This is a genomic window from Bordetella sp. BOR01 (genome assembly GCF_019218885.1).
Lineage (GTDB): Bacteria > Pseudomonadota > Gammaproteobacteria > Burkholderiales > Burkholderiaceae_B > Bordetella_A.
Genome location: NZ_JAHUWT010000005.1, coordinates 230,190 through 286,045, shown reverse-complemented (window position 1 = coordinate 286,045; position 55,856 = coordinate 230,190). Strand labels below are relative to the sequence as shown.

Genomic DNA, 55,856 nt, shown 5'->3' with positions numbered 1-55,856 from the left:
TATACGAATTACACGAGGGGAACAGGCAGGCGTCTATGTGCCTGGAAGGCGTTCCAGATCGCAGGTATTTGAATTCGTTGATTGATCTGGCCGGCATCGGCCAAGGCTGCCGCACTGGCCACGGCGGAGCACGAGCGGGACGCCAGCAACCGGGTCCGCCCGTGGGCATGGGCGCAAATGCACAAGTTGCATCGATGCGCAGAACCCGCAACCCAAAGAAAAAGGGCCTCGCAATGGAGACCCTTTTAAATTTGGTGCGCCCGGCAGGATTCGAACCCACGACCCCTTGGTTCGTAGCCAAGTACTCTATCCAACTGAGCTACGGGCGCTGGTAAAGAGGCGAAATTATAGCCGAAAAATCCTACTTGTCCAGCCTGGTTTCGGTGCCGCCCATCTGCGGGCTCAAGGCCAGCCCGGCCGGGCGCCGCTTCTTGCGCTCGATATCGGGCAACAGGAAGGCAACGATACCCAGCAGCGGCAGATAGGCGCAGACCTCGTACACGAAGGCGATGCTGGTCACGTCGGCCAAGTGGCCCAGCGCCGCCGCGCCCAGCCCGCCCATGCCGAAGGCAAAGCCGAAGAACAGTCCGGCGATCATGCCCACCTTGCCGGGCACCAGTTCCTGGGCATACACGACGATGGCCGAAAAGGCCGATGCCAGCACCACCCCTATCACCACCACCAGCACGCCCGTCCAGAACAGGTTGGCGTGCGGCAGCATCAGGGTGAATGGGGCCACGCCCAGGATGGATACCCAGATCACGATCTTGCGGCCGATGCGATCGCCCACCGGGCCGCCCGCCACAGTGCCGAAGGCCACGGCAGCCAGGAACAGGAACAGGTACAACTGCGCCGAACGCACCGACAAGTCGAACTTGTCCATCAAGTAAAAAGTGAAATAGCTGTTCAGGCTGGCCAGGTAGAAGTACTTGGAAAAAATCAGCACGCCCAGGATGCTCAGGGCCCACACCACCTTGGCCCGGCTCGGGGCGTCGGCATCGCCGGCGGCGCGGGGCTTGGGCTTGAGCAGCGCGCGGTTGGCGCCATACCAGCGGCCGATGCCCACCAGGACAACGATGCCGAACAAGGCCGCCAGCGAGAACCAGGCCACGCTGGTCTGCCCATGCGGAATGATGAACAGCGCGGCCAGCAGCGGCCCCAGGGCCGAGCCCACGTTGCCGCCCACCTGGAAGAGCGATTGCGCCAGGCCGTGGCGTCCGCCCGAGGCCATGCGCGCCACCCGCGACGATTCGGGGTGGAACACCGACGACCCGGTACCGACCAGCGCCGCCGCCACCAGCAGATAAGGCAGCGAAGGCGCGAAAGCCAGCATCAGCAGGCCCACCAGCGTGAAGCCCATGCCGATCGGCAGCGAATACGTGGTGGGCCGCTTGTCGGTGTACAGGCCGATCCAGGGCTGCAGCAGCGACGCGGCAATCTGGTAGGTAAGCGTGATCAGGCCGATCTGGCCGAAGCTGAGGCTGAACGAATCCTTCAGCATGGGATAGATGGCCAACAAGATCGACTGGATCATGTCGTTCATCATGTGGGCCACGCTGATGGCGCCCAATACCTTGAAAGCAGTGGCAGAAGCGGCAGCCGGCGCCGGGCCGGCAGAAGATGCAGAAGTCATGGCGTAGCAGCGGAAATGAGTCGGCAAGCGAACCCAGGCGCGCGCCGCAGCGCGCAAGACAATCAGTGTATAAAGTGCCGAAGGCGCGGAAGTGCCAACTTTCGTCGCCAAAATGACATAACCATACTGGCTTTATCCTGTCCATGCCACGCCGCCCGACCTTGCCCGCCGATCCCACGCGCAGCCGTGTTGCCGACGACTACCAGCACGTGCCGCGCCTGGTCACGGCCATGGCCAAGGATTTCGTGCCCAGCGACACCACCGGCCCGCACAGCCACCCGCGCGGCCAGCTCGTATACGCCATCGCAGGCGTGATGCGCGTCAGCACCCCCGACGGCTTCTGGACCTTGCCGCCGCTGCGCGCGCTATGGGTGCCGCCCGGCACCATCCACGGCATCCAGATGGTGGGCAAGGTGCTGATGCGCACCTTGTATGTGCATCCCAACGCGGCGGGCGCGCTGTGGGACCGCTGCCAGGTGGTCGAGGTATCGGGCCTGCTGCGCGAGCTGATCCTGGCGCTGGCGGCCGAACCCATCGAGTACCCGCTGGAGGGGCGCGGCGGGCAGATCGTCGCCTTGTTGCTGACCGAGCTACAGGCCGCGCCGGTGATTCCCATCCAGATTCCCTGGCCGCACGACCGCCGCCTTCAGACCGTATGCCGGGCCATCCTGGCCCAGCCCAGCCTGACCCGCACCGTGCATGACTGGGGCGACGAAGTGGGCGCCAGCGGCCGTACCCTGATCCGCCTGTTCCAGGCCGAACTGGGCCTGAACTACCGGCAATGGGTGCAGCAGGTACGCCTGGATGACGCACTGCGCCGGCTGGCGCTGGGCCAGCCGGTGGCGCGGGTGGCCGCCGAACTGGGCTACCGCAGCCCCAGCGCGTTCAGCGCCATGTTCCGGCGGGCGCTGGGAATGCCGCCGCAGGCTTATTTGCGCCTGCGTCAGACCTAGGCTGATTTTCCTTACCCAGTCCCTGACCCCGCCATTGCTAATATAGATATATCTAGATTTATAGATATATAATTCGAGAACATTCGATCTACTACCCTGCCCGCATGGACATCGATCTGATCATCAAGGCACTGGCCAACCCGGTGCGCCGCGACATTTTGCAGTGGCTCAAAGAGCCCGAAAAGCATTTCTCCACCCAGGAACACCCGTTGGAAGTCGGCGTATGCGCCGGCCAGTTCGAACGCTGCGGGCTGTCGCAGTCGACCATGTCCACGCACCTGGCGGTATTGCAGCGCGCCGACCTGGTCACCACGCGCCGCATCGGCCAGTGGATTTTCTACAAGCGCAACGAAGCCACCATCGCGGCCTTCGTGCGCACGCTCGGCCAGGAACTCTAGTCCAATCCTTTTCCCTTCCCCCACGCAAAGCCTTCACCATGCCCACGTTATTCGATCCCATCGCCGCCGGCGACCTGCAATTGTCCAACCGCGTCGTCATGGCGCCCCTGACCCGCAACCGCGCGCCCGGCGCCGTGCCCACCGACATGATGGTCACCTACTACTCGCAGCGCGCCACGGCCGGCCTGATCATCACCGAAGCCACCGCCATCACCCACCAGGGCCAGGGTTATGCCCAGGTGCCCGGCCTGTATTCGGCCGAACAACTGGCGGGCTGGAAGCGCATCGTCGATGCCGTGCACGCCGCCGGCGGCAAGATCGTCGTGCAGCTGTGGCATGTGGGACGCATCTCGCACGACTCGCTGCAGCCCGGCAACGGCGCGCCGGTAGCCCCCTCGGCAGTACGCGCCAATTCCAAGACCTACCTGGTGCGCGAAGACGGCTCCGGCGAATTCGTGCCCACCTCGGAACCGCGCGCGCTGCAACAGGATGAGCTGCCCGGCATCGTCGAAGACTATCGCCGCGCCGCGCGTGCCGCCATCGAGATCGGCTTCGACGGCGTGGAAGTCCATGCCGCCAACGGCTACCTGCTTGACCAGTTCCTGCGCTCGGGCAGCAACCAGCGCACCGACGACTACGGCGGCAGCATCGAGAATCGCGCACGCCTCTTGGTGCAGGTGATGGATGCGGTCACGGCCGAGATCGGCGCGGGCCGCACCGGCATCCGCATCTCTCCGGTTACGCCGGCCAACGACGCCAGCGACCCGCAACCCCAGCCGCTGTTCGACTATGTCGTGCGCAAGCTGGCCGGCCATGGCCTGGCCTATGTGCACATCATCGAAGGCGCCACCGGCGGCGCGCGCGACTTCCAGCAAGGCGAACAGCCGTTCGACTACGCCGCGCTGCGCCAGGCCTATCACCAGGCCGGCGGCCGGGGCGCCTGGATGGCCAATAACGACTATGACTTCGCCCTGGCTGAACGGGCGGTGGAAACAGGCCAGGCCGACCTGATCGCTTTCGGCAAGCCGTTCATCGCCAACCCCGACCTGGTGCGCCGGCTGCGCGAAAAAGCCCCGCTGAACCAGCCCGACAAGGCCACGTTCTACGGCGGCGGCGCGCAAGGCTATATCGACTACCCGGCGCTGGCCTGATGGCGCCGTGCCGGGCCGTGCATTGCGCGGCCCGGCACCGGCAGCGCGGGCTGCCACGGATGGGATCACCTCTCCCAATATAGTTGCTAAAATCAACGATATCGGCAAGAATGGCAGCCTGAATCACCCACCTGACCCACGCCTGCCATGCTCCAGACCCGCCTGACCCGCCTGCTCGGCATCCGCTACCCCATCATCCAGGGGGGCATGAGCTGGGCCTCGTCAAACGCCGCACTGGCGCTGGCGGTATCCCGCGCGGGCGGCCTGGGCACCATCGCATCGGGGCCCATGTATCCGCACGACCTGCTGGCCGCCATCCAGGCGGTGCGTGCGGGTACCGACGCGCCGTTCGCGGTCAATATCCCGCTGTACAACAAGCGGGCGCAAGAGCACATGGACATCGCCGTGGCCGAGCGCGTGCCGGTCATCATTGCATCGCAGGGCGGGCCCCAGAAACACTTGCCGCGCGCCCGCGAGGCGGGCATCAAGTGGCTGCAGGTAGTGGCCAGCCCGATGCATGCGCAGAAGGCGCAGGCAGCCGGCGTGGATGCCGTCATCGCAGTGGGCCTGGAAGCCGGCGGCCACCCCGGCCCCGACGAAGTCGGCACGCTGGTGTTGGCGCGGGCGGTGGCGCGCGCGGTCGAGATCCCCTTCGCCATTGCCGGCGGCATCGCCGATGGCGCGGGCCTGGCCGCGGCGCTGTGCCTGGGCGCCGATGGCGCCCAGTTGGGCACGCGCTTCCTGCTGACACCCGAAGCCGGCCTGCACGCCGCCTACAAGCAGGCAGTGCTGGCCGCGGGCGTGGCCGACACCACGCTAGTCGGGCGCGGACGCTCGCCGGTGCGCCTGCTGCGCAATGCCTTCGCGCGCGAATATGCCGCCATCGAACGCGCCGGCGCTTCGGACGCCGACCTGGACGCATTGTTCTCGGAACGATCGCTGAAGCAGTCGGCCAAGGATGGCGACGTGGAAGCGGGCAAGGTCGAAGCCGGACAAAGCGCCGGCCTGATCGATGCCCTGCAGCCAGCCGGCGAGGTGGTCGCCGACCTGGTGCGCGAAGCGCGCCAGGCCCTGGCGCGCGGCTCGGAATTGCTGGCGGCCTGACCGGCAGGGCCCGGCGCCGGCCCCTGCCGCGTCATTGCTTGACCAGCCCCGCCCCCTTGACCAGTCCGGTCAGCACCTGCTGGTCTTTGCGCACGAAATCCGTGGCTTGCTGCGGCGTCATGCTCCACAGTTCCACGCCTTGCGAAGTCATCTGGTCGCGATAGGCCGCATCCCGGTTCACCGCGTTGACCGCCTTGTTCAAGCGATCGATGATGGCATCGGGCGTACCTGCCGGCGCCGCCAGGCTGTACCAGGACGCCGACTCGGCATCCTTGATGCCTGCCTGCGCCATCGTGGGCACATCCGGCAGCAGCGGCGAGCGTTCTTTGGCGGCATACGCCAGGGGCACCAAACGGCCGTCCTTGATGAACTGCAGGCTGGCCGCCAGGTTCAGCACGGCCATATCCACTTGCCCGCCCACCAGGTCATTGATGGCGGGCGCCGCCCCCTTGTACGGAATATGCACGAGCTCGATGCCGGCTTGCTGGCGAAACAACTCGGCGCCCAGGTGCGGCGAACTGCCCGGCCCGGCCGAACCGTAGTTCAGCTTGCCCGGATCCTTGCGCGCCAGCGCGATCAGCTCTTGCACGGACTTCACCCCCAGCTTCGGATGCACCACCAGCATATTGGGCTGGTTGCCTGCGATGCCGATGAAGCGGAAATCCTTGATCCCGTCATACGGCGTGTGCTGCATCAAGGGGGTCACGATATGCGCGGCCGCGGTACCCAGCAGCAGCGTATAGCCATCGGGCCTGGCGCGCGCCACGATCTGCGTGCCGATGGCGGCGCCGCCGCCGCCCTTGTTTTCCACCACCACGGGCTGGCCCAGTTGCTTTTCCAGTTCGCGCGCCAGGGCGCGGCCCAGCGTATCGGCCGGGCCACCCGCCGCATAGGGATTGACCAGCGTGATGGGCTGGGAGGGATACGGCTGCGCCGCCCAGACGGCCGCGCACATCGTGGCCGCCGCGGCGCCCACCATGAACTTCCTGATCGCTTGCATATGTGTCTCCTGGTGTTTTTACGGGAATGGAAATGCGGCGCCGATGGCCGCTCAGGCCCCGGCAGGTGTCATATCGCCCCTTTGTCGCGCAGGACCGCCATGGCCTGGTCGTCCAGACCCAGGCGTTCACTGAGCACTTGCTGCGTGTGCTCTCCCAGCAGCGGCGGCCGGTCCAGGCTGGGGTCGTCGTAGCCGTCGAACTTGAACGGCACCGGCACGGCCCCAAACCGCCCCAGCTGGGGATGTTCGTATTCACTCACCATGCCGCGCGCGCGCACATGGGCATCGGCCAGGATCTCGTCGACCGACAGGATCGGCCCGGCCGGCACGCCGGCCGCGTCGCAGCGCGCGCACAGCTCGTCGCGGTCGAGCGTGGCGATGGCCGCCGCCAGTCCTTGCATGACCTCGTCGCGGCGCGCCACGCGCGCGGCATTGCGGGCCAGCACCGGGTCATCGCGCCAATCGGCCAGGCCCAGCAGTTCGCACAGGGGTTGCCAGTGCTGGTCGCTGCCGGTGATCTGCACCCATCTGCCGTCGCGGCACTCGAAAGCCGCCGAAGGCACCCGCCCCGGATGCTCGGTACCCAGGCGCTGCGGCACCTCGCCCAAGGCGAAATAGCGCGCCGCGGCCAGCGACAGCAGGCCCACCTGGCCATCGAGCATCGAGAAATCCAGGTGGCAGCCCCGGCCCGTGCGTTCTCGGCCCAGCAGCGTGGCCAGGATGCCGATGGCCACCCACAGGCCCGAGGTCAGGTCGGCCACCGGCAGGCCCGGCTTGACCGGGCCGCCGCCGCGCTCGCCGGTCAGGCTCATGATGCCGCCCATGGCCTGGAACACCGTGTCGTAGCCCTTGCGGCCGGCGTAGGGGCCGGTCAGCCCGAAGCCCGTGCACGAGCAATACACCAGGTCGGGATTGCCCGGCGCAATGTGCTCGCGGTCCAGGCCGTATTTCTGCAACGTGCCCACCGGGAAATTCTCGACCACCACGTCGGCCTGCTCGGCCAGCCGGCGGATCAGGGCCTGGCCGTCGGGATGCCGGAAATTCACCGTGATCGACTGCTTGCTGCGATTGAATGCCAGGTAGTAGGCCGATTCGGTGCCGTTGGGCCCCTGCACGCGCGGCTCGAAACCGCGCGTCTCGTCGCCGCCGCCGGGCTGCTCGACCTTGATGACGGTGGCGCCCAGCTCGGCCAGGATCATCGAGGCAAAGGGACACGCCAGCACGCGCGAAAGATCCAGTATGGTGATGCCGTCCAACGGTCTCATTGCCCACCTCCGCCGAAGCTGCGCATGATGGTGTTGGCATCGCGCCCCACCGCCAGCGCCTCGGCCAACGCCAGGTCGGCCGACCGGTGGAACGACCGCTTGGTCAGCTTCATGGCGGCCGGTTCCCAGCCGGCCATGCGCTGTGCCAGGCCCAGCGCGGCCTCCAGCACCTGGGCGGGTGGCACCACGCGGTTGGCCAGGCCCAGCGCCAGGGCACGCGCCCCATCGATGGGCTCGGCCATGGCCACCAGTTCGAAGGCCTGCTTGCGGCCCACTTGCCTGACCAGGTTGGCCATCACCACCGCCGCCACAATGCCGTGCCGCAGCTCGGGATAGCCGAAGCGCACGTCGTCGGCCATGACCGCCATGTCGCAGGCCAGCGCCAGCCCCGCCCCACCGCCCAGCGCATTGCCCTGCACGGCCGACACCACGGGCTTGCCGATGTGCGAGAACGCCAGGTGCAATGCCGTGGTCAGTTCCGCGCGCTGCAGCACCGCATCGGCGTGCTGCGCGGTCAGGCCGGCGAATTCCCTGGTGTCGGCGCCGGCGCAGAACGACTTGCCGTTGCCCGCCAGCACGATCGCACGCACCGCGCCATTGCGGTCGGCATCGTGCAACGCGTCCAGCAGCCCCTGGGTCAAGATAGTGTTCAGCGCGTTGTGCTTGTCTGGCCGGTTCATGCGCAGCACGCGTACGGCATCCAGGTCTTCGATCAGCAGTTCGGTCATGAAGGTTCCTTGTCAGGGCGCCTGCGGGCAAACGCCAACTAATTGCATAAATCAACTATATGGGCGCGCCAAAACCACACTGGCGCCCGCCCCCCTAGCGCGGTCCCGCGTTGCGGCCGCGGCGGGTGGGGATTTCGGCTTTGGCGTCGTGGAACATCTCGAGCGCGCGCTCGATCAGCTTGTCCAGCGCCCGTTCGACCGTGTCGCGTTCGGCCGGGCTCAGCACCTGCAGCAGCGATTCGTTGCGCATCACCGCCGCCGGGAACATTTCCTGGTACAGGCGCCGGCCGGCCGCGGTCAGGTCCAGGCTGATGCCCCGCCCATCCTCGGCATCGGCGCTGCGCCGGATCAGTTTCCTTTCGATCAGTTCCGACACCGCGCGGCTGGCCTGGCTTTTGTCGACGTTGGATTCGCGCGCCAAGGCATTCAGCGACATCGGCGCCGCCGCGCCCAGCAGCGCGATGATGCGCCATTCGCGCGGCCCCACGCCATAGCGGCTTTCATTCAGGCCGGCCGCAATGCGGCTGGAGACATGCGCCAGCCGGTTCAGGCGATACGAGAACAGCTCTTTCAGCTGGGAGGGAGCAGCGCGGGCCGCGGTGGCGGCAGCGGTATTGCGTGCGGGTCGAGTGGCCATGATGTCCTAGTATCCAGACTGAAGGCGCACGCGCCGGGCCGGCCGCGTGCAAACGCGCACATGATAAACAACCGGGGCGGCGGCCAGGCGGCTCATGGCTGCGCCCGCTGGCCGGCCAGCGGGTTCAGGCCGCTGGCCGCCACGCGGCTGTGCAGCTCGCGGCCCAGCGTGTCCCGGCACAGCCGCGACACATCCAGCAGCGCGGCCAGGTCCAGCCCGGTGCGCACGCCCATCGACTCGAACAGGCTGACCAGGTCTTCCGTGGCCACGTTGCCCGTGTGCCCGCCGCCGTACTTGACCTTGTCGGGATGGCCCCCCACGCCGCCGAAAGCACTGTCGAAATGGCGCACTCCGGCCTCCAGGGCGGCAACGTAGTTGACCAGCCCGGTGCCGCGCGTGTCGTGGAAATGGGCCACCAGAGCCAGCTGCGGGAATTCCTGCCGCAGTTGCCGGTACAGGCTGCGCACGGCCGCAGGGGCCGCCATGCCGGTGGTGTCGCCAAGCGTCACCACGTCGACGCCCAGCCCGGCAAAGCGACGGGCGTCGTCCAGCACGCGGCCGGCGTCCACGGCGCCCTCGAACGGGCAGCCGAAGGCCACCGAAATGGTGCCCACCATGCGAAAGCGGCCGGCGGCGCGGCCTGCCATGGCGGCGATGTTGTCCCATTGGTCTTGCCGGGAACGCTTCAGGTTGCGCTGCGAATGCGATTCGCTGGCCGAGACCAGCAGGCTGATCTCATTGGCGCCGTACCCGGCGTCCAGGTCGTGCAGCGCCCGTTCCACCGCGCGCACGTTGGCGCAGGTCGCCTTGTACCAGACCCCTGCGCGGCGGGGCAGCATGGCCAGCAGTACGCTGGCGTCGGCGAATTGCGGCACGACCTTGGGGTTGGAATACGAGGTGGCCTCGACCCGCTCGAAACCCAGATCGGCAAAACGCTGTATCAGGCCGGCCTTGACCGGCGTGGCAATGAACTGCGGCTCGTGCTGCAGGCCGTCGCGCGCGTAGCATTCGCACAGGATCACATCGCGCGTCATGATTGTTCCAGGCCGAAGCGCCGCAGGGCATAGTCGCGCAGCTTGTTCTTCTGCACCTTCGAACTGCCCGTCATGCCGATGTGCTCGAAAGTATCGACCACGTCCAGGTAGCGCGGCACCTTGAAATTGGCGCAGCGCGCCTTGCACCACGCCACCAGTTCGCCGGGCTGGGCCGTGCGCCCCGCTTTCAGCAGCACGAAGGCCGCCGGCACTTCGCCCAGCCGCGCGTCGGGCACACCCACCACCTGGGCCATCTGCACGGCGGGATGCGCGTGCAGGATCTCTTCGATTTCCAGCGGCGCCACGTTCTCGCCGCCGACCCGGAACATGTCTTTCAGGCGCCCCACCATGCGCAGGCGCCCCTCGCCGTCCATCTCGCCCAGGTCGCCGGTGCTGAGCCAGCCGTCGGCGCTGAGCGCGCGGGCCGTGGCATCGGGCATGTTGTAGTAGCCCTTCATGATGCTCCAGCCCTTGGCCTGGATCTCGCCGCGTTCGCCCGGCGGCAAGACAGCGCTCGTGGCCGGATCGATGATGCGCACCTGCATGCCGGGGTGCGGCAGGGCCCAGCCCATGGCACGCAAGGAAAAGTCATCGTCGCAAGCCGACATGATCACATTCGGCGAGGCTTCTGATTGCCCATACGCATTGCATATCGACGGTACGCCCATCACATCGCGGATCTTCTGCATCACTTCCGGCCCCGCCGCCGCCCAGCCGCCGCGCAAATGCAGCCGCGCCGGATCGAAATCGGGATGGCCCATCAGCATCAGGAAGATCGTGTCGTTGCCCGAGGTCAGGGTGCAGCGCTCGGCAGCCAGGATACGCAAGGCCTCGGCCACGTCGAAGCGCGGCAGGGTCAGCAGGCAGCAGCCGGTCACCAGGCTGACCAGGATCGACAATGTCGTGCCCGCCACGTGGAAGTATGGCCGGATACTGAAGTACCGGTCGCCGGCCGTCACCCCCATGCGCTGCGCGGCCGCCCAGGCGTTGGTAAGCATGTTGGCGTGAGTCAGCATCACGCCCTTGGGAAACGAGGTCGTGCCCGATGTGTACTGGATCAGCAGCACGTCGTCGGGAGCCACCTGCGCAGCCTGGGCATCCAGCTCGGCGCCTTGTACGGGCGCGCCCTGCGCGAGGAACCGGTCGTAGCCCAACGCGCCCGCCGGCACCCGGGGGCCCACCACCACCACCTGCCGCAGCATCGGCAATGCGCTGCCCGGCAAGCGCGTATCGACGGCGGGTTCGACCTGGCGCAGCAGATCGACGAAATCGATACCCAGGAACTCGTCGGCCAGGATCAACAGGCCGATATCGGCCTGCTTCAGGCAGAAGCGCAGCTCTTCGCTTTTGAAGCGCGTATTGACGGGCACGGTAACGGCCCCCAGGCTGGCGCAGGCATAGAACACCTGGATCCATAATGCGCTGTTGCCCAGCATGACGCCGACATGATCGCCGCGGCGCACCCCTTGCGCATGCAAGGCAGCGGCAATACCGCGCGCCCGGGTGGCCAGGTCTTGCCAGCGATAGCGGCCGTCCGGCCCCACGAAGGCCTCTTGCGGCCCGCGTTCGGCCACGGTGCGCGCCAGGCACCGCGGCAAGGTGGTGGGTTCAGCCAGCATCTGCCGCCCCCGCGCTGCCGAAACCCGCCAGCGCCCCCTTCCAGTCGGTGCCGCGCAGGTTTTCTTCGATGGCCAGCAATTCCACTGCCATGGCGCCTTCGCGCGTCGTGGCCAGGCCCTGGTCGACGCTGCGCTTGGTCAGCCGCACCGTCAGGGGCGTGGCCTGCGCAATGCGGGCCGCCATGTCGCCAACCCGGGCCGGCAGTCCGGCCGCCGCATACACATGGTTGACCAGGCCGATCTCGCGCGCTTCGTGCGCGTCGAATCTGCGGCCGGTGTACAGCAATTCCTTGGCCATGCGCGGCCCCACCGCGCGCGGCAGCCGCTGGGTGGCGCCTATGGTGCCCCACCCCACTTCGGGGTAGCAGAACTGGGTGCCTTCGGCCGCCAGGATGAAGTCGCACGCCGCGGCGATTTCGCAGCCCGAGCCAAAAGCCGCGCCGTGCACCATCGCAATTGCGGGCTGCGACAGCCGCTCGATGGCGGCATAAGCGGCAAAGCCGGCCACGCGCCGCGCGGTCATGTCCTGGTCGGACATGGTCTTGCGCTCTTTCAAATCAGCCCCGGCGCAGAACACCGGTCCCGCGCCGCGGATCACGACCACGCGCGCGCGTTCGTCGGCAGCCAGCGCCGACAGCGCGGATACCAGTTCATGGCACATGCGCAGGCTCAATGCGTTGCGGCTGTCGGGCCGGTTCAGCGTCAATGTGGCGACATGCGTGGCGATGTCCAGGGTAATGGTTTCGTAAACGGCGCTCATTCAGGCTCCTGACATGGCGAGATCGCTGGCAGCCACTATACGATAACTAGTTGATTAAATCCACTATATTCAATACACCCAGCCCGCACGATGAAGTTGCACAAATCAACTTCATAGTTGATGATATCAATTACTTTACAACCATCGCAGGCCGTCATGAAACTGCTGCGCCGCGTCATCGCCGCCCTTTGCATCCATGCCGCCGTATTGCCCGGCGCCCATGCCCAGGCCTATCCCGACCGGCCGGTCAAGCTGGTGGTCGGTTTCTCGGCGGGCGGCGGCAGCGACCTGGTGGCGCGCATCCTGGCTCGCGCGCTGGGCAAGCAGCTGCAACAGTCGGTCGTTGTCGAAAACCGTCCGGGCGCGGGAGGCATGATCGCCACCCGCGCCGTGGCTGCCGAACCGCCCGATGGCTATACCTTGTTGCTGGGCAGTGCGGCCGCCTTTGTCATCAATCCCTACCTGCGCCGCGACGTGGGCTACGACCCGGTAGGCGATTTCACCCCCATCGGCGCGGTGTCGCGATTCGATTATGTGTTGCTGGGCCGCCCCGGCCTGCCCGTGGCCAGCCTGCAGGACCTGGTCGCCCATGCCAAGGCGCACCCGGGCCAACTGACCATCGGCTCGGCAGGCGTCGGCTCGAACACGCACCTGGTCGCCCTGTCTTTCTTGTCGCGCAGCGGCATCGAGCTGCGTCATGTGCCCTACAAGGGCACTGCCGGCGCGCTGAACGACCTGCTGGGCGGCACCATCGACCTGCTGTTCGACTCGGTACCCACCGTCATGCAGCAAGTCAAGACCCGCGCGGCCGCCAGCTTCGGTACCACGGGGGCCCACCGCGAAGCCATGCTGCCCGACGTACCCACTTTTGCCGAAGCCGGCATGCCGGGTTTCGAGGCCAGCAACTGGTTCGCCGTATTCGGCCCGCGCCGGCTCGACCCGGCCGTGGTGCGCCGATTGAACACCGCCATGGTGCAGGCCCTGCAAGATCCCGAATTGCTCGACAGCTTCCGGCAAAGCGGCAACATCGCGCTGGGCGGCTCGCCCGAAGACCTGGCGGCGCTGGTCGCCCGGGAAACCCAGCAGTACGAGACACTGATCGATGCCACCGGCGTCCGCCTGGATTGACCCCTCTGCCCCGGTACCCCGCATGAACCACGCCACCGATTCCGCCGCCCACCTGCCCCTGGCGGGCTGGCGCGTCCTGGACCTGAGCTCGGCCGTGGTCGGCCCCTATGCCACCCAGGTATTGGCCGATTACGGCGCCGAGGTCACCAAGCTGGAACAGCCCTCGGGCGACATCATCCGCTGGATCTCGGGCCGCTCGCCCACACCCGGCATGTCGGGCAAGTTCATGCACATGAACCGCAACAAGCGCAGCATCGCGCTGGACCTGAAGGCGGCCGCGGGGCGCCAGGCCGCGCTGGAACTGGCGCGGCACTGCGATGTGTTCGTGCATAACATGCGGTCTTCGGCCATCCGCAAGCTGGGGCTTACTTTCGACGACCTGCGGGCCGTCAATCCGCACATCGTCTATTGCGCCATCGTCGGCTTCGGCTCGGCCGGGCCGTATGCCGACCGGCCCGCCTATGACTCTATTTTGCAGGGCGGCACCGGGCTGGCCAGCCTGTTCGCGGCCACCGAAGGCGCACCCCGGTACGTGCCGTATGTGGTGGTGGACCGCAGCGCCGCGCTGATGGTGGCCAACGCCATCCTGGTGGCGCTGCTGGCCCAGGGCCGCGCACGCCAGGCCCGCCAGATCGAAGTGCCCATGTTCGAAAGCTATGCGGCGCTGGTGCTCAGCGAACACCTGTACGGCGCGACCTTCGAGCCGCCCATCGGCACCAGCGGCGACCGGCGCCTGCTCGACCCCAACGCGCGGCCGGTGCAAACGCGCGACGGCCATATCTGCATCACCACCAACACCGATGCCCAGGTGATGGCGCTGTTCGACGCCCTGGGTCGGCCGGAACTGAAGGCCGACAGCCGCTTCAACACGGCCGTCAGCCGCATCGACCACATTGCCGAGTTCTTCCAGATCCGCGCCGACGAAATCGCCCGCCACGACACGGCGCACTGGCAAGCTGTATTGGCCAGGCACGATATCCCGGCCATGCCCTGCCACACTATCGACAGCCTGCTCGACGACCCGCACGTCGGCGCGGTGGGCCTGGTGCAACAGGTGCGGCACCCCAGCCAGGGCACGGTCAAGCACATCAATGTGCCGGTATCCATGACGGGCTACTCGCCCGGGCTGCGCCACCATGCCCCGCGCATCGGCGAACAGACGCGCGCCATCCTGCGCGAGATCGGCTACGGCGAAGCCCGCATCCAGGCCATGCTGGATGGCGGCCAGGCCAGCGCCCCGCCAGACTGAGCGCAGCGCCCCCCGCTTGCGCGGCGCTATGCCGGCACGCCATGCAACGTTATAGTGAGTTGCACTGCCAGCCGCCGCCCCTGCGCGGCGAGCCAGCGGGCACATCGAACACATCTCGCGGAAGGTGTCATCATGTCTTATCGCTCACTCGCTGCAAATCTGACGGGGCTGGCGGCTGCCGGCCTGTTCATGGCAAGCGCATCGGCGCACCACGGTTGGTCGTGGGCGGATACCGAACAAATCCAATTGCAAGGCACCATCAAGCAAGTGCAAATTGCGCCGCCGCACCCATGGCTCGACGTGGAAACCCAAGAGGGCCTGTGGCGCGTCGAACTGGGCAACCCCTCGCAAACCAAGCGCTCCGGCTTTGTCGAAGGGTCGGCCAAGCCCGGCGACAGCATCGCCGCCACCGGCAACCGCGCGCAAGACCACGCCGAAAAGCGCATGAAAGCCGTGCAGATCACCGTGGGCGGCAAGACCTACGACATCTACCCGGAACGCATCAAGAAATAGCACCATGACGCTGCAATGGCTGGCCGACCTGCCGCATGCCACGCTGCTGCGGCATTGGGACACGGCCTACCTGCTGGTGAACGCCGCGCATATCTGCGCCATCGGCGTGCTGTTCGGCACCATTGCCGCGCTGGACCTGCGCCTGCTGGGCGCTGCCCGCGCGCTGCCGCTGTCGTCGGCCGCGCCCTACCTGGCCCGCATGGCGGCCAGCGGCCTGCTGCTGGCCGTGCTGACCGGTTTCTGGCTGTTTTCGGTGCAGCCGGCGCAGTACTTGGGCAACACCGCGTTCCTGGCCAAGCTGGCCCTGATAGCGCTGGGTACGCTGAACGCCCTGTGGCTGCACGCCGGCAGGTCGTGGCGCCGCTTGCTGGCCGATGCCCCGGTGCCGCCGGTGGCGCGGCTGCACGCGGCACTGTCGATCCTGCTGTGGCTGGCCGCCATCGTGGCCGGCCGCTGGATCGGGTTCTTGTAGCGGCCGCGCGGCATCAGCCCAGGGTACGCAGGCCTGCGCGCAACGCATCCGCCCCGGGCGGCGGCAAAGCCGCCTCGATATCGGCATGCAGGCTGCGCCAGATGGGCAGCGCCGCTGCCAGCACCGCATGGCCGCGCGCCGTCAGGCACAGCAGCCGGTTGCGGCGGTCGTCCGGGTCGGCCCGCACCCGCACCAGGCCATCGCGCTCCAGCGGCTTCAAGGCCGCCGTCAGCGTGGTGCGATCCATGGCCAGCACCTGCGCCACCGGCCCCAAAGTGGGCGCATGCGGCCGGTTCAACGCCATCAGCAGCGAAAACTGGCCGTTGGTCAGCCCCACCGGCCGCAGCGCCACATCGAAACGCCGCGCCAGTGCACGCGCCGCGCGCTGCACGTGCAGGCACAGACAGGCGTCGCGGACTTCCAGCGTGGCCTCGAACGGAATTCTTTTTGACATGGCCGCATTATTATGTTGATATCAACGTTAGTCAAACTCCAGCACTTCACCACCTGGCAGGTGCTCGCCCTGCCCGTCTCCAAGGAGCACAACGATGAAGTACGTAGAAGGTTTTGTCGTCGCCGTCCCGGCCGCCAATAAAGAGGCCTATATCAAGCACGCTTCCGACGCGGCGCCGCTGTTCAAGGAATTCGGCGTCACCCGCATGGTCGAATGCTGGGGCGATGACGTGCCCGACGGCAAGGTCACCGACTTTCGCGGCGCGGTCAAGGCGAAAGACGACGAAGTCGTCGTGTTCTCGTGGTTCGAATACCCCTCGAAAGAAGCGCGCGACGCGGCCAACCAGAAAATGATGAGCGACCCGCGCATGAAAACCATGGGCGACAGCATGCCGTTCGATGGCAAGCGCATGATCTTCGGGGGCTTCGTACCCGTGCTGGACGTATAAGGCGCGCGCCTACGCCAAGGCCTGCGCAAGGCACTCCATCAGCAGCCGCACCCGCCGCGGCTGTACAGCGCTGGGCGGGTAGACAATCTGCAGCGCCGTCGCGCCGATCGAATAGTCCCGCAGCACTTCCACCAGCGCCCCGCTGGCCAGGTCGGCATCGATATCGCGGATCGACTTCAACGCGATGCCGTGCCCCGCGCAAGCCCATTGCCGCACCAGGCCGCCGTCGTTGGCCACGCGCCGGCCGCGCACCAGCACTTTGTGCGGCCGTCCGTCGACCTGGAACAGCCATTCGCGGTCCAGGCCCTGGCCAAAGCGCATGACGATACAGTCGCGCTGCGACAGCTCATCGGGATGAGCCGGCACGCCGTGCCTGGCCAGGTAATCGGGCGAGGCGCACACCACGCGCCGGTTCTCGCCCAGGGGCCTGGCCCGCAGCGAACTGTCGGCCAGCACGCCGTGGCGCACGGCAAAGTCCAGCCCCTGCGATACCAGGTCGACATTGCCATCGGTCAGGTTCAGGTCGATACTGACCTCGGGATGCGCATCCAGGAATGCGTCGACGACGGGCACGATGCGGCGGCGCCCCAAATCTTCAGGCGCGCTGAAACGGATAGGGCCTGAAATCTTCTGCGTACCCAACTTGACGCGGGCTTCCAGCTCATCGGCCTCGGCCAGCAGGCGGCGGGCGCCGTCGGCCAGCAGCCGGCCCTCTTCGGTCAGGCTGATGGCGCGAGTGGTGCGCGCCATCAGCGCGGCGCCATAATATTTTTCCAGGGCCGCCAGGCGTTCGGACACGGAGGCTGGCGACAGGCCCATTTCGCGGCCGGCGGCAGCCATGCCGCCCTTTTCGGCGATGCGCAAGAACAGCGCAAGATTTTCCAGAAGCATTTTTCGGCAATTCCGAAGTGTGATTTTTATTTCAAGGTAATTATCAAAAAATACCGCAAGCGCTACATTGGCGGCAAGCCCGGTCGAACAGCCAGCCCGGACACCTTTCCCCCTATTCGCCTGAAGGACCGCATCATGAAAGCCGTTGCCCTGACCCGCTACCTGCCTGTTTCCGACCCCCAGGCCTTCCTGGACGTCGATTTGCCCAAGCCCGTGCCGCAAGGCCGCGACATCCTGGTGGCCGTGAAGGCGGTTGCCGTCAATCCGGTGGACGTCAAGGTGCGCGCGCCCAAGGACAAGGTGGAAACGCCCCCCCGCGTCATCGGCTACGACGCCAGCGGCGTGGTCGAGGCCGTAGGCCCGCAAGCTTCATTGTTCAAGGTCGGCGACGAGGTCTATTACGCCGGCGACATCACCCGTGCCGGCACGAACCAGGAATTCCACCTGGTCGACGAGCGCATCGTCGGCCGCAAGCCCGGCACCCTGTCATTTGCCGAAGCGGCGGCCTTGCCGCTGACCACCATCACTGCCTACGAGGCCTTCTTCGACCGCTTGCGCATCGACCGCGACGGCGCCGACCGGGGCAAGGCCATCTTGATCGTGGGCGGCGCCGGCGGCGTCGGGTCCATCGGCATCCAGCTCGCCAAGCGGGCCGGCCTGTCTGTCATCGCCACCGCCTCGCGGCCCGAGACCATCGCCTGGGTACGGGAACTGGGCGCCGACCACGTCGTGAACCATCGCGAAGACCTGGTGCAACAGGTGCGCGCCGCGGGCTTTGCGCACGTGGACTACGTGGCCATCTTCAACGACATGCGCCACTGGAACGCCGCCGTGGAACTGGTGCGCCCGCAGGGCGCGATCGTGTCCATCGACGACACCGACCTGCCCATGCCCATGGCCGGCATGAAGACCAAGTCGGCCAGCTTCCACTGGGAATTCATGTTTGCCCGCGCCATGCACCAGACGCCGGACATGATCGAGCAGCATCGCCTGCTGTCGTTCGTGGCCGGCGAGATCGACGCGGGCCGCATCCGCACCACGCTGGCCGACGTGCTCTCGCCGATCAATGCCGCCAATATGCGCGAAGCGCACCGGCGCGTGGAAACCGGTGCGGCCAGGGGCAAGATCGTGGTCGAAGGCTTCTAGGTCCCGCCACAGCGCATCAACGTATCCCGGTGCCCGGGATGGGCAATGGCAATCAGCGCCTTGCGCCGGGCATCGGCAGAACATCCGCGCACGGCGGCTACGCCATACTCGGTGACGTAGCAGTCGACCTCTGCGGGCTGCAGCGAACATGGCCGCCCGGGCGGCAGTTCGGGCACGATGGCGCTGCCGCCCTTGCGGTCGCGGGCGCGCAGGGCAATGATGCTGCGCCCGCCGGCAAGTGCCGCGGCGGCGCGCGAGAAATCCGGCAGGCCGCCGGGTGCCGAAACCTGCCGCGACCCCGCCCATTCGGCGTTGACGCGCCCGTGAAGATCCACCTGCAAGGCCGCGTTGATGGCGTGCAGGCGCCCCAATCGCCGCAGCACCTGCTTGCCATGTGTCATCGAGCAAGGATGCAGTTCGATGGCCGGATTGCGGTCCATGAATGCATAGAAAGCGCGGGTGCCCAAGGCCATGGTGGCCACGCACACCCCCGGGCATACCTCTTTGGTGCTGTTATCGATGATGCCGCGCTCGATCAGCGCGCGAGCCCCATCGCCGATGATGCCGGTGTGCAGCCCCAGGTGCTTCAAATGGCCCAGCTTGGCCAGCACCTGGTCGGGCAACGACCCCACCCCCAGTTGCAGCACCGCCCCGTCTGTCAATAAACCCGCCACGTGGCTGGCGATCGCCTCGTCGATCGCATCCGGCTGCCCCGGCGCAACCTCGTGGGGCCCGTCCACGGCATCGACAAATGCGTCGATGCGGGCGGCGCTCAGCCAGCCATCGCCGGCCGTCCGGGGCATGGCGGGATCGATCTCGGCCACGACCCGCCGCGCGGCCTGCAAGGCGGCGGGCATGTAATCGACCGCCACGCCCAGGCTCACTTTGCCTGTGTCATCCGGCGGCGACACCCGCAGCAGCACGGCACCGACCGGATTCGCCTCGTTGAACGAGTGCGGGGCTTCGGATAGCGGCTGGCGCATGACATGCAGGCGGCCTGCATCCAGGGCGGCGCGCAGGCCCGCACCGGGTAGAAACGTCGATAGTTCCAGGTGATCGCGTGCGGGCACCTGTGCATAAGGCACCGGGCCGTAGGGCAGCAGCGAATGAACCACGCGTCCGCGCAGCAGATGGGATGACTCGGCGAGTTGGCCGGCCAGGACGGTGGGATGCGCGGCAGCCGAATGGACGGCGATGCATTCGCGCAGCCCGATATTTTCCAGGAATTCGCTCAGGTGGGCCAGCTTCTTCACGGAAAAGTTCCTTGAAAGTTGTACGTATATTTAATTCAAGTATAGCAATCAGATAAGAAAATACCGCCAAAAAGCCCGAATATATGCTGTTGACTCTGCCGGAAACTACTGGAATACTTGTACGTACTTATTAAATATCGAGGTAAGAAAATGGAAGCCGGCCGCCAGCCACGCACCATCTCGGCGCAGGACGAAAGTGAACTTCTCTCGGCGATCGACCGCTGGGTCCAACGCTCGCTCACCCCCGAAGTCGTACGAGAGTTCGACCACGCCGATCGCTACCCCGCGCATATCGTCGAAGAAATGAAGGCGCTCGGCCTGTTCGGCGCGACGGTCAGCACTGACTATGGAGGCCTGGGGCTGCCCGCCAGCACCTATGCCAAGATCGTGATGCGCATTTCATCGGTCTGGATGGCAGTCACCGGCATCTTCAATTCCCACCTGATGCTGGCACTGGCCATCGAGAAATTCGGCACCGGCCAACAAAAACAGCAATGGCTGCCCCGTCTGGCGTCCGGAGAAATCCGCGGCGGCCTGGCGCTCACGGAACCGGACGCCGGCACCGACCTGCAAGGCATCCGCATGACGGCGCGGCGCGATGGCGACCACTACGTCATCAATGGCACGAAAACCTGGATCACCAATGCGGTAGAAGGCTCTTGCTTTGCCCTTCTGGTCAAGACAGACCCGCAGGCCCAACCCCGCCACAAAGGCATCAGCCTGTTCATTGCCCCCAAGGGGCCCGGCTTCTCCAGCGGCCGCAAGCTGCCCAAACTGGGCTACAAAGCCATCGATAGCGGCGAGCTGGTCGCCGACGACTACCGCTTGCCGGCCGACCACTTGATCGGCGGCGTCGAGGGCCAGGGCTTTTACCAGGCCACGGGCGGCCTGGAACTGGGCCGCATCAACGTCGCCTCGCGCGGCGTGGGCATCGCCGAAGGCGCCTTGCGACTGGCCACCGAATACGCGCAAGTGCGCAAGACTTTCGGCAAGCCCATCGCCGAACACCAGGCCATTGCGCTGAAACTGGGCGAGATGGCCACCCGCGCGCGGGCCGCGCGCTTGCTCACGCTCGATGCGGCCGCCAGCTTCGACCGCGGCGAACGCTGCGACATGGAAGCCGGAATGGCAAAGTACTTCGCCTCGGAAGCGGCGCTGGAAAACAGCACGGAATCCATGCGTATCCACGGCGCCTACGGCTATTCCAAGGAATACGACATCGAACGGCTCTACCGGGACGCCCCCCTGACTTGCATCGGCGAGGGCACCAACGAGATGCAGCGCATCATCATCTCGAAGCAATGGATAAAAAGGAACCCTGCGCAATGAGCGCCGCAGGCGGCAATACCGACGCGCGAGCCGCGCCCCGCCCCGCCCATCTTCCGCTGCAGGGCGTGCGCATCGTCGCCGTCGAGCAGTTCGGCGCCGGCCCATATGGCACTATGTTTCTGGCGCACCTGGGCGCCGAAGTCCTCAAGATCGAGAACCCCGCCACGCGCGGCGACCCCTCGCGCCAAACCGGGCCTTTCATGCTGGGCCAGGACGACAGCCAGTATTTCCAGAGCTGGAACACCAACAAGCACAGCATCTCGCTGGATATCAAGTCGGACGAGGGCCGGCGCACCTTCGAAGAACTGCTGCGCGGAGCCGATGTGGTGCTGAACAACCTGCGCGGCGACCAGCCCGCCAGGCTGGGGCTGGACTACGCCGCATTGTCGGCGGTAAACCCCGCCATCGTCTGCGTGCACATATCGGCTTACGGCCGCGACAATAGCCGCGCCTCGTGGCCGGGCTACGACTACCTGATGCAAGCCGAAAGCGGCCTCATGCACCTGACAGGCGAACCCGATACTCCGCCAGCCCGTATCGGCGCGCCGTCCATTGTCGACCACATGACCGGCATCACGTCGATCGTCGGCCTGCTCTCCGCGCTGTTGCGGGCGCGCGAGACCGGCCAGGGCTGCGATGTGGACACGAGCCTGTATGACGTCACCCTGCACCAGCTCGGCTATACGGCCACCTGGTTCCTCAATGAAAAGCATCTTTCGCAGCGCCAGCCGCGCAGCGGCCATTATTCGCTGACACCAGTGCAGACCTTTCCCACCGCCGACGGGTGGATTTTCATCATGTGCATGACCCAGAAGTTCTGGGAAGCACTGCTGAAGGCCTTGCAACGCCAAGACCTGGCCACCGTGCCGGCATTCACCGACGCCGCGGCACGCCACCAGAACCGCCACCGCCTGACCGAACTGCTGGATGCCGAATTCAAGCGCCACCCCACCCGCCACTGGCTATCGTTGCTGGAAGGCGTGCTGCCGGTTGCGCCGGTGCTTGGGCTGGCCCAGGCGCTGCAGACCGACTTCTTCCACGAAAGCGGCATGCTGTCTACCGTCAAGCACGCCGCCAAGCCCGATTTCCATGTGCTGGCCAACCCCTTGAAGTTCAACGGGCACCGTCCGGCGCTGCGTGCGTGTTCACCGCTGGGCGCCGACACAGACGGCCGGCTTTCGGCCCTTATCGCCACCGACCAAGAGGACCCGCGATGAAATTATCGGGGCTGCGCGTACTGGACCTGTCGAACTTCTTGCCGGGCCCGTATCTATCGCTGGAACTGGCCGATCACGGCGCCGAGGTCATCAAGATAGAACAACCCGGCGAGGGCGACCCCGGCCGGCACATCGGCCTGTCGGACGGCCCGCATACCGTCTTCTTCCGCAATCTCAACCGCGGGAAAAAAAGCATTGCGCTGGATCTGAAAAGCGAACCGGACCGCGCGGCGCTGATGGGGCTGGTGGACTCCGCCGATGTGTTCATCGAGTCGTTCCGGCCCGGGGTCGCCGCGCGCCTGGGGGTGGACTACCAGACGCTGGCCCGGCGCAATGCCGGCCTGGTGTACTGCTCTATCAGCGCATTCGGCCAGAATGGCCCGTATCGCGATCGCCCCGCGCATGACCTGGCCATCGAGTCGCTGGCCGGTGCGCTGATGCTCACGACAGGGTCCGATGCGAAACCCGCCATGCCCAACCTGCCCTACGCCGATCTGTTGAGCGGGCTGCAAGGCCTGGCCGGCATATTGATGGCGCTGCTGCGCCGCCAGGCCACCGGCAAGGGCGATTACATCGATATCGCCATGTCCGACTGCATGGTCGCGGCGCTGCGCAATGTGCTGGGCTCCACCTTTGCCCAGGGCCGGGCGCCCGAACCCGGCCAGGACAGGACGACAGGCGGCAGCGCCTTCTACCGCATCTATCAAACGCGCGATGGCGGCCACATCGCGCTGGCGGGCCAGGAACCCAAGTTCGTCCATGCCTTGCTGGGCGCATTGAACCGCCCCGACCTGGCACCGCTGTGCCTGCAGGGCCCGGGGCCCCACCAGGCGCCGGTGATGGAATTTCTTGAAGACACATTCCGGCAAGCCACGCGCGCGGAATGGGAAACCCGGCTGCAGTCGCTGGACCTGTGCTTCGGCGGCGTCAACACCCTGCCGCAGGCACTGCAAGACCCGCAGATACAGGCGCGCGGCATCGTATTGCGCGACGCGAAAGGCCGCCCGCATATCGGCAGCCCGATCCGCTTCCTGCATGAACCGGCCGCTATCGGGCTGGAATCGCCGGCACTGGACCAGCATCGCGATTTGCTGGATGGGCCGGCTTCACGCTGAATGCACGGCCGGCGGGTGCGGCCTGGCGCCGCCCCTGGCCCGGCCCCCCCCTGGCCTGCAGCTTCGTCAGTCGGGTCGTATGCCCGCCTCGCGTATCGCCGCCCCCCAGGCCTGCTGCTGATCCGCGACCAGCTTTGCCAGGTCTTGCGCGCTGCCGGGCTTGACCTCCAGCCCCAGCGATACCATGCGTTCCTGGACTTCCGGCTGTTTCAGCACCTTGATCAGGGCAGCATTCAAGGTGTCGATCACGGCCGGCGGCGTTCCGGCCGGCGCCATCAGGCCACCCCAGTTGGCGAAGTTGAAGCCGGGATACGCCTCGCCCACGGCGGGCAGGTCCGGCAGTACCGGCGAACGCTCGTCGGCCATGACGCCGATCGCGCGCAGCCGCCCTCCTTCCACGAACGACCGGGCAGACCCCCAGTCGCTGAACACAAAGTCCACGCGCCCCGCGGACAGGTCGGTCATCGCGTCGGGCGAACTCTTGTACGCCACCTCGGTTGCATTGAGTTTGGCCAGCCGGTTGAAATGCGCCGCGCCCACCCGGCCCGACGCGTTGCCATAGCCATAGAACGCCTGGTTCTTGGCCCGCAATTGTTCCACCAACTGCTGCGGCGTCGTGGCAGGGGAAGCCGCGGGCACCAGCAGGACGAAGGTGTAGTTGTTCAGGCCGCCCACCGCGGCAAAGTCCTTGATGGGGTCATAGGACAGGTTCTTGGTCAGGAACACTGCGGTGGAGTGCGTGGACGAACTGCCCATGCCCAAGGTGTAGCCGTCGGCCGGGGCGCGCGCCAGTGCGCTGGTTGCGATCTGCCCCAATGCGCCCACCTTGTTTTCCACCACGATGGGAGTGTTCAGTTCGGGTTGCAGGTACTGCGCCAGCAAGCGGGCCAGGATGTCGCCGCCACTGCCGGGCCCGAACGCCACGATGATCTTGATGGGTTGGGATGGAAAGCTGCCTGCTTGCGCCGCCCCGCCCGCCAGCAGCAGCGCGCCGCACAGCAACATGTGCATGAGTGTCTTCAATGCGAGCTCCCAGTGGCGGCAAATCCATATAGCCGCTGCGGATTGTTGGCCAGGACCGCATCGCGCAACGCGGCATCCGGCACGCAGTGCCCCAGCAAGTCCAGCAAATCGCCGGTGTTGGGCATGGTTTTCCCAAAGCTGACATGCGGCCAGTCCGACCCCCACACGCACCGGGTCGGCGCGGCCTCGGCCAGCGCGCGGGCAAACGGAATCACATCCGGGTACGGCGGCGCCGCCAGCGAAATGCGGAATCCGCCCGACAACTTGACCCACGCACCGTCGCGCACCAGTTGCAGCAAGGTATGCCCGGCTTCGGTGCCGGCCAGGTCTGGCGACACATACCCCATGTGGTCGAACACGGCCGGCACGCGCAACCGCGCAATGCGTGGCGCCAGCGCCGGCAACTGTTCCGCATTGACCAGGAACTGCAGGTGCCAGCCCATCTCGCGGCAAATGGCCTCGTAATCCGCCAGTGCGTCCACGCCCACGCCGCCGCCGGTCGTGGTGTTCAGGCGCAGCCCCACGATGCCGGCGTCTTTCAGGTCCCGCAGGTCGGCCTGGCCCAGGTCGTGCGGAATCACCGCAATGCCCCGCAGCCGATCGAGATTGGCCTTGACGGTATCGCGCAACAGGCTGTTGTCGGTGCCATGCACGCTGACCTGGATCAGGACACCGTAGGACATGCCCGTGGCGTCCAGCATGCTCAGGTAGGCAGCCGGCGGCGCGGGATGCGGGGTGTAGCTGCGATGCTCTATCCACTGCGTGCCGATGACGTGCGCATGCGTATCCACGGCGCCGGCCGGCAAGGTGTAGCTACGTGGCGGATGCGGCGCATCGTCTGGCGCGGGATCCGGTTCCAGCCTGTCGCGGCCACTGGAATGCGGCATGGTCACGACTCCGCCTTGATACGGCCGGCCGCCACCATCGTGCGCATGAAATCGTCTTCCTTGTGCATGATGCGTGCGTAATCCTGCGATGCGCCCCATTGCACGAACGAGCCCATCGCCTTCATGCCTTCGACGAAGCGGCCGTTCTCGATCGCGGCGCTGGCGGCCTGCTGCAAGGTCTGCATGACGTTGCCGGGCATCTTGTCCGGCCCCGAAACCCCCAGGTAGGTCGTCACATCGAAGGGTTCGGGCCCCAGCGACGACACCGACGGAATACCTGGCAAAGCAGCCTGCAACGGCCCAAACACCGCCAGCGGAATCAGCGTGCCCGATTCGATATACGGCTTGGATGTGGATACCTGGTCGGCGGCAACTTCGATCTGCCCGGCCAGCATGTCCTGCAGCATGGGGCTGGAGCCTTTGTACGCGATGCCGTTGAACCGCACCTGCCCCACTGCCTCGAGATCCAGCATGGCCAGGTGGTTGGGGGTGCCCAGGCCGCTATAGCCCATGGATATCGCCCCCGGCTGCGCCTTGGCCGCCTGCACGACATCGGCCAGCGACTTGAAGCGGCTGCCCTTCTTCACCACCAGCACCAGCGGTGTCTTGCTGACCAGGCACACGGGCTGGATGCTGCCGGTGCCGTAGCTGACCTTGACCAGGTGCGGAGTCACGGAAAACACGCTGGGCGCCGAGAACAGCAGGGTATAGCCGTCGGGCGCCGACCCGATGACGTGCATGGCGCCTATCGCGCCGCCGGCACCGGGCTTGTTGCCTACGATGACGGTCTGCCCCAGCGCCTTGCCCAGCGCGTCGGCGAACAGCCTGGCGGTAAGGTCGCCGTTACCGCCCACGGCATAGGGAACCCACATGGTCAGCGGGCGCGAAGGATAGGGTTGCGCAAAGGATGGCCGCGCGGCCATCGCGGCAAGCGCAGCCGCGGAAGCGCGCAGGAAAGTTCGACGAAACATGGTGGCCTCTGTGATCAGTCGCTGTCGGGGGCAAAAAATGCGCCGGTCTTGAACACGGTGGGCTGCGCGGCAACACCGTTTTTACTGGCGTCGCCGGCGGCGTGGCGGCCCTGCGGGTCGGAACGGCTTTGCATGGCCTCGTTCGGAATGCCGAACTTCGGATGCAGATCGGTCGAATCCTTTACGGCGGCGGCGCCGACGCGGAACATCACCAGGTTGCCCTGCGCTTCGTCGGCCCTGAACCGGTACCGCGTGCCGCGCGGCAAGGTCACACCCTCGAATGCGCGCACGGTGGTCGTGCTTTCATCTTCAAAGTGAAAGATGGCTACGCCCTGAAGCACCAGGAAGACGTGGTCTTCGATTTCGTGGCTGTGCAGCGCGTTTTCGCCGCCCGACGAATAGACCTTGGAATGCGCCCACAGCATGGGCGACAAACCCAGCAGGTCCATGGTGGCGCCGCCTTCCAGCAAGGGCAGGTTGCGCATGGAGAACCGCAGCCGGGCTGCGGCGGAAGGAACTTCGGCAGGGTTGCTCACGGATATCTCCTCCTGGTTGGCCGTCCCGGTTCGACGGCGGCGGTATTATTCTGCGCTTGTACGTACAACAATAATGCTAACACCATCATCCCTGTTATCTATCAGTGTTATCACCAATAAGTTGTACGAACATGTTTAATTTCTTCTCCTGGCGGTGCACGTCGCCGCGGCTGGCGGCCGCCGGCCACGCCAACCGCCAGGGCGTTCGGGCCCAGGGGCGTGATGTAGAATCGACGCCATGCCTGGAGCCAAGAAGTCCGTTCAAGTTGCACGCACACCTGCAAAGGCCGGGCGGCGCCCCCGCTCTCTTTCATCGCGTCCGTTCATCTCGGGCGAACCCTTGTACCGACAACTGGTTCAACACCTGCGCGGCGACATCATCCGCGGCGTATTCCCGGTGGGCTCTCAATTGCCCACCGAAGAAGAACTGGCCGAGCGCTTCACGGTCAGCCGCCACACCGTGCGCGAAGCCCTGCGGCAACTGCGCGCCGACGGCCTGGTCTCTTCGCGGCAAGGTTCGGGCACCACAGTGATGCCGCCGCAACCCAGCACGCCGTTCAATGTCCACCGGGTTGCCTCCATCGACGAACTGATCGCATATGCCACCGAAAGCCAATATGCGGTGGACAGCACCGATGTCGTCAATAGCGAAGACGTGACGTTCGACGAAGCCGAATTGCCGCCTCGGCAACGCTGGCTGCGCCTGCAGGGCTTCCGCCTTGGCAATGATCCCGCCTCCCCACCCATTTGCTGGACCGAGGTCTTCGTTGCCGCCGAGTATGCCGGCGTGGAACGCATGATGGGGCGGCAACGCGGCCCTATCTGGCGCCTGATCGAAGACATATACGGCGAACGCCTGGTAGAAGTCGAACAGATGCTGCGGGTGCGGCCGGTACCCGACGAACTGGCCGATGGCCTGCAAGTCGAAGCCGGCTCCAGCGTGGTCGAAGTGCGGCGCACGTACAAGAACACTTCGGACAAGGTCGCTGAAGTCTCGGTCAATCTCTATCCAGCTGACAAATTCCGCTTCAACATGAAGCTACGGCGGGCATAGAACCCGCTTGCACGCGGCTTCTTTCAGGGTAGCCCGGCGCGCGCCTGCCAAAGAAACTTGAGGCCCAGCGCGTTCACGTCGGGGCATCCGATCTGCCCCAGGGTCAGGTCCAGTTCGGTGCACAGAATATCCACCGCCCGCTGGGCGCCGGCAGCACCGAAGGCGGCCAGCCCATACGCCGCGGCCCGGCCCGCGAAACACAGCCGGGCGCCCAGGCTGAGCGCCACGGCGATATCCGAGCCGCGGCGTATTCCGCTGTCGAACATCACCGTCATGTGCGCGCCCACCTCATCTACCACCTCGGGCAGCGCGTCGATGGCCGCCACGCTGCGGTCCAGCTGGCGCCCGCCGTGGTTCGACACGATCACCCCGTCGATGCCGGCCGCGGCTGCCAGCCGCGCATCATCGGCGGCCAGGATGCCCTTCAGGACCAGGCTGCCCTTCCATTGGCGCCGCAAGCGCTCGATCATGGACCACTGGTGCGGCGCCGGCACTTGCGATGCATAGAACCCGGTCAGCTCGCGCGCACCGATGCCCGCGGGCGCATAAGGCAGGAAGTTCTCCATCACCGGTATGCCATGGCGCAGGTAGCGCGCCACCCACAGCGGATGCCGCAGTGCTTCCAGGATGACGGCGGGCGATGGCTTGTACGGCCGCACCCAGCCGCTGCGGATATTACGCTCACGCTTGGAATGCAGCGGCACATCGACCGCGATGACCAAGGTCTCGATACCCGCGCCTGCGGCCCGGGCCAGGATATCGCGCTCGATTGCCAAGTCCTTGCACGGATAGAACTGCAGCCAGCTTCCCGGCGCGTGGCGCGCCACCGACTCGATCGATGCATTGCTGGCGCCCGACAGGATAAAGGGGATGCCCGACTGCGCCGCCACCTTCGCCAGCGCCAGGTCGCCTTCTTGCCGCACCATGCCCAACATGCCCATGGGGCTGATGCCGAACGGCGAACGATACGTGCGGCCGAACACCGACACCTGCTGCGACCGCTCGGATATGTCCACCAGGCATCGCGGGCGCAGCTTGTGCCGCCGCAGGCGCGCGGGGTTCTCGGCCAGGCATTCCTCGTCGTCCGCGCCGCCCTCGAGATAGTCGTATATCACGCGCGGCAAATAGCGCCGGGCGCGAGCTTGCAGGTCGCTGATGCTTAGGCACCGCTGGATCTTGTCGGCCATGTTTGCTCCTACTTGCCGACGGCCGGTGACGCGCTGCGCTGCGCCCAAGTCGGCGCGCCAGCCATGTCGGCCTCGGCCACCAGGATCTCACGGCCCGCGGTGACATACAGGCGCCGTAAATCCGATCCGCCGTAAGCGCAATTGGTCGTCATGCGGCTGGCGGGCGCATCCAGGCGCAGCACCGGCTGGCCCACCTCGTCGAATATCCAGACCGCGCCCAGGCCCACATGACAGACGGCCACGCCGCCATGGGCGCCCAGCGCCATGCCATCCGGTCCGCCGCCGCCCGACATCTGGATATAGGTACCCACCTTGGTGACCGTGCCGTGCTTCTTCACCAATGGCACGCGCCAGATTGCATTGGCACGCGTAACCGCCAGGTAGACGGTGTCTTCGGCCAGGTTCAGCACCAGCCCGTTCGGGCTGGGCACATTGTTCAGCAGGCAATCCAACCGGCCATCCGCCGCCAGGCGGTACAGCCGGCCGGTCGGGTCGTGGTGGCCCGTCTGCCCCTGGTCGGTGAAGTACAGGTCCCCATTGCCCGCGAAGACCAGGTCGTTCGGCCCCTTGAAGCGCTGCACCAGGGCGCGGTCCAGGAACGGTTCGACAGTCCCCCTGGCCGGGTCGAACACCATCAGGCCGTTCTTGTTGTCGGCAATGAACGCGCGGCCATCGGCATGAAACGCCAGGCCGTTGGGCTCGCCATCGTATTCCAGTTCGCAACTGATCTCGCCCTGGCGGTCGATCTTGAACAGCCGGCCCCAGGGAATGTCCACGACCCAAAGGTTGCCGTGCGCGTCGAAGGCCGGCCCTTCCAGGAAAGCGGGAGTGTCGGCGCCGTGCAATTGCACGTCGATCCAGTTCGATTTCCTGCCGCTGATGTGAAAGCGCTGCGGAATGGAAGCGAAGACTTCCAACTTCTTTTGAGGAGGAGGTGCGTACATGGCGTTCGGCTCAGTTCAGTTTGATACCCAGTTCTTTCACCAACGGGCCCATCTGGGCGGATTCGGTGGCAATCAGCTTGACGAAATCGTCGGTTCCGATCCAGGTCGGGTCCAGGCCCAGTTCTTCCATCCGGGCCCGTAAATCGGGCATCGCCAATACGGCCTGCAAGTCGGCGGCAATTTTTTCCTGGATCGCCCTGGGCAGGCCCGCGGGCGCCATCAGCGCATGCCACATCGGGGCCGCCGAATTCTTGAAACCCAGCTCCCCCATGGTGGGGACGTCCGGCAGCGAGGGAATGCGCCGCGCGCTATTGGTGGCCAATGCGCGCAACTTGCCGGATTTCAGGAATGGCGGGTAGGCCGGCACGCCATCCAGGCCCGTTTGAATCTCGCCCGAGAGCAGGCCGCGCATGACGTCGGCGCCGGTCTTGTATGGCACGTACTGGACATCGACACCGGCATCGCGCAAGAAGCGTTCGGCGGCCAGCTGGACCCCGACATCGCCGCCGCCCATGGTCAGGCGGCCGGGCTGCTGCTTCGCCTGCGCGACGAACTCTTGCAGCGTCTTGGCCGGCAAGGTGTCATTGGCCACGACGATCAGCGGCACGGAGGCAATGACGCCGATCGGCGTGAAGTCGCGCCGGGGGTCGTACGACAGCTTCGAGAACGCGAACGGATTGACGGTCAAGGTCGAATTCATGGGCTGGAACAAGGTGTAGCCATCTGGCTTGGCGCGCGCCGCCTCGGCCGCGGCAATGGCGGTATTCGCCCCCGGCCGGTTGTCGATGACGATCTGCTGCCCCCAGCGCTCGCTCAGTTTCTGCGTGATATGGCGCGCGGCGGCGTCGGCGGTACCGCCGGCCCCGAACGGCACGATCCATCGCACGGCACGCGTCGGCCAGGTGGCTTCGGCGTGCGCGGTAGAAATATTCAAGGCCAGCAAGGCCATTACGGCCAGACGGAATGCGGACTGCATGGGTGTCTCCTTGGTTGTTGTTGTCTTCTGACTACGGAACTGCCACGCGCACCGGACACCGCGGGTGTCCGGCACCGGGTACCACCGGGAAAGCAAGGGCTAGCCCCGCAATGCCTTGGCCTGCCTGCCGTAGCCTGACGGGTCGACGCGGACATCGATCAGGCAAGGCCTTGCGCACTGAAATGCCTGGCGCAGCGCCGCTTCGTACTCGGCCTGTGTATGGGCGCGATGCGCCAACATGCCAAAGCCGCGCGCCACCGCGGCGAAATCGGCTTGCGGCCATGACACGCCGGCGTCGCGCATGCCACGGTCATGCTGCTTCAAGGCAATGAGCGACAGCGCCGCGTCGTTGAAGACCACCACGCAGAGCTTGCCCGCGGCCTGCGCGGCGGTGGCCAATTCGCCCGCGCACATCATCAGCCCGCCATCGCCGGTAAAGGCAATGACCTGCTCGTCGGGACAATGCAGCGAGCGGGCAATGGCAGCGGGCAGCGCATAGCCCATGGTGGCCAGCCCATTCGAGATCAGCGCGCCGCCGGGTGCGCGGGCCTGCCAGAACGCCATGGCCGAGAACATATGCGCCCCGGCGTCCACCGTCATGGCCGGGCGCGCCGGACCCGCGACGCGCATGGCGGTCTCGACCACATCCTGGGGAGACAATCCGGCCCCCGAGCCGGGATAGGCCAGCCGCGCCAGCATGCCGGCACGCAGCGCGGCGACCTCGGCGGGCGGCCAGGCAGATCCGGCATCCACCGCCAGCAAGGCCTGCAATCCCGCCGCGACCGGTCCGTACGCGCCCGCCGCGGGCCGCAGGTAGTGCACCGGGTGCGCAGCCAGCGCCACGTCGATCACGGGCGCACGGTAAGGCCATGGCTTGCCGATCAGCTCCACGGGATCCAGGCCGCACAGCACGATCAAATCCGCGCCATCGACACATTCGCGCTCAGCGGCGCCACCGGTGAAATGCCCGACCAGCCAACCGCATTCGTCGCTGACCAGGCCCTTGGCCTTGTAGGTCGTGAGTACCGGGCAGCGCAGGCGCTCGGCCAGCGCCATGACCTGGCTGGCCGCGCCGGCATCGCGCGCCTCCAGGCCCACCAGCAGCACGGGGCGCCTGGCGTCTTTCAGCAATTGCGCCGCATCGCCATGGCTGGCCGCCGAGGCGACAGCACTGGCCGTGGCCGCCGCGGGCGCGCACGCGCACGTTGGTACGGCTACCGTGCGCCTGGCCGCCTCGCTGGTCAGCTCCAGGTGCACCGGCCCCCAGGGCGGTGAACGCATTGCGCCGATCAGGTCCGCCAGTTCGCGGGCGGGGTCATCGGTGTCCAGCCGCGTGCTGGCTTTCACCACCGTCGAGGCCATCAGGCGCTGGTCGAACACCTGGTGCGTATCGTACGCGGCGCGCGCCGGCGCCCAGCCGTCGCTGATGAACAGCACGGGCGCACGATCCAGCGCCGCATGCGCGATGCCGTTCATGGCACTGGCCGTGCCGGGCCCCTGCGTAGTGACCACCACGCCGAACGCATGGCGAATCTCGGCGTCTGCCGCCGCCATCAGCGCCGCCCCCGTCTCGGTGCGGCAAAGCTGAAACGCGATGCCATGCCGATCGAAGGCCTCGATCATGTCCAGCGAGCTGCCCCCGCCCGGCACGCCGAAAGCCCGCCGCACGCCATGTGCCGCGCACGCCTGGGCGATCACGTCCGCCACCGTTGTGTTTTCCACGATCGCTACCTCAGACCTTCAGCACGAACGGATCCTGGATCTCGTCGCTGGTTTCACACCAGACGCTCTTGGTCTGCAAGAACTGGTCCACCGATTCCATGCCGTTCACCCGCCCGATCCCGCTCTGCTTGTAGCCGCCGAACGGCGAGTTGAATGCCATGGCACGGTAGGTGTTGATCCAGACGGTACCCGCCTGCAGGCGCCTGGCGATGCCGTGTGCGCGGCGCAGGTCGCGCGTCCATACGCCGGCGGCCAGGCCGAACTTGGTGCCGTTGGCCAGCGCCAGGACTTCGTCTTCGTCGCGGAATGACGTCACGGCCAGCACGGGCCCGAACACTTCTTCCTGCATGATCGGGTTGTCCGCCTTCAAGCGGTGCAAGATGGTGGGCTGGAAAAAGAAACCTTCTTCAAAGCCCGGCACGCTGGCCCGCTGGCCGCCATACAGGATCTCGCCCCCGTTATCGACTGCCCTGGCCACCATGGCCTGGTTCTTCTGCAGTTGCGCCGCCGTGGCCGCGGGCCCCATTTGCGTGTCCGCAGACAGCGGGTCGCCCAGCCTGATGGCGCGAGCCCGCTGCACCAGGCGGTCAACGACCTGCTCGTAAAGGCTTTCATGGATGTATGCCCGCGAACCGGCAATGCAGGTCTGCCCCGCGGCCGCGAAAATGCCCGACAGCACGCCAACCACGGCATTCTCGACCGGGGCATCCGGGAACACGATATTGGGGCTCTTGCCGCCCAGCTCCAGGGTGCAACTGGCCAGCCTGGCGCCCGCGCGCGCGGCGATGGCACGGCCGGCCGCATCGCTGCCGGTGAAGCAGATCTTGCCAACCTGCTCATGATCGACCAGCGCCTCGCCGGCTTCGCGCGCGCCCGTCACCACATTCAGCACCCCCGGCGGGATGCCGGCTTCTTCGGCCAGCCGGACCAGCTCGAATGCCGAAGCGGAAGTCACCTCTGACGGCTTGAGCACAATGGTGTTGCCGGCAGCCATGGCCGGGGCGCAACTCATGATGGACAGAAAGGTGGGCGAATTCCACGGCACGATCACGCCGACCACGCCTATAGGCTCGCGCAGCGTGTAATTCAACACGCTGGGGCGTTCCACGGGAATGACGCGGCCCTCGATCTTGTCGGCCAGGCCGCCGAAGTAGTACAGCCATTCCTTCACGACATTGGCCTGCGCCTTCATCTCGGCAAACAGCTTGCCGTTCTGCGCCGACTCGAGCCGGGCAATGCCTTCGGCATGGGCGGCGATCTTTTCCCCCCAGGCCATCAGCAACCTGCCCCGGCGCGTGGGCGAGGCCGCGCCCCATGGCCCCGACAAAGCCGCGGCGGCGGCCTGCACCGCCGCGTCGACTTCGTCCCGGGTGGAATCGACAAACCGGCCCCATTCGCGACCGGTAGTCGGATTGATGCTGGCGAACGAACGGCCCGTTGCCGATGGCAACGGCCTGCCTGCCACGTAGTTGTCGAAGACCCGGGAAGATGGCGTGTCAGTGTGCATGGTTGTCTCGGTGAATAGGCCCGGTTATCGATACCGCCAACCCGCTGGCAGCGGATGGCCGAAAACCGTACACCCATGTTTATTTGTTCGTACAACTTTAGACTAAAATGCCAAGACCGCGATGTCAAGGGTAAATTAGCGGGATATTTCTTGAAATCCCGATTTTCTTATTGTTTTTTTTGTACGTACTTAATGTCGTACGCAGGCACGGCGAGTTCGCCTCGGTGCTCGACCAAGAAGGTTCCGCCGAGGAACAAGCCGCGGCCGCGCCGCCCGGCAATCTTTACCGATCACACAAAGCTGACTTGCTCCGCGGGTGCATTGTTGGATGCCCCCCACCTTCTTAAGATTCCAGCCAGCCCGCATCATGCGTCGACGTGGTCGACGCGTCGCGATGCGGCAGCACATCAAGGGGAGCAAGCACATGAAAATCGCACCGGCAGCCTGGCGCGCAGCGTTCTGCGCCGTGCTGGGCGTGGGCATAGCCCAGGCCCAGACGTTTCCAGCCAAGCCCATTGAACTGACCATACTCTGGGCGGCAGGCACGGCGCCCGATGTCGTCGGGCGCGCGCTCGGCGAAGGCATGGCGCGCCAGTTGGGCCAGCCCGTGCTGGCCGTGAACAAGCCCGGCGCCGGTGGCGCGGTCGCCTATCGCTATGTGGCGAACCAGCCGCCAGACGGCTACGCGCTGATCATGAATTCCAACTCGATCTCGACCGCCTATCATTCCGGCACCTTGCCGTTTGACTACCATGCTTTCACGCCGATCGCGCAGGTAAGCATCGAATCGCCGATCCTGGTGGCACGGGCCGACGCCCCCTATAGCAACCTGGTCGAGTTGCTGGCCTACGCCAGGCAGCATCCCGGCGATCTGAAAGTGGGCAATTCCGGCGTCGGCAGCCATTTGCAGATTGCCTCTGAATCCTTTTTTGAACAGCAGCGCGTCGAGGTGGCTCACATTCCGTTCGCGTCTTCCATCTCGATCACCAATCTGCTGGGGGGCTATATCGACGCCTCGATGACCCTGCCCGGCTCGGTGGCGCCGCATGTGGCGGCCGGCACGCTGAAGGTACTGGGCGTGCTGGCCGCGCAACGCGATCCGACGTTTCCCCAGGTGCCCACTGCCATCGAACAGGGCTACGACTTCAAGGCGGACATGTGGCGCGGTGTCGCGGCACCCAAAGGGTTGCCCGACGATGTGCGGGCCAGGCTCGAGCAGGCCATCCGCGCCACCGTCGAAAGCGAGGACTTCAAGCGCCGCGGCCTGCAGAATGGCTTTCAGCCGGTCTTCCTGGAACACGCCGCATTCGACCAGACCATCGCCAAGGAAGATGCTGTCATCGCCACCGCGCTGGACAAGCTGGGCCTGAAGAAAAGCCAATAACCCCATGCCCGATATCCTGATCACCCGTGCCCACATCCTGTCGCTCGACCCTGCCGTCGGCGACCTGCCCCAGGCCGACATTCTGGTCCAGAACGGGCGTATCGCGCGGATTGCCCCGCGCATCGATGCGCCGGCGGCGCAGCGCATCGACGCGGCCGGCAATCTCGTCATGCCCGGCTTGATCAACGCCCATGTACACACCTGGGAGACCGCCCTGCGCGGCATAGGCGGCAACTGGGCCGGCCTGGACTATTTCAACTATTTCCACGGCCGGCTGGCACCGCTCTATACGCCAGAGGATACTTACCTGGGCACCCTGGCCGGCGCGCTGGCCCAGATAGATGCCGGCGTCACGACCATCTTCGACTGGTGCCACAACAACTCGACCCCGGCGCATACCGATGCGGCAATCGATGCCTTGCGTGCCAGCGGCATCCGGGCGGTGTTCGGGCACGGCACGGTCAAGCCGCGCCCGCGTCCTGGAGAGCGGCATTTTTCGGAAATCCCCCACCCCGTGGCCGAGATTCGCCGGTTGCGCCACGGCCCGCTGTCCGATGACCAGGCGCTGTTGACCCTGGCCATGGCGATCCTGGGGCCCGACTATTCCACGCTCGAAGTCTGCCGGCACGATTTCCGCGCGGCAATGGACTTTGCCCTGCTCAGCAGCGCGCATGCCTGGGGCCGGCCAGGGCGGCTGGTGCCGGGCGGCTATCGAAGCTTGGCGGCCGAGGGCCTGCTGGCGGGCCGGCACAATGTCGTGCATGGCAACTACTTCGAAGACGATGAACTGCGCGTGCTGCTCGACCACGGCGCGTCGGTGACCGCGACGCCCGGCGTCGAGATGCAGTTCCACGTACGGCGCCCCTTGAGCGGCCGCGTCCGCGCCCTGGGCGGCGCGGCGTCCATCGGCGTCGACAGCGAGGTGGGAAACAAGGGCGACATGTTCGACTTGATGCGCACGACCCTGCTGGTGGAACGCATGTATGCCAACCAGGATGCTTACGCGACCCTGCAAAACCGGCCTGCCGCGGGCGCGGCGATCGGCACCGGCGGATCGCCCATCGAGAAGACCGCCGTGCGCACGCGCGACGTACTCGAATGGGCCACCGTGGGTAACGCCGCTGCGCTGGGCATGTCCGATCGAATCGGCACGCTCGCGCCCGGCAAGCAGGCAGACCTGATCATGCTGGAGCGCCGCGGCCTGCATATTCTCTCGGCGCAAGACCCGGTGCAGGCGGTGGTGTCCTATGCCCAGCCGAACGACGTGTCGATGGTGATGATAGGCGGCAATATCGTCAAGCATCACGGCGCCCTGTGCCGCGCCGATCAGCTGGAACAATTGCGGCCTGCCGTGCTGGCGTCGGCCGAGCGCTTGCTGCGCGATTCGCAGGTGCCGATTGTCTGAGCGCCGATTGCCTAGGTCGCCTCGAAGGCCTGTGCCAGGTAGTCGATGAACTTGCGCAGGCGCAGCGGCAAGTGCGGGCGCGCGCGCCAGGTGGCATACAGGGAAATGTCGTGGCACGCGTAGTCGGCCAGGCACTCCACCAGCCGGCCGACGCGCAAGTCTTCTTCCACATCCCATAGTGCCTTCTGTCCGATGCCACGCCCTTGCACGATCCAGTCGTACATGACCTCGCCGCTGGCCGCCATCAGCGGCCCACTGACCTGCACCGACCTGATTTCACCGTTGGCGTACTTGAACAGCCACGGATCGAACGCGCCGCGCCGGCGCATCAGCCGGATGCAGTTGTGCCGCAGCAGGTCTTCCGGCACCCGGGGCGTACCGTGGCGCGCCAGGTATTCGGGGGTGGCGCAAATCAGCCGGCGACTGCTCAGCAGGCGGCGCACGACGATGTCCGGGTCATCGGGCAGGCCTGCCCGGACAGCCACATCGAGCGCATCGTCGATGACACTGAAACCGGTATCCGAAAGCATCAGCTGGATGGCGACTTCCGGATACTGCCGGGCGAAATCCCCCACCACCGGGGCAATCCGGCGCCGGCCGATCTGCATCGGTGCCCCGATGCGCAGCAGTCCCTGGGGCACGGTGCCCACCGCAGCGATCTCCGCTTCTATTTCCGCGACCGATTCCAGCACCGCCAGCGCGCGCTCGTGCAGCATCGCGCCTTCCTGCGTCAACATGAATTGCCGCGATGAGCGATGGAACAGCCGTGTCCCCAGGCGGGTCTCCAGGGCCGACAGGCGGCGGCTCATGACAGCCGGCGAACTCTGTACGCGGCGGGCCGCTTCCGACAGGCTGCCTGCATCCACCAACTGCCTGATCAGCCTCAGGTCGGCCAAATCGAAACTCATCGCGTGTTTTCCCCATTCTGCGATTGAACTTGCGCGGCGCTCGCGCCAACCCGCCGCCCTGCTCCGCACCAGGACCCTGCCATGACAAGCACAAGCTTGCCGCCCCATGCCTTGCCGACCTTGCGCCAGGCCGTTGCAGCCGGCATGCCGGTCTTTTTTCTGGTCGCCCTGGCGGGCGCTACCGACGCACTGATGGTATTGCACAGCATGCATTTGTTCGCCGTGTATGTTACCGGCGATACAGCAAAAATCGGCGTTGCCCTGTCCCAGGGAAGGCTTGGTGCCATCGTGCCCTTGCTGGCCGTCGTGCTGGTGTTCTTCGCGGCGACCACGCTGGCGGCATGGGCCGGCCGCGCCGCTGGCCGCCTGCGCGGCACGCTGTTGCTGGCGGCGTGCGCCGCACTGACCGCTGCGGCCGCCCCGCTGGCCGCCACCCCTTACCCGCTGGCCGCCATCTTGCTGGTGGCCGCGGCCATGGGCACGTTGAACCAGGTGCGCGCCGACGAAGCCGGCGTGACCTTCATTACCGGCACCCTGGTCAGGACCGGCCGGGCGCTGGCTGCGGGCGATTGGGTGGGCACCGTGATGGGGATGCTGCGCTGGGCCAGTTTCCTGGCAGGAGTCATCCTGGCCGCCTGGCTGGACGCGCGCCTGGCCCCGTATACGCTGGGCCTGGTGGCAATGGCGGCGGCCCTGGGTGCCGGGGCCGAGGCCGGATGGGCCTGGCGCGCACCACGCGCAAGCAAGAAGCGCAAAACAAAAGCGGCATAAGGAAGCTTCCCGCTTTCTTATGCCGCTTTCTTATGCCGCTTTCTTATGCCACGTACTGCTTACTGCTCGCTGCTTGGGCGTTATGCCCTTGGTTTTTTTACCGCTGGTTTTTGGCAGTTGAACTAGCCGCCCTACTGCAAAAACTTGGTGCGCCCGGCAGGATTCGAACCCACGACCCCTTGGTTCGTAGCCAAGTACTCTATCCAACTGAGCTACGGGCGCTGCAAAGAACGCGACTATAGCATCTTCTCGCCAACGCCGGCAAATCGCCTCGCCCCCCGCGGCAACGGTGGGCAGCCCTTGCCGTGGCGATTGCCGCCCCGATAATAGGCGGCATGGACAAGCCTCCTTTTCGCGTCGGTTTCCTGCTGCTGCCCCAGTATTCGATGATGGCCCTCAGTTCGGCCACCGAACCCCTGCGCTCGGCTAACTACATCACGGGCCAGCCCTTGTACGAGTGGTGCCTGATCAAGCCGGGCGCGGCACCCACGGCCTCGAGCAGCGGCTTCGAGATCAGCCCGCAGGCCGCGCTGGCCGGCGTGCCCGAGTTGGACTTGGTGTTCGTGGTGGCCAGCCTGGGGCTGGCTCAATACCGCGACGTCCGGGTGTTCGACTGGCTGCGGCGCCAGGCCGACACCGGCAAACCGGTCGGCGGCATCAGCCTGGGCACGCTGATCCTGGCGCGTGCCGGCCTGCTCGACGGCTACCGCTGCACCATCCATTGGGATTCGATGCGCGCCTTCGCTCAGGAATTTCCCCGGATCGATGTATGCCGCGATCTGTACTGCATCGATCGCCAGCGCCTGAGCTGCGGCGGCGGCACCTCGGCCATGGACATGATGCTGGATTTGATCGCCCGCGCGCACGGCAAACCCTTCGCGATGGAGGTCGCCGATCAATTCCTGCACACGCGCCTGCGTACCTCTACCGAAGGACAGCGCATGTCGGTGCAATGGCGCTATGGCATCGACGACCGCCGCCTGGTCAAGGCGCTGACGCTGATGGAACAGAACATCGAGACACCGATCCCGACCCATACCGTGGCCTCGCTGGCCGGGGTATCGGCGCGGCAGTTCGAGCGCCTGTGGCTGCAACACTTTGGCGCGACCCCCACCCGCTTTTATATCGGCTTGCGACTGAAAGCGGCGCAGAAACTGCTGCAGGAATCCACCTATTCCCTGCACGACATTGCGATGCAGTGCGGCTTTGCCAGTTCGTCGCATTTAGGACGTCAATACCGCCAATATTTTGGCCACACGCCAGGCCAGGAACGGAAATCAAGGCATTGATTCAACAGGATAAACAAGGGTTTCTTCTGGGCCAGCCCCTATCAGGCGGAGTCTGCCCGGGCGGCATGATGTCGCTTTTGTGCAGCAATTTGTCGGCTCCATAATACCGCCCCGGCCGCCGCCTTCCCTATAGTCTGGGGCAAGGGAGCAACCCCACTACAACGACATCGTGCCCCCGGGGCACGCACTGGCGGGAGACAACATGGATACCCTGGTATTTCTCTACGAGAATGCCGGCTTGATCGCGCAGCTGACCTGGCAACACGTACAGATCGTGGTGATCGCCGTGGGCGCGGCCATTTTGACGGGCGTGCCGCTGGGCATCGCCATTTCCCAGAACGAGCGCGCGGCGCGCCTGGTGCTGTACGTGGCCGCCATCACGATGACGATTCCTTCGGTGGCGCTGTTCGGGCTGATGATCCCGGTGCTGTCGCTGATCGGCCAAGGCGTAGGATTCCTGCCTACGGTCATTGCGCTGTTCCTGTATTCGCAATTGCCCATCATCCGCAACACATACACGGCCATCAGGAACTTCGACCCGGCGCTGCGCGAAGCCTCGCGCGGCATGGGCATGACCACCTGGCAGCGGCTGGCCCGGGTAGAACTACCCGTGACCGTGCCGCTGATCATGGCCGGCGTGCGCATGGCCGTGGTCATCAATGTGGGCATCGCAGCAGTTGCCACGTATATCGGCGCGGGCGGACTCGGCAAGCTGATCAGCCGCGGCATCAGCCAGTCCGATCCCCGCCAGCTCGTGGCCGGCGCCATCATGGTCAGCCTGCTGGCCATCGCTGCCGACTACCTTTTGGCCAGACTGCAACACCGCCTGACCCCAGCCGGCCTGCGCGACCCGCAGCACACCTGAACCCGCGCACCGCACGCCTGCAGGAATGCCCTCATGATCAAGATAGAAAATCTCGTCAAGCGCTACACCCAGGACAACACGGACTTCCTGGCCGTCGATAACGTCAGCATGGAAGTCGCTCGCGGAGAAATCTGCGTGCTGCTGGGGCCATCGGGCTGCGGCAAGACCACGACGCTGAAGATCATCAACCGGCTGATCGGCCCGACCTCGGGCAAGATCCATATCGACGGCCGCGACACCGACGCGCTCGACGTCGTGGAACTGCGCCGCAATATCGGCTACGTGATCCAGCAGATCGGCCTGTTTCCCAACATGACCATCGAGGAAAACATCGGCGTGGTGCCGCGCCTGCTGGGCTGGGACGCGAACCGCATACGCCGGCGCGCGGCCGAGCTGCTGGACATCGTGGCCCTCGACCCGTCGGTGTACCTGTCGCGCTATCCCAAGCAATTGTCGGGCGGCCAGCAACAGCGGGTGGGCGTGGCGCGCGCCCTGGCGGCAGACCCGCCCGTGATGCTGATGGACGAGCCATTCGGCGCCATCGACCCGATCAACCGTGAAACCATCCAGGACGAATTCCTGCGGATCCAGCGTGAAGTCCGCAAGACCATCATGTTCGTCAGCCACGACATCGACGAAGCGGTCAAGATGGCCGACAAGATCGCCGTGTTCCGGGCCGGCAAGCTCGAACAGTTCGATACGCCCGACCGCCTGCTGGCCGAGCCGGCCAACGATTTTGTCGCAGGCTTCGTGGGCAAGGACCGCACCTTGAAACGGCTGCGCCGCTATACCGCCGCCGATGCCCTGGCCGACGCCGGGCACCCTGCCGCCAACGGCGCGCATCCGGCCACGCTGCAGTGTTCCGACGACCTGCGCGTGGCGGTATCGCTGATGTACACGCACGGCGTCGACAGCCTGCCCTGCGCCGACCCGGCTGGCCGGATCGTGGGGCACGTCACCCGCCAGCGCATCGGCGAATTGCTCGGCACAGGGCAAGCCTGACCATGCTGGCCGACATTCTCAGCCACCAGGAAGACATTCTGTACCTGTCGCGCCAGCACATGCTGATGGTGCTGATCGCAGGCGGCCTGGCCATCGCGGTCGCCGTGCCGCTGGGCATCTGCCTGAGCCGGCCCTGGATGCGGCGCTATGCCGCGCCGGCGATGCAGTTGCTGAACATCGGGCAGGCCATCCCCAAGCTGGCGCTGCTGGCGCTGGCCATGAGCCTGATGGGCATTGGCGCGGGACCCGCCATCTTCGGCCTGTGGGTCGCCACCTTGCTGCCCATCGTGCACAACACCATCGAAGGCCTGGCCGCGGTACCACGCCACCTGGTCGAGGCGGCGCTGGGCATGGGCATGACGCCGCGCCAGATCCTGTTCAAAGTGGAATTGCCCAATGCACTGTATGTGATCTTCGCCGGCATCCGCACGGCCCTGGCCATCACGGTGGGGACCGCGCCGCTGGCCTTCCTGATCGGCGGCGGCGGCCTGGGCGAACTGATCTTCACCGGCATCGACCTGAACGACCTGGGCATGATGCTGGCCGGCGCCGTGCCCACCGCCCTGCTGGCCGTGCTGACCGACATGCTGGTGGGCACGGCGCAGCGCCGGATGCTATCGAAGGGCATCAATCCCGAACATTGACATCGCACGCCGCGCCTCGCGGCAACTTTGAAAACCCCGCGACAGACAAGGAGAGACAACATGAAAAGCATCACGCTGCTGCGCAAGCTGCTGGGCATTGCCGCCCTGGCCGCACCGCTGCTGGCAGGCGCCAGCCAGGCCCAGACCCTGGTGGTGGGCGGCAAGAACTTCACCGAACAACAGATCCTGGCCGAACTGACCACGCAATTGCTGGAAAAGCACGGCATCACTGTCCAGAAGCGCGACGGCATGGGCAGCACCGTATTGCGAACCGCCCAGGAAAACGGCCAGGTGGACGTGTACTGGGAATACACCGGCACATCGCTGATCACCTACAACAAGATCCAGGACCGCCTGTCGGCAGAGGACACATACCAGAAGGTCAAGACCCTGGATGCCGCCAAGGGCCTGGTCTGGCTGAACCCCTCGAAGGCCAACAGCACCTACGCGCTGGCCATGAACCGCGACCAGGCGCAGCAGCTCGGTATCGCCACCATCAGCGACCTGGCTCGCGTGATGGGACAAGGCACCAAGCTGACGTTCGGCTCGAACGCCGAGTTCTATGCGCGCGCCGATGGATTCAAGCCGCTGAGCAAGGCATATGGCCTGGACTTTCCGCGCGATGCCATCAAGCGCATGGACACTGGCCTGACTTATACGGCCCTGAAAAACCGGCAGATCGACATCGCCCTGGTGTTCGCCACCGACGGCCGCATTCCCGCCTTCGACTTCGTGGTACTGCAAGACGATCAGCGGTTCTTTCCGTCGTATGCGCTGACCCCGGTGGTGCGCCAGGCCGTGCTGGACGCCAATCCGCAAGTGGCCGAATGGTTGAACAAACTGTCGCACACGCTGGACGACGCCACGATGGCGCGACTGAATGCCAGTGTCGATGTGGACAAGCAGGCCATCCAGCAAGTGGCCCATGACTATCTGGCCAGCAACAACCTGATCTAGGGCGATCTCATGCCGGACTCCACCATCGCGGCGCCAGGCACCCTGCACGCCGCCGCGGCCCAATTCGACAGCATTCCGGGCGACCTGGACGCCAACTGCGCGCGCCATCTGGCGCTGATTGCCCAGGCGCGCGAACGGCACCTCGACTTGCTGGTGTTTCCCGAGCTGTCGCTGGTGGGCCATGGCGCCGGGCGCCACGCCCCTGAACTGGGGCTGGAACCGGGCCATGCCCTGATCCAGTCCCTGGCCGATGCGGCCGGGCCGGTACGCACTGTGTTCGGCTTCGTCGAAACGGATGCCGCGGGCCAGTATTACAACAGTGTGGCCACCGTGGGCGACGGCCGCCTGCTGCATGTGCACCGCAAAGTCAACCTGGCCACCTACGGCAGGCTCGACGATGGCAAGTACTACGCGCGCGGTGGCCTGCCCCGGGCGTTCACGCTGGACTCGCGCTGGAGCCTGGCCACGCCGATCTGCGCCGACCTGTGGAATCCTGCGCTGGTCCATGAATTGGCCTGCCAAGGCGCCAACGTGATGGCCGCACCGATCAGTTCAGGCCTGGAAGCCGTGGGCACCGGGTTTGATAATCCGGCCGGCTGGGCCGTGAACCTGCAATTCCACGCCATGACCTACGGGTGCTACCTGGTGATGGCCAACCGTACCGACACCGAGGACGGCCTGACCTTCTGGGGCGGCTCGCGCATTGTCGATCCGTTCGGCCAGGTCATCGCTCAGGCCGGGAATACCGCCACGCAACTGGTGTGCGCGCGCCTGGACCACGACACGCTGCGCAGGGCCCGCTTCCTGCTGCCCACGGTGCGCGACGCGCGCGACAGCGGCTGGGGCAGCCGCCTGGGCCGCGATCCATCCATGCCACTTTGAAGAGACCGCCATGACGGATTTCCTGCTCGATGACGCCGACCGTGCGTTCCGTGCGCAGATCAAGCGCTTCCTGCAAGACGAACTGGCCCCGCGCGCCCAGGCCATCGAAGACCGGCGGGACTGGGACGCCGTGAAGGCCGCGGTCCGCGCATTGGGGTCGGCAGGCTACCTGCGCTTGATGTTCGCCGACCTGTACCAAGGCCCGCTCGATTCTCCGGGGCTGACTCACGCCACGATCCTGTCCGAAGAAGCGGCCTATCTGAACTACGCATTCGAAACCACCATCGCCACTGCATTGAGCTGCGCCTATCCGCTGCACCGGCACGCCGCGCCGGCGGTGCGCGATCGCTACCTGCCCGCCATCCTGGACGGCGAAGCCATCGGCGCGATCTGCGTCACCGAACCCAATGTCGGCAGCGACTCGGCTGGCATGGAAACCCGCATCGACTTCGACGCCACCACCAGCGAATGGGTCATCAACGGCTTCAAGCGCTATATCTCCAACGCCTCGGTAGCCGATATCTACATTGTGTACGGCATCACCAACCCCGACGTGCCGGCCCAGCGCGGCATGAGCGCGGTAGTCGTACCGGCCGGGCAAGCCGGGCTGTCCTTTCCACGCAACTACGACTTCATGGGGCGGCGCGGGTGCATCGTAGGCGAAGTGGAACTACGCGACTGCCGCGTACCCGCCGACCACCTGCTGGGCGAACGCGATGGCGCCTTTCGCATCATGCTGGGCATGTTCAATTTCGAGCGCGCCATCCTGGGCGGCTCGGGGTTGGGCGTGGCGCGCAGCGCCTTCGATATCGCGGTGGCGCATGCGCAGCAGCGCGAGGCCTTCGGGCAACCGCTGGGTGCCAAGCAGCTGATCTGGGACTGGATCGCCGAGATGAGCTGGCGCATCGATGCCGCCGAACTCCTGACCTATCGCGCCACCAAGATGTACGACCGCGGGGTGCGCGGCAAGGACCTGATGAAAGAGGCCGCCATGGCCAAGCTGGTGGCCACCGAAACCGCCAACTTCTGCGCCGATCGCGCCGTGCAGGTCCTGGGCGGCGATGGCATCACCAAGCAATACGGCCGGGCCGAACAGATCTACCGCGACGCCCGCGCACTGACCATCGTGGGCGGCAGCTCCGAGATGGCCAAGTACCTGATCGCCAGCCGCGCCTTGCCCGGCATCAGGCCCAATCTGTGAACCCTTGCATCTCATCATGCTGACCATCAAGACTCTTTTCGAGCAAACCGTCGCCAAGTATCCGGACCGGCTGGCGCTTGCCTACCAAGACCGGCAATGGACCTACGCTCAATGGAGCGACCGGGTGCGCCGCCTGGCCCAGGGCTACGCGGACCTGGGCATCCGCCCGTCGGACCGAGTGGCCATTTTCATGAAGACGTCCGAGGCCACCGCCACCGCCTACCTGGCCTGCCAATTGCTCGGTGCCGTGGCGGTGCCCATGAACTTCCGCCTGTCGGCCGGCGAGGCCGCCTACATCTTGCGCGACAGCGGCGCGCGCGCATTGGTGTACGACGAATCGGTGCGCCCGCTGGTAGAACAGGCTGGCGCCACCCTGCCCGCCCTGGGGCTGTACATCCAGTCCGATGCCGACGCGGCGGCGGACGTGCCGGCCGATGGCCGCCACTGGGCCATGCAGGCCCTGATCGACGCCAGCCCTGAACGGCCGGAAGCCCGCCAGGCGCCCGCCGCGGACGATATCGCGGCACTGGTCTATACCTCGGGCACCACCGGCAGGCCCAAGGGCGTGATCCACACCCACGCCAACGACGTGGCGATCGCGGGAAACTGCATCATGGAATACGGCCTGACGCGCCACGACGTGGCGCTGCACATCGCCCCGCTGTATCACGTGGGCGGCATGCAGGCCTATTTCATGCCGCACCTGGCCGTGGGCGCGGCCAACATCATCCTGCCGCGCTGGGATGCGCTGGATACGCTGCGCGTGATCGAACGGCGGCGCATTACCACGCTGTTCGCTGTGCCCACGCAGATCCAGGACATGCTGTTCCATCCGCAGTTCAAGCGCATCGATACCCGCTCGCTGCGCATGATCACCACAGGCGGCGCGGCAATCCCGGCCGCCACCATGGCGCGTGTCATTGCCGAATTGTGCCCCAACATCTACAACGGCTACGGCATGACCGAAGCCAGCCTGACGCTGCTGCTGCACCCCGCCGACGCGCTGTCGCGCCTGGGTTCCTGCGGCAAGCCCACACTGATCAGCAGCTGCCGCGTCCTGCGCCATCGCGACAGCGGACCTTTGGGGCCCGATGACCTGGCCGAGCCGGGCGAGATCGGCCAGTTGGCCGTGCAAGGCCCACAGATGACGCGCGGTTACTGGAACAACCCCACCGAGACCGGCAAGAAGCTGCACGACGGCTGGCTATACACCGGCGACCTCTTCAGCGTGGACGAGGCCGGGTACTTCCACTTTCACGGCCGGGTCGACGACATGATCGTGTCCGGCGGCGAAAACATCTATCCGCGCGAGATCGAAGAAGTCCTGTACCGCTGTCCCGGCATACAAGAGGCCGCCGTCATCGGCATGCCCGACGCGCGCTGGGGCCAGGCCGTGACGGCTTTCGTCGTGCGCAGCGACCCGGTCCTGACGGCCGAGGCCATCCAGGAGTTCTGCCGTCACAGCAACGAACTGGCGTCTTACAAGCGGCCGCGCGCCGTCGTGTTCGTCGAGCGGCTGCCGGTGAACCCCAGCGGCAAGGTACTGCGTCGCGACCTGCCGGCACTGGCGGCAGCGGCACCGCCTGCCAACGCCTGACTGCCAGGCATCTAAGCCTCGCCCAGCGCCCCCCGCAGCCACCCAATGAACGCCAGGACTTGCGGGCCGTCCGTGCGGGCGGCCCCGGGCAGCGCCATCAATTCGCCCGGAAAGCGGGTGAACCCATGCGGTGCCACCAGGGTGCCATCGTCCAGCTCTTTGCGCACCAGGCGCTGCTCGACCAGCGCCACGCCCAGGCCCGACACGGCCGCCTCGATGCACAAATGCGCGTGCGGAAAGGTCAGTTCGCGGCCCAGCTTCAGGTCGATACCCGACAAGGCCTGCCACTGCGTCCAGGCGCTGGTGGTGAAGTCATGTGCAATGCGTGCGCTGGCTGCCCCCTTGGCGCGGTACCCGGGCGCGCACACCGGGCCGAAGGCCACCGCTGCCAGTGGCACGGCGGCGGCCCGGTCGGCCTGCGGATACGTGGCCAGGTCCCAGGCGATGAGCAAGTCGGCGCCCTCGCCCCGCAGTTCACGCGCCGAGGTCATGGACAAGCGGATGCGGATGTCGGGCCGCTGGCGATAGAAATCCCCCAGCCGCGGCACCAGGCAGCGCATGGCGAAAGTGGCGCTGCAGGCCACATGCAGGCCAGGATAGCGGGCCCGCTGCACGATACCGGCATAGCCGGCTTCCAGTTGGTCGAACAGCGGCTGCACCAGGGCATGCAGCGCCGCGCCGTGCTCGTTCAGGCGCAAGCCGTTGCCCTGCTTGTCGAACAGCGCGGCGCCGGCGTGGTCTTGCAGCAGGCGCAACTGCCGGCTGATCGCGCCATGGGTGCGGTGCAGTTCCTGGGCGGCGGCCGTGACCGAACCGGTGCGCGCAATGGCTTCGAAAACCTTCAGGGCGGACAAGGGCGGCAGGGATCGCATGGGTCTCGGCATGTTAGAAAAACTGACGAAACAAGCAGAATAACTCGATATCGCGATTTGGTCGGTTTGCGTAGCATGCATGGCATCCCCATCGACCTTGTAACGCAGGCACGCACCATGGATCCAAAGCAATGGAACGCTGTAGACAGCTATTTTGAAGAGGCGCTGCACCTGAACGATACCGCCCTGGAACACGCCCGGGACCGTTCGCGCGAAGCAGGCCTGCCGGCCCACGAAGTTGCGCCCAACCAGGGGCGCTTATTGCAGATTTTTGCACAGATGGTACGGGCCCGGCGCATTCTGGAAATCGGCACGCTGGGCGGCTATAGCAGCATCTGGCTGGCGCGGGCCTTGCCAGCCGGCGGGCAGTTGCTGACGCTGGAGCATGACCCCGCCTGCGCGCAGGTGGCCCGGCAGAACCTGGCCGCGGCCGGGCTGGCGGGCTGCACCGAGATCATCGTGGGCGACGCGCGCGACACCCTGCGGCGCCTGGTGGCCGAACGGGCCCCTGCGTTCGACATGATCTTCCTGGACGCCGACAAGGCCGACAATCCGCAGTACCTGGCCGGCGCGCTGGCGCTGGCGCGCGACGGCACGGTGATCGTGGGCGACAACATCATCCGCGGCGGACGCATAGCCGATCCGGAAGCGGCCGGCCAGCCCGATGTACGCGGCGCGCGCCGCTTCCTGGAAGCCCTGGGCCACGATCTGCGCCTGACCGCCACCGCCATCCAGACCGTAGGCAGCAAGGGCTGGGACGGTTTTTCGCTGGCGGTGGTGTCGCGTTGAAGCACGGTGCCGGGCGCAGGCACGACGGGCGGCTGCTCAGCCGCCATTCTGCCCGGGCTTGAAACCCAGCGCCTTCATCGCCGCGCCGATCGCTTGCGGCTTGTAGTCGTCCCAAGGGGCATTGCCCACATCCAGGCGCGTATGGATGTTGGCCACCGTCCAGTGGTCGCTGCTATCGAGGCGGCCCAGTTCATCCCAGGCCAGGGGCACGGAAACACCCATGCCCGGCCGCGCGCGGGCCGACCAGGCGGCCACCGTGGTGGCGCCGAAGCCATTGCGCAAGTAGTCGGCAAAGATCTTGCCGACGCGGTTCTTGGGGCCGCTCTTGGCCACGAACAACTGCGGCACCGTACGGGCAAGGTGCCGCACGATAGCCTGCGAGAAGTCCTTCACCACATCCCAGTCATACTGCTTGCGCAACGGCACCACGACATGCAGGCCCTTGCCGCCACTGGTCTTCAGCCAGGCATGCAGGCCCAGCTCGCGCAGCAGCACATGCACCAGTTCCGCAGCCTGGCGCACGGCCGGCCATTTCACTCCTGCGCCCGGATCCAGGTCGAACAGCATGCGGTCAGGCTTGTCGATCGACGTCTTGATCGCGTTCCAGGTGTGGAACTCGACCACGTTCATTTGCGCGGCCGACATGATGCCTTGCAAGGCGGCCACTTCCGCAAGGGGGGGATGGTCGGGATACAGGCGCTGCGGCAAGGACTTAATGCCCGGCATGGTGGCCGTCTCGGGATGCTTCTGGAAGAACAGTTCGCCCTTGATGCCGGACGGCGCGCGCACGAACGACACTGGCCGGCCGCGCAGGTGTTCCAGCAACAGCGGCGCCACCAGGCCGTAATAGCGGGCCAGGTCCAGCTTGGTCAGTCCGGTACTGGGGTCGATGACGCGCTCGGGATGCGTAAGCCTGGCCGGGCGCACGGCTCTCTTGGCCTTGCCTGCCTTTGCCTTGGCGGTGGCCCGTGCGCGGCCCGACTCGGCGGCAGCGGCACGTTGCCGGCCAGTGGGCGAGCCTCCAGAGCCCGCCGCGGTATCGGCTTCGATCTCGCGCGCCGCCATCGGGGTCTCGCGCCCGATGTCGCGCGGCGGTTTATCGCTGCGCAGGCCGCGAAACGACGCCTGCCGCACGTGGCCGGAAGCCGTCCATTCGGCAAAGGACACCTCGGCGATCAGCACCGGCTTGACCCAGTGCGCGCCGCGCGGCACTTTGGCACGGCTGTCCAGCGGGCTGTCCGGCGTATCCAGCGCCTGCAACTGGCGGGCCAGCGATTCCAAGCCTTGCGCATCGAAGCCGGTACCCACCTTGCCGGCATAGCGCAGCTTGCCGTCCTGGTCATGCACTGCCAGCAGCAGCGCGCCGAATCCCGAGCGCGAACCCTGCGGCAAGGTATACCCCACGATCACGAATTCCTGGCGCAAGGCGCATTTCAGCTTGATCCAGGTCTCGCTGCGGCGCGATGTATAAGATGAATCGCGCCGCTTGCCGATGATGCCTTCCAGGCCCATCTTGCAGGCCGAAGCCACCAGTTGGGCCGGCGTCGCTTCCAGGGTTTCGCTGAAACGCACGGCATCTTTCAGCCGGCCCGCGTTGGCGGCGATCAACTGGCGCAGCCAGGCGCGCCGCGCATGCAGCGGTTCGCCCCGCACATCGCGCCCGGCCACATAAGGCATGTCGAACACGTAATAGACGATGGCGCCCGTGCGCTCGCTTTCAAAAGCATTCTGCAACGCCTGGAAACTGGGAGCGCCGTTATCGGCCAGCACCACGATCTCGCCATCGATCCAGGCCGATGGCAGGTCCAGCTTGGCGATGGCCTTGGCCAGGTGCGCAAGCCGGGCGCTCCAGTCGCGGCCATTGCGCGTATACAGCCGCGCCTGGCCGTCTTCCAGGCGAGCCAGGATGCGATAACCGTCGTACTTCACTTCGTACAACCAATCATCGCCATCGCGCGGCGGCCGGTCGACCAGGGTAGCCAGTTGCGGCTTGAGTTCGGCGGGCAATTCGGCCGGCTTGCCGGGCACCGTGGCTTGGGCCTCTGCATCGGCACGAGCCGCCGCGGCAGTCTGCTTTTGCGGGATGGCCTGGCGCTGCTTGCGCAAGGGAACCACGCTGTCGGGCATTTCGTCGACGAGCGAGAACTCGTCTTCGTCGCGCGCGTGCTTATCGCGGTCTTTGATCAGCAGCCAGGGCGGCTGCTTTTCGCTTTCCCGGCCCTTCATGCGTATCAGGGCCCAGCGCCCCTGCATCTTGGCACCTTGCAAGTCGAACTTCAGATGCCCGTCGCGATAGCCCTTGCGCGCGTCACCCACGGGAACCCAGGTGCCTTCGTCCCAGATGATCACCTTGCCCGCGCCATACTGGCCCTTGGGAATCTCGCCCTCGAACTGGTTGTATGCGATGGGATGGTCTTCGACCTGCACCGCCATGCGCTTGACGGAAGGATCGTAGCTGGGGCCCTTGGGCACGGCCCAGCTCTTCATGGCGCCGCCCAGCTCCAGCCTGAAGTCATAGTGCAGCCGGCTGGCCCAGTGTTTCTGGATGACGAAGGCACGTGCCTTGTTGTTGGCCGTGCCGCCCGCGGCCGGCTCGGAGGTACGCTTGAAATCGCGCTTTTCGCGGTAGCGTTTCAGGGTATCGGCCATTGTCATGCTGCCTTGCGCGCGCCGGCCCTGGCCGGGGCCTTCTTGGCGGCCCGCTTGCGCGGCGCCGCTTTCCTGGCGGATCTGGCGCCGGTCTTGCGGGCGCTCTTGGCGGCCTTCTTGCTGCCCCCCTTCAGGCTACGCTGCAGCAACTCAGTCAGGTCGATGACATTGTCGGCATAGGCCGGCGCCTCTTCCTGGGGTTCGATCACGGTCTTGGTCTTGCCGGCGCGGGCCTTCTTCTCGACCAGGTCCATCACCGTCTGGCGGAATTCGTCCTTGAAATCATCGGGGTCCCATTCACCGGACATATCTTGCACCAGCATCTTGGCCATCTTCAGCTCGCTGGCGCTGGGCGTCATGTTCTTGGCCCGCGACGAAGGCAGGTCCAGGCCCTGCATGGACTTGACGTCTTCGCCCCAGCGCATCAGGTTCAGTACCAGCGCGTCGCCCGATGGAATCAGCGCGGCCAGGTGCTGCTTGGTCTGGATCACGACCTTGGCGATGCCTATCTTGCCGGTCTGGGCCAGGGTATCGCGCAGCAGCGCATACACCTTGTGGCCGCGGTTGATCGGCTCGATGTAATAAGGCCGCTCGAGATACATGAACGAGACCTCGGCGGCATCCACGAACCGCTGGATCTCGATGGTCTGCGTCGTGCGGGGATAGGCGTCGGCGATTTCGTCCGCGGAAATAATGACGTATTCGCCGTCTTCATATTCCACGCCCTTGACGATGTTGTCGCGGTCGATTTCCTTGCCGGTACGCTTGTTGATGCGCTTGTAGCCCACCGGGTCCATGGTGCGCTTGTCCAGCCAGTCGAAATCCACGCCCGAATCCGAGGTGGCGGTATGCAGGCCCACCGGGATGTGAACCAGCCCGAACGAGATCGCCCCTTTCCAGATTGTCCTAGTCGCCATGATTCACCTCTGTCGGTACAGGCGGCCGGCAAAGCCGGTCCCGCCGGTTCAGCGGGGAAGCAATTAGCGTGCCTGCGCGCCTGGCGCGGTGATGCGCCGCAGATCCAGCATAGCGCTTGTTCTCAAATGCTGAACGTTTGTCGCAGTTCATGGACCGCTCTATAGTCCTTGCACGCCCAGGGCCCTTGAAGCCCGCGGCATCGATAACAAGGGTGGGACGACAAAATCATGGCGAATATTTCTGTATCCAGGCATGGGCTGACCACGCTGATCACCATTACCCGGCCGCAACGTCGAAATGCCATATGCCGCCAGACGGCATTGGACCTGCAAGCCGCATTCGAGGAATTCGATGCCGGCGAACAGCGTGTAGCCGTCATTACCGGCGAAGGCAACGATGCCTTCTCGTCGGGCGCCGATGTAGCCGATATTCCGGAAGTCTGGCGCTGCACTCCCGGCCTGGGCATCAAGACCGAAAAGCCCATCATCGCCGCAACCGCGGGCTGGGTCGTGGGCGGCGCCCTGGTGCTGGCCACGCATTGCGACCTGATCGTCTCCGCCGACAATGCCAAGTTCTCGTACCCGGAAGGCCGCCTTGGGCTGACGGGCGGCCTGATCGCGGGCCTGGCCGGCCGTGTGCCCCACAAGGCGGCCATGGACGTCATGTTGCTGGGCCGCCCCATGAGCGCGCAGCGCGCCTACGACGTCGGCATGATCAATGACGTCGTCCCCGTGGGCAAGCAGGTGGACACCGCCCTGGAACACGCCGCGCAATTGTGCGAATTCGCCCCGATGGTATTGCGCACGCTCAAGCGCTTCGTCAACGATCACATCCTGGTGAAGGGCCCGTCCGAAATCGCCGCCGAGACCATGCGGCAGACCAACGCGACGCGCAACAGCCAGGATCGCGAAGAAGGCGTTGCGGCCTTCCGGGAAAAACGCAAGCCGAATTTCACCGGGCGCTGACGCCGCACGGCGCTTGCACGCAAAACTTTCCAGCATCCTGCAGGGGCAGTTCTATGACCAGACCGTTCGACGGTGTGCGCGTCCTTGATTTCACGCATGTCGTATCCGGCCCATTCGGCAGCTATCAACTTGCGCTGCAAGGCGCCGATGTCATCAAGATCGAGCAGCGCGGCGGCGAAGAAATGCGTTTCGGCTCGCTTACCCCCGACTGGGGCAAGCAGGGATACTCGCCGGGATGGGCCGCGCTCAATGGCAACAAGCGCAGCCTTACGCTGGACCTGAAACAGCCGCGGGCGATTGAAATCGTCAAGCGCCTGGCGGCCACCGCCGATGTGGTGATGGAGAACTTCCGTCCGGGCGTCATGGACAAGCTGGGTATCGGCCATGCCACGCTCAGCGAGATCAACCCGGCCCTCATCTATTGCGCAGTCACGGGTTTCGGCCAGGAAGGGCCTGAAGCCCAGACCGCGTCATTCGACGGCATGATCCAGGCGATCTCGGGCATGATGTCCATGACGGGCGACCCCGCGACAGGGCCGGTGCGCACCGGGTTCGCGGCGGCCGACACCATTACCGGCATCACCGCCGCCTACGCCATATCCTGCGCCCTGTTCCAGCGCACCCGTACCGGGCGGGGCCAGTTCGTGGACGTGGCCATGCTGGACGCAAGCATGAGCCTCATGGCGCAGCAACTGACCGAATGCCTGATCGGCGGCCATATCCAGCGTCAATTCGGCAACCTGTCGGTCAGCCGCAAGCCCACGGCGAATATGTTCCCGACGCAGGACGGCAACATGATCCTGGCCGTCATCAACGAAAAGCAATATCGCCGCTTGATGACCACGCTGCGGCTCACCGATGTATTCGATGATCCGCGCTTCGAAACCTGGACCTTGCGCATTGCCAACGGCCAGGTACTGCGCGAGCGTATCGCGCAGGCAATGCGGGAGCGCTCGACCGACGAATGGGTCGAGCGTTTCAAGGCCGCCGACATTCCTTGCGGACGGGTGCTCAATGTCCGCGAAGCGCTGGATAACCCCCAGCTCAAGCACCGCGCCGTGATCCAGCATATCGATGGCCCGCTGGGCGCCATGAGCCTGATCGGCCCGGGTTTCAAGCTGGCCGATGGCACCGGCGCAGTCGTCCGGCCGCCCCCGTTGCCGGGGCAGCACGTTGACGAGCTGCTTCAAGAGATGGGATACACCCACGCGCAGATAGAACAATTGCGCAGCGACGACGTAGTCTGAACCACCAGGGGACAGCGATGGGAAAGAAAAAATGGGGCGCCTGGCTCGCGTGCCTGGGGCTGCTGTTGCACTGCGGCCCTGGCGTGGCCCAGGATGCCTGGCCCGCCAGGCCGGTACGCATGGTGGTCGCCTATCCGCCCGGCGGCAATAGCGATGCGGTCGCCCGGCTGGTTACCGAACGCCTGGCAAGCGAGTTGAAGGCCTCGATTTTTGTCGAGAACAAAGGCGGGGCGTCGGGCCTGATAGCCAATAAGTATGTGTCGAATGCGGCGCCCGACGGATACACGCTGTTGTTCGGCACCTCCAGCGCGTTCACCCTGCAGCCGCACCTGCGGGAATCGCCTGTCGTACTGGGCGACTTCACGGTATTGGGCGGCGTTGCCGATTATGTGCCGGTCATGGGTGTGCGCAACGGACTGCACATCAGCACCATGGAGCAGTTCCTTGCCTATGCCAAGGCGCACCCGGGCATGAGCTATGGATCTTCGGGCGTCGGTACGGCCAGCCACCTGGCGGGCGAGCAGCTCGCGCGCGCCAGCGGCGTACCCATGCTGCATGTACCCTACAAAGGGTCTGCCGATGCATTGACGGCATTGAACGCCGGCCAGATCGATTTCCTGGTGGACGGCACGGTCGCCCATGCCATCCAGGGCGGTCGAATCACGCCGATTGCCACCTTCTCGAGGCATCGCCACGCCGGACTGCCAGACCTTCCCACCGTGTATGAGGCAGGCCTGAATATGCGCCTGCCTTCCGGCCCGCTGTGGATCATGGCCGCCCCCAAAGGGCTGCCACGGGCCATGGCCGAGCGCATCTCGGCTGCCTTGCAAGCGGCACTGGACGATCCCGCGGTGCAAGCGCAGCTGGTGCGCGTAAGCGCCGCCGCCAGCTGGGCATCGCCCGACGAGCTGGCCAGCCAACTGGCGCAGGACGATGCCTTCTACGCCCAACTGACGCAAGAGCTGGGTATCTCGATGTAGCGTTCTACGCTATGCTGCCCGGACACTCGCCCACAGCCCGTGCGGCGCAAGCGTGGGCCCCAGGCTCCCGCGCCATGGCGCCCCCAGAGGATGACCACGACATGCACCCCAGATTGAAAGCCTTCGTCGACGCCGTGGACGACGCGGTCGATACCTGCCATGCCGAACCCGAAGTCCTGAGCGCGGTAAGCGCCGCCATGGCCCGGCTCGTCGCGGTCGACGACTGG

At 66.0% G+C, this 55,856-nt stretch carries 54 protein-coding genes and 2 tRNA genes (1 of these 56 only partly in view); 30 read left to right on the top strand and 26 right to left on the bottom strand.

Annotated elements, in window-relative coordinates:
* Positions 1-252: 252 nt before the first annotated feature.
* Together KW845_RS26740 and KW845_RS26735 are read right to left on the bottom strand one after the other, a co-directional pair.
* Positions 253-329: transfer RNA gene (locus KW845_RS26740), tRNA-Arg, on the bottom strand.
* Positions 330-361: 32 nt separating this feature from the next.
* Entirely contained in the window at positions 362-1,633 is a 1,272-nt protein-coding gene (locus tag KW845_RS26735; protein ID WP_218372431.1) for an MFS transporter, read from the bottom strand.
* Between the two features lie 143 nt (positions 1,634-1,776).
* On the opposite strand from KW845_RS26735, the gene KW845_RS26730 reads away from it, so the two are divergent.
* The 4 genes from KW845_RS26730 to KW845_RS26715 all read left to right on the top strand — a co-directional run bounded on the left by KW845_RS26730 (position 1,777) and on the right by KW845_RS26715 (position 5,239).
* The gene (locus tag KW845_RS26730; protein WP_218372430.1) at positions 1,777-2,586 is read left to right on the top strand and encodes a helix-turn-helix domain-containing protein; all 810 of its coding nucleotides are present in this window, start codon (positions 1,777-1,779) and stop codon (positions 2,584-2,586) included.
* Between the two features lie 104 nt (positions 2,587-2,690).
* On the top strand, positions 2,691-2,984 hold the full coding sequence (locus KW845_RS26725; RefSeq protein WP_218372429.1) for a helix-turn-helix transcriptional regulator: 294 nt from the start codon (positions 2,691-2,693) through the stop codon (positions 2,982-2,984).
* A gap of 38 nt (positions 2,985-3,022) precedes the next feature.
* Positions 3,023-4,135, top strand: coding sequence for an alkene reductase (locus KW845_RS26720; RefSeq protein WP_218372428.1), 1,113 nt, complete (start codon positions 3,023-3,025; stop codon positions 4,133-4,135).
* A gap of 147 nt (positions 4,136-4,282) precedes the next feature.
* A complete protein-coding gene (locus KW845_RS26715; RefSeq protein WP_218372427.1) occupies positions 4,283-5,239 on the top strand; it encodes a nitronate monooxygenase family protein in 957 nt (318 codons plus the stop codon).
* 31 nt (positions 5,240-5,270) lie between these two features.
* Here KW845_RS26715 and KW845_RS26710 read toward each other — a convergent pair whose 3' ends face one another.
* The 7 genes from KW845_RS26710 to KW845_RS26680 all read right to left on the bottom strand — a co-directional run bounded on the left by KW845_RS26710 (position 5,271) and on the right by KW845_RS26680 (position 12,282).
* Positions 5,271-6,239 (bottom strand): tripartite tricarboxylate transporter substrate binding protein, encoded by a 969-nt coding sequence (locus KW845_RS26710; RefSeq protein WP_218372426.1) that lies wholly within the window; start codon positions 6,237-6,239, stop codon positions 5,271-5,273.
* Positions 6,240-6,307: 68 nt separating this feature from the next.
* A complete protein-coding gene (locus KW845_RS26705; RefSeq protein ID WP_218372425.1) occupies positions 6,308-7,504 on the bottom strand; it encodes a CaiB/BaiF CoA-transferase family protein in 1,197 nt (398 codons plus the stop codon).
* Complete coding sequence (locus KW845_RS26700; protein ID WP_218372424.1) at positions 7,501-8,232, bottom strand: enoyl-CoA hydratase/isomerase family protein; 732 nt, start codon at positions 8,230-8,232, stop codon at positions 7,501-7,503. Before KW845_RS26700 ends, KW845_RS26705 begins: the two co-directional genes overlap by 4 nt.
* A gap of 94 nt (positions 8,233-8,326) precedes the next feature.
* Entirely contained in the window at positions 8,327-8,869 is a 543-nt protein-coding gene (locus KW845_RS26695) for a MarR family winged helix-turn-helix transcriptional regulator (RefSeq protein ID WP_218372423.1), read from the bottom strand.
* Positions 8,870-8,961: 92 nt separating this feature from the next.
* A complete protein-coding gene (locus KW845_RS26690) occupies positions 8,962-9,903 on the bottom strand; it encodes a hydroxymethylglutaryl-CoA lyase (protein ID WP_255592963.1) in 942 nt (313 codons plus the stop codon).
* On the bottom strand, positions 9,900-11,522 hold the full coding sequence (locus KW845_RS26685) for an AMP-binding protein (RefSeq protein WP_218372422.1): 1,623 nt from the start codon (positions 11,520-11,522) through the stop codon (positions 9,900-9,902). The genes KW845_RS26690 and KW845_RS26685 overlap by 4 nt, the downstream gene beginning before the upstream one ends.
* The gene (locus tag KW845_RS26680) at positions 11,512-12,282 is read right to left on the bottom strand and encodes an enoyl-CoA hydratase/isomerase family protein (protein ID WP_218372421.1); all 771 of its coding nucleotides are present in this window, start codon (positions 12,280-12,282) and stop codon (positions 11,512-11,514) included. Before KW845_RS26680 ends, KW845_RS26685 begins: the two co-directional genes overlap by 11 nt.
* Positions 12,283-12,438: 156 nt before the next feature.
* Between KW845_RS26680 and KW845_RS26675 the strand changes: the two genes are divergently transcribed.
* From KW845_RS26675 to KW845_RS26660, 4 genes are all read left to right on the top strand, one after another.
* Complete coding sequence (locus tag KW845_RS26675; RefSeq protein ID WP_218372420.1) at positions 12,439-13,410, top strand: tripartite tricarboxylate transporter substrate binding protein; 972 nt, start codon at positions 12,439-12,441, stop codon at positions 13,408-13,410.
* Positions 13,411-13,432: 22 nt separating this feature from the next.
* Positions 13,433-14,659, top strand: a complete 1,227-nt coding sequence (locus tag KW845_RS26670) for a CaiB/BaiF CoA-transferase family protein (RefSeq protein WP_218372419.1) — start codon at positions 13,433-13,435, stop codon at positions 14,657-14,659.
* Positions 14,660-14,791: 132 nt separating this feature from the next.
* Positions 14,792-15,172 (top strand): DUF6152 family protein, encoded by a 381-nt coding sequence (locus tag KW845_RS26665; protein WP_218372418.1) that lies wholly within the window; start codon positions 14,792-14,794, stop codon positions 15,170-15,172.
* 4 nt (positions 15,173-15,176) lie between these two features.
* Complete coding sequence (locus KW845_RS26660; protein WP_218372417.1) at positions 15,177-15,644, top strand: DUF2214 domain-containing protein; 468 nt, start codon at positions 15,177-15,179, stop codon at positions 15,642-15,644.
* Positions 15,645-15,657: 13 nt separating this feature from the next.
* Here the strand turns inward: KW845_RS26660 and KW845_RS26655 are convergent, their stop codons facing one another.
* Complete coding sequence (locus tag KW845_RS26655; RefSeq protein WP_218372416.1) at positions 15,658-16,098, bottom strand: MarR family winged helix-turn-helix transcriptional regulator; 441 nt, start codon at positions 16,096-16,098, stop codon at positions 15,658-15,660.
* Positions 16,099-16,192: 94 nt separating this feature from the next.
* On the opposite strand from KW845_RS26655, the gene KW845_RS26650 reads away from it, so the two are divergent.
* The gene (locus KW845_RS26650) at positions 16,193-16,546 is read left to right on the top strand and encodes a DUF1428 domain-containing protein (RefSeq protein ID WP_218372415.1); all 354 of its coding nucleotides are present in this window, start codon (positions 16,193-16,195) and stop codon (positions 16,544-16,546) included.
* 9 nt (positions 16,547-16,555) lie between these two features.
* On the opposite strand, the gene KW845_RS26645 is transcribed toward KW845_RS26650, so the two are convergent.
* A complete protein-coding gene (locus KW845_RS26645) occupies positions 16,556-17,437 on the bottom strand; it encodes a LysR family transcriptional regulator (protein ID WP_218372414.1) in 882 nt (293 codons plus the stop codon).
* A gap of 135 nt (positions 17,438-17,572) precedes the next feature.
* Here KW845_RS26645 and KW845_RS26640 point away from each other — a divergent pair, with 135 nt between their 5' ends.
* On the top strand, positions 17,573-18,583 hold the full coding sequence (locus KW845_RS26640) for a zinc-binding alcohol dehydrogenase family protein (RefSeq protein ID WP_218372413.1): 1,011 nt from the start codon (positions 17,573-17,575) through the stop codon (positions 18,581-18,583).
* On the opposite strand, the gene KW845_RS26635 is transcribed toward KW845_RS26640, so the two are convergent.
* Positions 18,580-19,836, bottom strand: a complete 1,257-nt coding sequence (locus KW845_RS26635) for an acetyl-CoA hydrolase/transferase C-terminal domain-containing protein (RefSeq protein WP_218372412.1) — start codon at positions 19,834-19,836, stop codon at positions 18,580-18,582. The genes KW845_RS26640 and KW845_RS26635 overlap by 4 nt on opposite strands.
* Positions 19,837-19,986: 150 nt before the next feature.
* Here KW845_RS26635 and KW845_RS26630 point away from each other — a divergent pair, with 150 nt between their 5' ends.
* From KW845_RS26630 to KW845_RS26620, 3 genes are read left to right on the top strand one after another with little or no spacing between them, the layout of a single operon-like run.
* Positions 19,987-21,165, top strand: a complete 1,179-nt coding sequence (locus KW845_RS26630; RefSeq protein ID WP_218372411.1) for an acyl-CoA dehydrogenase family protein — start codon at positions 19,987-19,989, stop codon at positions 21,163-21,165.
* Positions 21,162-22,382 (top strand): CaiB/BaiF CoA-transferase family protein, encoded by a 1,221-nt coding sequence (locus tag KW845_RS26625; RefSeq protein WP_218372410.1) that lies wholly within the window; start codon positions 21,162-21,164, stop codon positions 22,380-22,382. Before KW845_RS26630 ends, KW845_RS26625 begins: the two co-directional genes overlap by 4 nt.
* Positions 22,379-23,497, top strand: coding sequence for a CaiB/BaiF CoA-transferase family protein (locus KW845_RS26620; protein WP_218372409.1), 1,119 nt, complete (start codon positions 22,379-22,381; stop codon positions 23,495-23,497). The genes KW845_RS26625 and KW845_RS26620 overlap by 4 nt, the downstream gene beginning before the upstream one ends.
* A gap of 66 nt (positions 23,498-23,563) precedes the next feature.
* Here the strand turns inward: KW845_RS26620 and KW845_RS26615 are convergent, their stop codons facing one another.
* From KW845_RS26615 to KW845_RS26600, 4 genes are read right to left on the bottom strand one after another with little or no spacing between them, the layout of a single operon-like run.
* Positions 23,564-24,508 (bottom strand): tripartite tricarboxylate transporter substrate binding protein, encoded by a 945-nt coding sequence (locus KW845_RS26615; RefSeq protein WP_218372408.1) that lies wholly within the window; start codon positions 24,506-24,508, stop codon positions 23,564-23,566.
* A gap of 8 nt (positions 24,509-24,516) precedes the next feature.
* Complete coding sequence (locus KW845_RS26610; protein ID WP_218372407.1) at positions 24,517-25,407, bottom strand: amidohydrolase; 891 nt, start codon at positions 25,405-25,407, stop codon at positions 24,517-24,519.
* Positions 25,408-25,409: 2 nt separating this feature from the next.
* Positions 25,410-26,378 carry a tripartite tricarboxylate transporter substrate binding protein gene (locus tag KW845_RS26605; RefSeq protein WP_218372406.1) on the bottom strand — a complete coding sequence of 323 codons (969 nt, stop codon included), beginning with the start codon at positions 26,376-26,378 and terminating at the stop codon, positions 25,410-25,412.
* 14 nt (positions 26,379-26,392) lie between these two features.
* A complete protein-coding gene (locus KW845_RS26600) occupies positions 26,393-26,914 on the bottom strand; it encodes a cupin domain-containing protein (protein ID WP_218372405.1) in 522 nt (173 codons plus the stop codon).
* Between the two features lie 340 nt (positions 26,915-27,254).
* Here KW845_RS26600 and KW845_RS26595 point away from each other — a divergent pair, with 340 nt between their 5' ends.
* Complete coding sequence (locus tag KW845_RS26595; protein ID WP_218372404.1) at positions 27,255-27,968, top strand: GntR family transcriptional regulator; 714 nt, start codon at positions 27,255-27,257, stop codon at positions 27,966-27,968.
* Positions 27,969-27,991: 23 nt separating this feature from the next.
* Here the strand turns inward: KW845_RS26595 and KW845_RS26590 are convergent, their stop codons facing one another.
* From KW845_RS26590 to KW845_RS26570, 5 genes are all read right to left on the bottom strand, one after another.
* The gene (locus tag KW845_RS26590) at positions 27,992-29,155 is read right to left on the bottom strand and encodes an alpha-hydroxy acid oxidase (RefSeq protein WP_218372403.1); all 1,164 of its coding nucleotides are present in this window, start codon (positions 29,153-29,155) and stop codon (positions 27,992-27,994) included.
* Between the two features lie 8 nt (positions 29,156-29,163).
* Positions 29,164-30,099: an SMP-30/gluconolactonase/LRE family protein gene (locus KW845_RS26585; RefSeq protein WP_218372402.1), complete on the bottom strand. Its 936-nt coding sequence runs from the start codon at positions 30,097-30,099 to the stop codon at positions 29,164-29,166.
* Positions 30,100-30,109: 10 nt separating this feature from the next.
* Positions 30,110-31,075 (bottom strand): tripartite tricarboxylate transporter substrate binding protein, encoded by a 966-nt coding sequence (locus tag KW845_RS26580; RefSeq protein WP_218372401.1) that lies wholly within the window; start codon positions 31,073-31,075, stop codon positions 30,110-30,112.
* Positions 31,076-31,174: 99 nt separating this feature from the next.
* Positions 31,175-32,797 carry a thiamine pyrophosphate-binding protein gene (locus tag KW845_RS29775; RefSeq protein ID WP_218372400.1) on the bottom strand — a complete coding sequence of 541 codons (1,623 nt, stop codon included), beginning with the start codon at positions 32,795-32,797 and terminating at the stop codon, positions 31,175-31,177.
* A 10-nt stretch (positions 32,798-32,807) separates the two neighbouring features.
* Positions 32,808-34,304 (bottom strand): aldehyde dehydrogenase, encoded by a 1,497-nt coding sequence (locus KW845_RS26570; RefSeq protein WP_218372399.1) that lies wholly within the window; start codon positions 34,302-34,304, stop codon positions 32,808-32,810.
* Between the two features lie 424 nt (positions 34,305-34,728).
* Here KW845_RS26570 and KW845_RS26565 point away from each other — a divergent pair, with 424 nt between their 5' ends.
* Together KW845_RS26565 and KW845_RS26560 are read left to right on the top strand one after the other, a co-directional pair.
* The gene (locus tag KW845_RS26565; protein WP_218372398.1) at positions 34,729-35,688 is read left to right on the top strand and encodes a tripartite tricarboxylate transporter substrate binding protein; all 960 of its coding nucleotides are present in this window, start codon (positions 34,729-34,731) and stop codon (positions 35,686-35,688) included.
* 4 nt (positions 35,689-35,692) lie between these two features.
* A complete protein-coding gene (locus KW845_RS26560) occupies positions 35,693-37,093 on the top strand; it encodes an amidohydrolase family protein (RefSeq protein ID WP_218372397.1) in 1,401 nt (466 codons plus the stop codon).
* An 11-nt stretch (positions 37,094-37,104) separates the two neighbouring features.
* Here the strand turns inward: KW845_RS26560 and KW845_RS26555 are convergent, their stop codons facing one another.
* A complete protein-coding gene (locus KW845_RS26555; RefSeq protein ID WP_218372396.1) occupies positions 37,105-38,001 on the bottom strand; it encodes a LysR family transcriptional regulator in 897 nt (298 codons plus the stop codon).
* Between the two features lie 81 nt (positions 38,002-38,082).
* On the opposite strand from KW845_RS26555, the gene KW845_RS26550 reads away from it, so the two are divergent.
* Positions 38,083-38,772 (top strand): DUF1275 family protein, encoded by a 690-nt coding sequence (locus KW845_RS26550; RefSeq protein ID WP_218372395.1) that lies wholly within the window; start codon positions 38,083-38,085, stop codon positions 38,770-38,772.
* A 145-nt stretch (positions 38,773-38,917) separates the two neighbouring features.
* Here KW845_RS26550 and KW845_RS26545 read toward each other — a convergent pair.
* Positions 38,918-38,994, bottom strand: a tRNA-Arg gene (locus KW845_RS26545).
* Between the two features lie 113 nt (positions 38,995-39,107).
* Here KW845_RS26545 and KW845_RS26540 point away from each other — a divergent pair.
* The 8 genes from KW845_RS26540 to KW845_RS26505 all read left to right on the top strand — a co-directional run bounded on the left by KW845_RS26540 (position 39,108) and on the right by KW845_RS26505 (position 47,209).
* Positions 39,108-40,061: a GlxA family transcriptional regulator gene (locus KW845_RS26540; protein WP_218372394.1), complete on the top strand. Its 954-nt coding sequence runs from the start codon at positions 39,108-39,110 to the stop codon at positions 40,059-40,061.
* 202 nt (positions 40,062-40,263) lie between these two features.
* On the top strand, positions 40,264-40,926 hold the full coding sequence (locus tag KW845_RS26535) for an ABC transporter permease (RefSeq protein ID WP_218372393.1): 663 nt from the start codon (positions 40,264-40,266) through the stop codon (positions 40,924-40,926).
* Between the two features lie 33 nt (positions 40,927-40,959).
* On the top strand, positions 40,960-41,928 hold the full coding sequence (locus tag KW845_RS26530; protein ID WP_218372392.1) for an ABC transporter ATP-binding protein: 969 nt from the start codon (positions 40,960-40,962) through the stop codon (positions 41,926-41,928).
* A gap of 2 nt (positions 41,929-41,930) precedes the next feature.
* On the top strand, positions 41,931-42,572 hold the full coding sequence (locus KW845_RS26525; protein ID WP_218372391.1) for an ABC transporter permease: 642 nt from the start codon (positions 41,931-41,933) through the stop codon (positions 42,570-42,572).
* Positions 42,573-42,632: 60 nt separating this feature from the next.
* Positions 42,633-43,529 (top strand): glycine betaine ABC transporter substrate-binding protein, encoded by an 897-nt coding sequence (locus tag KW845_RS26520; protein WP_218372390.1) that lies wholly within the window; start codon positions 42,633-42,635, stop codon positions 43,527-43,529.
* A gap of 9 nt (positions 43,530-43,538) precedes the next feature.
* A complete protein-coding gene (locus KW845_RS26515) occupies positions 43,539-44,411 on the top strand; it encodes a nitrilase-related carbon-nitrogen hydrolase (RefSeq protein ID WP_218372389.1) in 873 nt (290 codons plus the stop codon).
* 10 nt (positions 44,412-44,421) lie between these two features.
* On the top strand, positions 44,422-45,612 hold the full coding sequence (locus KW845_RS26510; RefSeq protein ID WP_218372388.1) for an acyl-CoA dehydrogenase family protein: 1,191 nt from the start codon (positions 44,422-44,424) through the stop codon (positions 45,610-45,612).
* A gap of 16 nt (positions 45,613-45,628) precedes the next feature.
* Positions 45,629-47,209 (top strand): class I adenylate-forming enzyme family protein, encoded by a 1,581-nt coding sequence (locus KW845_RS26505; protein ID WP_218372387.1) that lies wholly within the window; start codon positions 45,629-45,631, stop codon positions 47,207-47,209.
* A gap of 11 nt (positions 47,210-47,220) precedes the next feature.
* Here KW845_RS26505 and KW845_RS26500 read toward each other — a convergent pair whose 3' ends face one another.
* Positions 47,221-48,081 carry a LysR substrate-binding domain-containing protein gene (locus KW845_RS26500; RefSeq protein ID WP_218372386.1) on the bottom strand — a complete coding sequence of 287 codons (861 nt, stop codon included), beginning with the start codon at positions 48,079-48,081 and terminating at the stop codon, positions 47,221-47,223.
* 117 nt (positions 48,082-48,198) lie between these two features.
* Between KW845_RS26500 and KW845_RS26495 the strand changes: the two genes are divergently transcribed.
* Positions 48,199-48,870 carry an O-methyltransferase gene (locus KW845_RS26495; RefSeq protein WP_218372385.1) on the top strand — a complete coding sequence of 224 codons (672 nt, stop codon included), beginning with the start codon at positions 48,199-48,201 and terminating at the stop codon, positions 48,868-48,870.
* 36 nt (positions 48,871-48,906) lie between these two features.
* Here KW845_RS26495 and ligD read toward each other — a convergent pair whose 3' ends face one another.
* Positions 48,907-51,519, bottom strand: a complete 2,613-nt coding sequence (ligD, locus tag KW845_RS26490) for a DNA ligase D (RefSeq protein ID WP_218372559.1) — start codon at positions 51,517-51,519, stop codon at positions 48,907-48,909.
* 2 nt (positions 51,520-51,521) lie between these two features.
* Positions 51,522-52,436, bottom strand: a complete 915-nt coding sequence (locus tag KW845_RS26485) for a Ku protein (RefSeq protein WP_218372384.1) — start codon at positions 52,434-52,436, stop codon at positions 51,522-51,524.
* A 228-nt stretch (positions 52,437-52,664) separates the two neighbouring features.
* On the opposite strand from KW845_RS26485, the gene KW845_RS26480 reads away from it, so the two are divergent.
* The 4 genes from KW845_RS26480 to KW845_RS26465 all read left to right on the top strand — a co-directional run.
* The gene (locus tag KW845_RS26480) at positions 52,665-53,402 is read left to right on the top strand and encodes an enoyl-CoA hydratase/isomerase family protein (RefSeq protein WP_218372383.1); all 738 of its coding nucleotides are present in this window, start codon (positions 52,665-52,667) and stop codon (positions 53,400-53,402) included.
* 53 nt (positions 53,403-53,455) lie between these two features.
* Positions 53,456-54,649: a CaiB/BaiF CoA-transferase family protein gene (locus KW845_RS26475; RefSeq protein ID WP_218372382.1), complete on the top strand. Its 1,194-nt coding sequence runs from the start codon at positions 53,456-53,458 to the stop codon at positions 54,647-54,649.
* 17 nt (positions 54,650-54,666) lie between these two features.
* On the top strand, positions 54,667-55,629 hold the full coding sequence (locus KW845_RS26470; RefSeq protein ID WP_218372381.1) for a tripartite tricarboxylate transporter substrate binding protein: 963 nt from the start codon (positions 54,667-54,669) through the stop codon (positions 55,627-55,629).
* Positions 55,630-55,730: 101 nt separating this feature from the next.
* On the top strand, positions 55,731-55,856 hold the beginning of the coding sequence (locus KW845_RS26465; protein WP_218372380.1) for a cysteine dioxygenase. The gene runs 435 nt beyond the window's last position; only the first 126 of its 561 coding nucleotides appear in the window; the start codon lies at positions 55,731-55,733; the stop codon falls past the right edge of the window.

Excerpts from the sequence above, each read along its gene's own strand:
- KW845_RS26555 (WP_218372396.1), bottom strand. The coding sequence starts at position 38,001 with ATGAGTTTCGATTTGGCCGACCTGAGGCTGATCAGGCAGTTGGTGGAT.
- KW845_RS26685 (WP_218372422.1), bottom strand. The coding sequence starts at position 11,522 with ATGCTGGCTGAACCCACCACCTTGCCGCGGTGCCTGGCGCGCACCGTG.
- KW845_RS26540 (WP_218372394.1), top strand. The coding sequence starts at position 39,108 with ATGGACAAGCCTCCTTTTCGCGTCGGTTTCCTGCTGCTGCCCCAGTAT.
- KW845_RS26620 (WP_218372409.1), top strand. The coding sequence starts at position 22,379 with ATGAAATTATCGGGGCTGCGCGTACTGGACCTGTCGAACTTCTTGCCG.
- KW845_RS26690 (WP_255592963.1), bottom strand. The coding sequence starts at position 9,903 with ATGACGCGCGATGTGATCCTGTGCGAATGCTACGCGCGCGACGGCCTG.
- KW845_RS26565 (WP_218372398.1), top strand. The coding sequence starts at position 34,729 with ATGAAAATCGCACCGGCAGCCTGGCGCGCAGCGTTCTGCGCCGTGCTG.
- KW845_RS26590 (WP_218372403.1), bottom strand. The coding sequence starts at position 29,155 with ATGGCCGACAAGATCCAGCGGTGCCTAAGCATCAGCGACCTGCAAGCT.
- KW845_RS26645 (WP_218372414.1), bottom strand. The coding sequence starts at position 17,437 with ATGCTTCTGGAAAATCTTGCGCTGTTCTTGCGCATCGCCGAAAAGGGC.
- KW845_RS26510 (WP_218372388.1), top strand. The coding sequence starts at position 44,422 with ATGACGGATTTCCTGCTCGATGACGCCGACCGTGCGTTCCGTGCGCAG.
- KW845_RS26660 (WP_218372417.1), top strand. The coding sequence starts at position 15,177 with ATGACGCTGCAATGGCTGGCCGACCTGCCGCATGCCACGCTGCTGCGG.
- KW845_RS26610 (WP_218372407.1), bottom strand. The coding sequence starts at position 25,407 with ATGCCGCATTCCAGTGGCCGCGACAGGCTGGAACCGGATCCCGCGCCA.
- KW845_RS26710 (WP_218372426.1), bottom strand. The coding sequence starts at position 6,239 with ATGCAAGCGATCAGGAAGTTCATGGTGGGCGCCGCGGCGGCCACGATG.
- KW845_RS26640 (WP_218372413.1), top strand. The coding sequence starts at position 17,573 with ATGAAAGCCGTTGCCCTGACCCGCTACCTGCCTGTTTCCGACCCCCAG.
- KW845_RS26705 (WP_218372425.1), bottom strand. The coding sequence starts at position 7,504 with ATGAGACCGTTGGACGGCATCACCATACTGGATCTTTCGCGCGTGCTG.
- KW845_RS26700 (WP_218372424.1), bottom strand. The coding sequence starts at position 8,232 with ATGACCGAACTGCTGATCGAAGACCTGGATGCCGTACGCGTGCTGCGC.
- KW845_RS26715 (WP_218372427.1), top strand. The coding sequence starts at position 4,283 with ATGCTCCAGACCCGCCTGACCCGCCTGCTCGGCATCCGCTACCCCATC.
- ligD (WP_218372559.1), bottom strand. The coding sequence starts at position 51,519 with ATGGCCGATACCCTGAAACGCTACCGCGAAAAGCGCGATTTCAAGCGT.
- KW845_RS26505 (WP_218372387.1), top strand. The coding sequence starts at position 45,629 with ATGCTGACCATCAAGACTCTTTTCGAGCAAACCGTCGCCAAGTATCCG.
- KW845_RS26630 (WP_218372411.1), top strand. The coding sequence starts at position 19,987 with ATGGAAGCCGGCCGCCAGCCACGCACCATCTCGGCGCAGGACGAAAGT.
- KW845_RS26485 (WP_218372384.1), bottom strand. The coding sequence starts at position 52,436 with ATGGCGACTAGGACAATCTGGAAAGGGGCGATCTCGTTCGGGCTGGTT.
- KW845_RS26530 (WP_218372392.1), top strand. The coding sequence starts at position 40,960 with ATGATCAAGATAGAAAATCTCGTCAAGCGCTACACCCAGGACAACACG.
- KW845_RS26655 (WP_218372416.1), bottom strand. The coding sequence starts at position 16,098 with ATGTCAAAAAGAATTCCGTTCGAGGCCACGCTGGAAGTCCGCGACGCC.
- KW845_RS26550 (WP_218372395.1), top strand. The coding sequence starts at position 38,083 with ATGACAAGCACAAGCTTGCCGCCCCATGCCTTGCCGACCTTGCGCCAG.
- KW845_RS26515 (WP_218372389.1), top strand. The coding sequence starts at position 43,539 with ATGCCGGACTCCACCATCGCGGCGCCAGGCACCCTGCACGCCGCCGCG.
- KW845_RS26720 (WP_218372428.1), top strand. The coding sequence starts at position 3,023 with ATGCCCACGTTATTCGATCCCATCGCCGCCGGCGACCTGCAATTGTCC.
- KW845_RS26665 (WP_218372418.1), top strand. The coding sequence starts at position 14,792 with ATGTCTTATCGCTCACTCGCTGCAAATCTGACGGGGCTGGCGGCTGCC.
- KW845_RS26730 (WP_218372430.1), top strand. The coding sequence starts at position 1,777 with ATGCCACGCCGCCCGACCTTGCCCGCCGATCCCACGCGCAGCCGTGTT.
- KW845_RS26495 (WP_218372385.1), top strand. The coding sequence starts at position 48,199 with ATGGATCCAAAGCAATGGAACGCTGTAGACAGCTATTTTGAAGAGGCG.
- KW845_RS26605 (WP_218372406.1), bottom strand. The coding sequence starts at position 26,378 with ATGTTTCGTCGAACTTTCCTGCGCGCTTCCGCGGCTGCGCTTGCCGCG.
- KW845_RS26580 (WP_218372401.1), bottom strand. The coding sequence starts at position 31,075 with ATGCAGTCCGCATTCCGTCTGGCCGTAATGGCCTTGCTGGCCTTGAAT.
- KW845_RS26470 (WP_218372381.1), top strand. The coding sequence starts at position 54,667 with ATGGGAAAGAAAAAATGGGGCGCCTGGCTCGCGTGCCTGGGGCTGCTG.
- KW845_RS26725 (WP_218372429.1), top strand. The coding sequence starts at position 2,691 with ATGGACATCGATCTGATCATCAAGGCACTGGCCAACCCGGTGCGCCGC.
- KW845_RS26475 (WP_218372382.1), top strand. The coding sequence starts at position 53,456 with ATGACCAGACCGTTCGACGGTGTGCGCGTCCTTGATTTCACGCATGTC.
- KW845_RS26735 (WP_218372431.1), bottom strand. The coding sequence starts at position 1,633 with ATGACTTCTGCATCTTCTGCCGGCCCGGCGCCGGCTGCCGCTTCTGCC.
- KW845_RS26560 (WP_218372397.1), top strand. The coding sequence starts at position 35,693 with ATGCCCGATATCCTGATCACCCGTGCCCACATCCTGTCGCTCGACCCT.
- KW845_RS26680 (WP_218372421.1), bottom strand. The coding sequence starts at position 12,282 with ATGAGCGCCGTTTACGAAACCATTACCCTGGACATCGCCACGCATGTC.
- KW845_RS26500 (WP_218372386.1), bottom strand. The coding sequence starts at position 48,081 with ATGCGATCCCTGCCGCCCTTGTCCGCCCTGAAGGTTTTCGAAGCCATT.
- KW845_RS26585 (WP_218372402.1), bottom strand. The coding sequence starts at position 30,099 with ATGTACGCACCTCCTCCTCAAAAGAAGTTGGAAGTCTTCGCTTCCATT.
- KW845_RS26525 (WP_218372391.1), top strand. The coding sequence starts at position 41,931 with ATGCTGGCCGACATTCTCAGCCACCAGGAAGACATTCTGTACCTGTCG.
- KW845_RS26695 (WP_218372423.1), bottom strand. The coding sequence starts at position 8,869 with ATGGCCACTCGACCCGCACGCAATACCGCTGCCGCCACCGCGGCCCGC.
- KW845_RS26480 (WP_218372383.1), top strand. The coding sequence starts at position 52,665 with ATGGCGAATATTTCTGTATCCAGGCATGGGCTGACCACGCTGATCACC.
- KW845_RS26520 (WP_218372390.1), top strand. The coding sequence starts at position 42,633 with ATGAAAAGCATCACGCTGCTGCGCAAGCTGCTGGGCATTGCCGCCCTG.
- KW845_RS26670 (WP_218372419.1), top strand. The coding sequence starts at position 13,433 with ATGAACCACGCCACCGATTCCGCCGCCCACCTGCCCCTGGCGGGCTGG.
- KW845_RS26535 (WP_218372393.1), top strand. The coding sequence starts at position 40,264 with ATGGATACCCTGGTATTTCTCTACGAGAATGCCGGCTTGATCGCGCAG.
- KW845_RS26625 (WP_218372410.1), top strand. The coding sequence starts at position 21,162 with ATGAGCGCCGCAGGCGGCAATACCGACGCGCGAGCCGCGCCCCGCCCC.
- KW845_RS26570 (WP_218372399.1), bottom strand. The coding sequence starts at position 34,304 with ATGCACACTGACACGCCATCTTCCCGGGTCTTCGACAACTACGTGGCA.
- KW845_RS26615 (WP_218372408.1), bottom strand. The coding sequence starts at position 24,508 with ATGCACATGTTGCTGTGCGGCGCGCTGCTGCTGGCGGGCGGGGCGGCG.
- KW845_RS26650 (WP_218372415.1), top strand. The coding sequence starts at position 16,193 with ATGAAGTACGTAGAAGGTTTTGTCGTCGCCGTCCCGGCCGCCAATAAA.
- KW845_RS26675 (WP_218372420.1), top strand. The coding sequence starts at position 12,439 with ATGAAACTGCTGCGCCGCGTCATCGCCGCCCTTTGCATCCATGCCGCC.